The organism is Bacillus cereus group sp. BceL291, from assembly GCF_051776705.1.
GTDB lineage: Bacteria > Bacillota > Bacilli > Bacillales > Bacillaceae_G > Bacillus_A > Bacillus_A cereus.
In genome coordinates this window covers 1-54,978 of sequence record NZ_JBPWAP010000036.1, presented here as the reverse complement: position 1 = coordinate 54,978, position 54,978 = coordinate 1, and the positions used below count along the sequence as shown (strand labels likewise).

Genomic DNA, 54,978 nt, shown 5'->3' with positions numbered 1-54,978 from the left:
AATCACAAAAGAATTAAAACAAAACTAAAAGGATTGTCCCCTGTGCAATACAGAGTTCAATCCTTAGTAGCTGCTTAATATATTTGTCTAATTTTTTGGGTTCAGTTCAATTTTGATAGTCTTTTTTTGTTGTATGGATTGAATTATATAATGTATTGCAAATAGAAATAATAGAAGTAATGCGGAAAGGCGGTGGGGGGAAATGAAATATCCAGACCATTTAGTAAAACAAGTGCAAGAGCGCAGTGATCCTTATCAACTAGAAGGTTTTTTAAGTGGACAAGGTCCTGAAAATCCCAAATTTATGTTGTTAGGAGAAGCGCCTGGTGAAACAGAAATTCATAATGGGATTCCGTTTAGCGGGAGGGCGGGAAAACAATTAATGGATTTTTTAGAGCGTATTGATGTTACAAGGGAAGAAGTATATATTACGAGCGCTGTTCGAAGTAGACCTTATAAATGGCGAGAGAAAAAAGAACGAAATGGTGAAATCATACAAAAAAAGTATAATAGAACGCCAAATCAGGGAGAAATAGTTGCCCATGCGCCTTTGTTAGATTATGAATTAGAGAAAATACATCCGAAGCTTATCGTCACGCTTGGAAATATCGGTCTTCAACGTTTAACAGGAAAAAATAAAAAAATCACAGATGTACACGGGCAATTATTAAAACAGCCCATTCAAAAATTAAAGGATATGCAAAGTGCAGAGTTTACATGGTCAGAGAAAGAATATCATGTTTTTCCGACTTTTCATCCAGCTTCCATTTTTTATAATCGGAGTTTATTGGAGCTTATTCATGAGGATTTTGAGAAGCTTAAAAGACTTGTAATAAAAAACTAGAAAAGCTAAGGCGCTTTTCTAGTTACATTTAATTATGTAAAGGGTTTTTATTTTCATCTAACGTAAATCCTTCACCAACTACATCATGTACATCACTTACAGCGACAAAAGCATGAGGATCTACAGAAGTAATGATATTCTTTAATTTCACGATTTCATTTTTAGCAACAACGCAATACAATACGTTACGTTCCACTTTTGTATACGATCCAACAGCTTTTAAAAAGGTTGCTCCGCGCTCCATTTCAGATAAAATTTTGGCAGCAATTTCATCGTTTTTCTCTGAGATAATAGTCGCTCCTTTGGCAGCATAAGCTCCTTCTTGCATAAAATCAATGACTTTAGCACCGATAAAAACAGCAACTAGCGTATACATGCCCTCGCGGTATGATAAATAGGTAAGAATAGAGACTACGATAACGACAGCATCAAACATAAACATTGTTTTCCCCATACTCCAGCCAACATATTTGTGAGCTAGTCGTGCGATAATATCTACACCGCCAGTAGTCCCGCCATATTTAAATATTATTCCAAGGCCGATACCGATAAATGCCCCGGCGAATAAAGCTGCGAGTGTCATATCATTTTGCAAGTTTAAATGTAAGTTGAGTACTTCGTAACGCTGGAAAATCCATAGAAATAAAGATACGCTAAAGGTGCCAATTAATGTATATAAAAATGTCGTTCTGCCAAGTAACCTCCAACCAATAAAAAATATAGGGATATTTAAAATTAAGTTTGAGTAGGAAGGATCAAACTTAAATAAAAAATACAATAATAGTGTAATACCAGTAAACCCACCCTCTGCAAGGTGGTTTTCAATATTGATATTGACAATACCGAAAGAAAATATAGCGGAACCGATTAAAATAAAAATAATATTTCGTATCTTCAATTTTGATGTCATATAGAAATCCCCCTAATTATGTAATGATTGCATTGCTCCGCTGAAACAGTAAAACATAATAATAAGTAATTTCTAGTTGCTAGTGAAAATAGTAAGAACTTGATTGATGTGGGCTGATCTTTTGTGAAAAGCACAAAAGAAGGTTTCACTTTATCCCGCTCTAACGGCTGATAGGAGATGAAGCAAAGAAGAGGGGCAAACCAGCCGTAGGAACTCGATTAGTTCAACTAATCTTTTGCAAAAAGCGCAAAAGAAGTTTCACTTTACCCCGTACCAACGGCTGGTAGGAGATAAAGCTCTGAAGAAAGGCGAACCAGCCGTAGGAACCCGATTAGTTCAACTAATCTTTTGCAAAAAAACGCAAAAGAAGTTTCACTTTATTATAGTCTATCCAAAAATGGGTCGCAAATAGGTGTTTGGCGGGGAATAATATTTGTCAAATCGCGATGAATTGGCTAACATGAAAGAGGAAGGATTAGAGGTGAATAGTATGGAAGCAAAAACGATGAAAGATATGCAGAAAGAAGTAGATGCATATATTGGTCAGTTTAAAGAAGGTTATTTCAGTCCGCTTGCAATGATGGCTCGTTTAACGGAAGAAATGGGAGAGCTTGCAAGAGAGGTAAATCATTATTATGGTGAGAAACCGAAGAAAACAACTGAAAAAGAAAGAAGTATTGAAGAAGAGCTTGGAGATGTATTATTTGTTATGATTTGTATGGCAAATAGTTTAAATATTGATTTAGAGACAGCACATAACATTGTAATGAATAAATTTAATACACGTGATAAAGATCGCTGGACACGTATTGATGAGGGAGAGAAAGAATAATGAAAGAAATTAAAGTAATTATCGCCGGACCAAGAGGACGTATGGGACATGAAGCAGTTCTTCTTATGGAAAGAACGGAACATTTTAATTTAGTAGCAGCAGTGGATTATAAGCATGGTGGTGAGAAGATTTCTGATTTACCTGGCATGCCAGCATTACATGCACCGATTTACGCTGATTTACATACTTGTTTAGATGAAGTAGAAGCAGATGTGTTGTTAGATTTAACAACACCAGAAGTGGGGAAACAACACGTTACACTTGCAGTTGAGCGTGGACTTCGTTCGGTTATTGGTACAACTGGATTTACAGAAGAAGAATTGGCACGTTTAACAGAGAATGCAAAAGAAAAAGCAGTAGGAACAATTATTGCTCCAAACTTTGCAATTGGTGCAGTTCTTATGATGAAATTCTCACAAATGGCAGCGAAATATTTCCAAGATGTTGAGGTAATTGAATTACATCATGATCAAAAATTAGACGCACCATCTGGTACAGCTGTAAAAACGGTAGAGTTAATTCGTCAAAATCGTGAATCAAAGCAGCAAGGTCATCCAAATGAAGTAGAGCAACTAGCAGGTGCACGTGGTGCAAATGTAGACGGTATTCACATTCATAGTGTACGTTTGCCAGGGCTTATTGCACACCAAGAAGTAATGTTCGGTGGAGATGGACAAATGTTAACAGTTCGTCATGATTCATTCAATCGTGCATCATTTATGTCAGGTGTAAAACTATCAATTGAGACAGTAATGAACCTTGATTATCTTGTGTACGGTTTAGAAAATATTATCGACTAAAGGGGAGACAACGGATGAAAATTGCCTTAATCGCACATGACAAAAAGAAAAATGATATGGTTTCGTTTGCATACGCATATAAACCAATTTTTGAACAACATGAATTATTTGCAACAGGAACGACAGGGCTTCGTATTATGGAAGCGACTGGATTAGTTGTAACAAGATATCAATCTGGCCCTCTTGGTGGAGATCAAGAAATTGGTGCAATGATTGCAAAGAACGATTTAGATATGGTGATTTTCTTCCGCGATCCATTAACAGCACAGCCGCATGAACCGGATGTGAATGCATTGCTTCGTTTATGTGATGTATATGCGATTCCACTTGCAACGAATATGGCAAGTGCTGAAATGTTAATGCACGCATTAGAGCGAGGAGATTTAGATTATCGTAAGTTAAGAAAATGAGGGGAACAATTATGAGTGGATTACATATATTAGCGTTTGGTGCTCATGCCGATGATGTTGAAATCGGCATGGCTGGTACCATCGCTAAATATACAAAGCAAGGGTATGAAGTAGGTATTTGTGATTTAACAGAAGCTGATCTTTCTTCAAATGGAACGATAGAGTTGAGAAAAGAAGAAGCGAAGGTCGCAGCTCGTATAATGGGAGTAAAAACGAGGCTGAATTTAGCGATGCCAGACCGTGGTTTGTATATGAAAGAAGAGTATATACGTGAAATTGTCAAGGTGATCCGTACATATAAACCAAAACTAGTTTTTGCGCCGTACTATGAAGATCGCCATCCAGATCATGCAAATTGTGCAAAGCTTGTGGAAGAGGCTATTTTTTCAGCAGGAATCCGTAAATATATGCCGGAACTTTCACCACATCGTGTGGAGTCTTTTTATAATTATATGATTAATGGTTTTCATAAACCGAATTTTTGTATAGATATAAGTGAGTACCTCTCTATAAAGGTGGAAGCATTAGAAGCGTATGAAAGTCAGTTTTCAACAGGGAGCGATGGTGTTAAGACACCGTTAACAGAAGGTTACGTTGAAACTGTGATCGCTCGTGAGAAGATGTTTGGAAAAGAAGTTGGAGTCTTGTATGCCGAGGGATTTATGAGTAAGAAACCGGTTTTATTACATGCTGATTTATTAGGGGGATGTAAATGAAATTAAAAATAGGTATTACATGTTATCCTTCTGTAGGTGGTTCTGGAGTTGTTGGAACAGAATTAGGAAAGCAATTGGCGGAACGTGGGCATGAAATTCACTTTATTACATCGGGTTTACCATTCCGGTTAAATAAAGTATATCCAAACATTTATTTTCATGAAGTGACGGTAAATCAATACTCTGTATTTCAATATCCACCATACGATTTAGCGTTAGCAAGTAAAATGGCCGAGGTTGCACAAAGAGAAAACTTAGACATTTTACATGTGCATTACGCAATACCACATGCAATTTGTGCATATTTAGCAAAACAAATGATCGGAGAGCGTATTAAAATTGTTACAACCTTACATGGAACAGATATTACTGTGTTAGGTTCCGACCCTTCGTTAAATAATTTAATTCGTTTTGGTATTGAGCAATCGGATGTTGTCACTGCTGTCTCGCATTCATTAATTAACGAAACACATGAGCTTGTAAAACCAAGTAAAGAAATTCAAACGGTATATAACTTTATAGACGAACGTGTATATTTCAAGCGTAATATGTCTCAATTAAAGAAAGAATATGGTATAAGTGAGAGTGAAAAAGTACTTATTCATATTTCGAATTTCCGTAAAGTGAAACGTGTGCAGGATGTTGTTCAGGCATTTGCTAAAATTGTTAAAGAAGTAGATGCGAAGTTGCTTCTTGTTGGAGACGGACCAGAATTCTGTACCATTTTACAGATAGTGAAGAATTTACATATTGAAGATCGCGTTTTATTCTTAGGGAAGCAAGATAATGTTGCAGAACTACTTGCGATGAGTGATTTAATGTTGCTTCTATCAGAGAAGGAAAGTTTTGGTCTTGTTTTATTAGAAGCAATGGCGTGTGGTGTACCTTGTATCGGAACGCGGGTTGGAGGTATTCCAGAGGTTATTCAACACGGGGAAACAGGATATTTATGTGAAGTTGGCGATACAACAGGAGTGGCAAATCAAGCTATTCAGCTATTAAAGGACGAGGAACTTCACCGTAATATGGGAGAACGAGCAAGAGAAAGTGTTTATGAGCAATTTCGCTCAGAAAAAATTGTTTCACAATATGAAACGATTTACTATGACGTACTAAGGGATGACAAAAATGGAAAGATTTAAAAAAGCTAGTTCTATTATTGAGACATTAAAGCAACAAGGACATGAGGCTTACTTTGTTGGTGGGAGCGTACGAGATCTTATTATCGATAGGCCGATTGGAGATATTGATATTGCGACATCTGCTCTACCAGAAGAAGTGATGGCTATATTCCCAAGAAATGTTCCTGTTGGTCTTGAGCATGGAACTGTAATTGTTGTAGAAAATGGTGAGCCTTATGAGGTAACTACTTTTCGAACAGAAAGCGAATATGAAGATTTTCGAAGACCTAGTAGTGTTCAATTTGTTCGTTCATTAGAAGAGGATTTAAAACGTCGTGATTTCACGATGAATGCAATTGCTATGACAGAAGAAGGCAAAATGGTTGATTTATTTGCTGGACAGGAAGCCATTCAACAGAGAGAAATTGTGACAGTTGGAAATGCTGCGGATCGTTTTCAAGAAGATGCCCTTCGAATGATGCGTGGTATTCGGTTTGTAAGCACGTTAGGTTTTTCATTAGAAATGAAAACGAAGCAAGCGATTGAAACGTATGGGCATTTGCTAGAACATATAGCAATTGAGCGTATTACAGTAGAGTTTGAGAAACTGTTAACTGGTACATATTGTGTGAAAGGTCTCAAAGAATTAGTAGAGACGAAGCTATTTTCTCATTTGCCATATTTACAAATGTCAGAAGAGAGACTGTTAAAAGCTACGCAGTATAAATGGGATTCTTTCGAAACGGATATTGAGGCGTGGGCATTTTTCTTATATTGTATCGGAGAAGAACATCCATCTGTCTTTTTACGTCAATGGAAGTTTTCGAATAAAAAAATAAAAGATATTGTTGCAGTTTTATTGGCAATTCGTACTAGAAAGGAGAAGGATTGGGATACAGTCCTTCTTTATAAAACGGGAATTCATATCGCTGAAATGGCAGAGAGAGTATATGAAGCGATGATTGAAAGCTATGACCCTACATCTGTTGAACGAGTACAATTAATGTTTCATGCATTGCCAATCCAGGAACGTCAAGAAATGAATGTGACTGGTAATGATTTATTAAACTGGGCAAACAAAAAGCCTGGTCCGTGGGTTGCTGAAATGCTTCAGAAAATCGAAGAAGCAATCGTACAAGGAAACGTAGTTAATGAGAAAGAGCGTATAAGGGAGTGGCTGCAAGGATGCAATCTACTATAAGAAAGCAGTTATTGCAAGTTTTTTCTGAAGCGGATGGCGAGTTTGTATCCGGCCAAACAATTAGTGATAAACTTGGTTGTTCAAGAACTGCTGTGTGGAAACATATGGAGGATCTGCGGAGTGAGGGATATGAACTTGAAGCTGTGCGCCGATTAGGTTACCGAATTGCAAGTAAGCCAGACAAAGTGACTGCTAATGAAATTCAGTTAGGGCTACAAACGAAGCGGATTGGTAGAACAGTGTATTTTGAAGAAACTGTTGAATCAACGCAGCACATTGCAGCAAAACTTGCTTATGAAGGTGCAGAAGAAGGAACTGTCGTTGTAGCAGAAGAACAAACAGCGGGAAGAGGTCGTTTAAGCAGAAAATGGCATTCACCAAAAGGAACAGGGATTTGGATGAGTATTATTTTACGCCCGTCAATCCCAGTTCATCATGCACCGCAACTTACTTTGTTAGCGGCTGTTAGTGTTGCACAGGCAATTGAAAAATGTACAGGTGTAAACGTAGGAATAAAATGGCCAAATGATATTTTAATTCAAGGTAAAAAGGCTGTAGGTATATTAACAGAAATGCAAGCGGATCCTGATAAAATTAATGCTGTCATTATGGGCATCGGTATTAATGCGAATCAAAAGCAAGAACATTTTGATGAAGAAATTCAGCACATCGCTACTTCATTAGCGATTGAATCAGGTAAGCCGATTGTTCGTGCAGAACTTATGCAACAAATCTATTTACAACTAGAAAAATTATATGAAGAATATTTACAAAATGGTTTCTCTGTCATTAAAATTCTTTGGGAAAGTTACGCTGTGAGCATCGGGAAAGAAATTACCGCTCGAACGATGAGAGAGACAATTACGGGGTTAGCAAAAGGAATCACAGAGGATGGTGTATTACTTCTGGAGGATCATGAGGGGAAAGTACATCATATTCATTCTGCAGATATCGAAATTAAGTAAAAGAAGTTCCTCTTTTGGAACTTCTTTTTATTTCAATAGTTTTGAGTTGAATTTGTAACATGATAATAAATTCTTTTCATCTGCAATTCTCCTTTGTTAAGTACTTTCCTCAATTAACCTGCATCATTAGTTTAAGAGTTATACTATACAGTTAAATGGATTACAGAAAAAATTAACTTGGACTTTTTTAACATGCGTTGAAAAAACATGTATCTTTTCAGGATTGAATTATCCATAAAAACTGTATAGCATATATACTCTCGTGTTAAATTTCATATACCGTAATAAGAATAAAAAATTATTTTTTCGAAAAAATGTAGTAATTCCTTTTTGTAGTTTGCTATAATTAGTTCGAATGTGGGCAGTATCAGAGCGAACTGCACCATGATTCGAAGTCATACGAAAAATAATAACTTGGATTCTGCCTTGATCCAATAACGGACTGGGACAGAGGGATGAATAATGCCGACTAACACACAACCCTTCTGCCCTTTTATGGCCAGAGGGGTTTTTTTATATGATTTCGGCCATCTCCTCTCTCCTGCATAAAGGAGGAGTAGTTTTTGAAAACAAAAACAGATTTTTTGAAGATGAAAGAGCAAGGTGAGCCGATTACAATGCTAACGGCGTATGATTATCCATCTGCTAAATTAGCAGAAGAAGCTGAAGTTGATATGATTCTAGTTGGAGATTCTCTTGGAATGGTTGTACTCGGATACGATTCAACAGTACCTGTAACAGTAGAGGATATGATTCATCATACGAAAGCTGTACGCCGCGGAGCGAAAGAGACGTTTATTGTAACTGATATGCCATTTATGTCGTATCACGTATCATTACAAGAAACGATGGTGAATGCACGCCGCATCGTTCAAGAGAGCGGGGCACACGCACTGAAGGTAGAAGGTGCTGGAGAAGTTATATCGACGATTCAATATTTGACGAACGCAGGAATTCCTGTTGTAGCGCATTTAGGTTTAACCCCTCAATCTGTAGGAGTGTTGGGTGGATATAAAGTGCAAGGAAAAGATGCGGAGAGTGCAAAAAAATTAATAGAAGATGCAAAGAAATGTGAAGAAGCTGGTGCAATAGCGCTTGTGTTAGAATGTGTACCAATGCAGTTAGCAGAACTTATTTCAGAGCAACTAACAATACCGACAATTGGGATTGGTGCAGGACAAAAAGTAGATGGGCAAGTGCTTGTTTATCATGATCTTATCTCATACGGCGTAAATCGTGTTCCGAAATTTGTGAAGCAATATACGTCTGTTCAAGAGGAGATTGTGCGTGGGATTTCACAATATGTTACTGAAGTAAAGACAAGGCAATTTCCTGAAGAAAAACATTCGTTCACAATGAAAGAGGAAGAATGCTTAGCGTTATACGGAGGAAAACAATAATGAAAATCGTAACTACAGTGCAAGAGATGCAGCAAATTACGAGCGAACTTCGTGCAAGTGGAAAGAGTATTGGTTTTGTTCCAACAATGGGTTATTTACATGAAGGCCATGCTACTTTATTACGTAAGGCAAGAGAAGAAAATGAAATTGTAGTTTTAAGTGTATTTGTAAACCCACTACAATTTGGCCCAAATGAAGATTTAGATCGATATCCTCGTGATATTGATAGAGATGAAAATGTAGCAAAAGAAAACGGTGTAGATTATTTATTTTATCCGAGTGTAGAAGAAATGTATCCAGCAGAACAAACAACAACGGTAGAAGTTGTGAAGCGCACGGACGTATTATGCGGTCAACAAAGACCTGGTCATTTCGCTGGTGTTGCAACTGTACTAATGAAACTATTTAATATTACGCTGCCAAAGCGTGCTTATTTCGGTATGAAAGATGCTCAACAAGTTGCAGTAATTGAAGGGTTTGTAACTGATTTCAATATTCCAGTTACAATCGTACCAGTTGATATTGTAAGGGAAGAAGATGGTTTAGCGAAAAGTTCTCGTAACGTGTACCTATCACAAGATGAACGTGAAGAAGCTCTTCATTTATACCGCAGCCTATGTATAGCGAAAGAAAGAATTGAGGCAGGTGAACGTAATCCCGAAATCATTACAAATCTTGTGAAAGAGTATATTGAGACGCATACGAAAGGCACTGTAGATTATGCAGATTTATATGCATATCCGTCATTAACAATGGTAGAGAAAGTCGAAGGAAGAATCATTTTAGCTATTGCAGTTAAGTTTGAAAATGTAAGATTAATTGACAATATAACATTAACAGTTAAATAAGGGGGAGCATCTATGTTTCGCACAATGATGAGAGCAAAGTTACATCGTGCAACTGTAACGGAGGCAAATTTAAATTATGTAGGTAGTATTACAATTGATGAAGACTTAATGGATGCAGTAAATATTGTAGAAAACGAAAAAGTCCAAATTGTAAATAATAATAATGGTGCTCGCTTAGAGACATACGTTATTAAAGGGGAACGCGGTAGTGGTGTTGTTTGTTTAAACGGTGCTGCGGCAAGGCTTGTACAACCAGGGGACAAAGTAATTATTATTTGTTATGGGCTAGTTACGGAAGAAGAGATTCATAAACAAGAACCAAAAATTGCAGTATTAGACGATAATAATCAAATTATTGAAATGTTAGGTGCTGAAAAAGCGGGTACGATATTATAAGTAGAAAGGCTATCTCCATTGCGGAGATAGCTTTTTTGTGCATCTTTTCATTAAGATGAGATAAAACGTGGTATAGTAACATTATATAAATTATTGTTGTTTGAAAGGTAAGAAATTGAGGTGTTACATATATGAGTAAGCGTTATGTCGTTGTTGATTTAGAGACGACAGGGAACTCCTGGAAAGATGGGAAGGATAAAATTACCCAAATTGCAGCTGTTGTAGTAGAAGATGGAGAGATATTGGAGATTTTTTCGTCTTTTGTTAACCCAAAGAGAGAGATCCCACCATTTATTACAGAATTAACAGGGATTGATGAAAGTCTTGTAAAACAAGCCCCGTTATTTCAAGATGTAGCCCCGATGATTGTTGAGCTATTACAAGGTGCGGCTTTCGTTGCGCATAATGTTCACTTTGATTGGAATTTTTTAAATGAAGAATTAAGGCAAGCTGGATATACAGAAATACATTGTCCGAAAATCGACACGGTTGAATTGGCTCAAATTCTTTTGCCGACAGCCGATAGTTATAAATTACGTGATTTAGCTAAGAAGCATGAACTAGAGCACGATCAACCACATCGTGCGGATAGTGATGCTCTTGCAACAGCGGAATTATTTTTACAATTTTTAAATGAAATTGAAAAGTTACCACTTGTCACGTTGCAATCGCTTTATGAATTAAGTGATGTGTTCCAAAGCGATATAGCTGATGTGCTTTCTGAAAATATTTTAAAGAAAGTAATGCACGGTAAAGAAGATATAGCGGAGTATGAAATACATCGAAATATTGCGCTGAAAAAGCGGAACTATTCCTTAAACCTTGGAGAAACGTGTTCATCAAAGTTTGATGCTTTCTTGAATAAAACGATGGATAAATTGGAATCACATATGCCAAAGTTTGAAAGAAGAGAAAGTCAACAACTGATGATGAAAGAGATATATACGGCGTTAAGAGATTCTCGTTTTTCACTAATTGAAGCGGGTACAGGAACAGGAAAGACTCTTGCTTATTTGCTTCCTAGTCTTTATTTTGCAAAGAGAAAAGAAGAACCTGTCATTATAAGTACACAAACAGTACAACTCCAACAACAAATATTAGAAAAAGAAATTCCGTTATTACAAAAAATAATGCCATTTTCATTTGAGGCAGCTCTTCTAAAAGGAAGAAAACATTATTTATGCTTACATAAATTTGAGTATGCTTTGCAAGAGGAAGAAAAAAATTATGATATGGCACTTACGAAGGCGAAGATTTTAGTTTGGCTATTGCAAACTGAAACAGGTGATCGAGACGAATTAAATATTCCTGAGGGCGGAAAGTTACTTTGGAATCGTATTTGTAGCGATGCCTATAGTCCAGGTGGTATGCAAAGTAATTGGTTTAGTCGTTGTTTTTATCAGCGAGCGAAGAATAAAGCTTTATTTGCAGATATCGTTATTACAAATCATGCGTTATTATTTCAAGATTTTTCAAGTGAAGAACCGTTGTTTGCTTCATGCGAACATATTATTTTTGATGAAGCTCACCATATTGAAGAAGCTGCGAGTAGAACATTGGGTGAACAGTTCTCTTGTATGTATTTTCAATTGGTTATATCTCGTCTTGGGACGCTAGAAACAGAAGATGTACTCTCCAAAGTATATAAAATGATGAAAAAATCAGAGCAAACATCTCGTTCAACTTTCCGTATGATAAGTTATAGTTTGAAGGAACTTAAGTTTGATGCGGATGAACTCTTCCAAATGTTACGTACTTTTATATTTAAACAAACAAAGCAAGAGCAAGGAACGAATAATATGCCGCTCATCTATAGGTATAACGCAGAACTAGAAAAAGGTAAGTTGTGGGATAGTATCGTCGAATTAACAAATCGTTTTATATATGAATTAAGAAGGGTAGTAACTGCTCTTGAGAAGCAAGTGGATATATTGCAAAGTAAGTTAGAATGGGAGATGCATGTTGTAACAGGTGAATTTATGCATTTAATTGAGTTGCTGAGAAAGATGGCAGAATCATTACAGTTACTCGTATTAGAAAAGAATTCGTATGTAACTTGGATGGAGACTGAAACGAAAGGGACGATTCATTCAACAGTTCTATACGCACAGCCTGTCCATATTGGTGAAAGATTTGCTGATGAATTTTTAACAGAAAAAAAGAGTGTTATTTTTACATCCGCAACACTAACAGTTAACGATACGTTTGATTATATAAAAGAGGAACTTGGTTTACATGATTTCGCTCCAAATACTTTAAAGGTTCCGTCACCATTTCGTTATGATGAACAGATGAAATTAATGGTTTCAACGGATGTACCTTTTATTAAGCAAGTAAGTAATGAGCGATATATTGAATCTGTATCGGAACATATTGCAAAGATAGCAAAAGCCACAAAAGGCAGAATGCTCGTTTTATTCACTTCGTATGAAATGTTAAAAGAAGCGTATGCGAATTTAAAAAATAATGATGAATTAGAGGGTTATTTATTACTCACCCAAAGTGTGAATAATAGAAGTCGAAGCCGCTTAATTCGAAAGTTTCAAGAGTTCGACAAATCAATTTTATTAGGGACGAGCAGTTTCTGGGAAGGAATAGATATTCCTGGAGATGCCTTAAGTTGTCTTGTTATAGTCCGTCTACCATTTACACCTCCTCATCAGCCGATGATGGAAGCGAAAGGTGAGTGGCTAAAAAATCAAGGTGAAGATGTATTCGCTAAATTAGCGCTCCCACAAGCAATATTACGTTTCAAACAAGGATTCGGCCGCTTAATTCGAACGAATACAGATACAGGAACGGTAGTAGTGTTAGATCGTCGTTTGACGAGTTCTTCCTATGGAAAACGATTTCTACAATCGATTCCTAACGTACCTCTTTATGAAGGACCATTAGAAGAATTGTTAGTACAATTAGAAGAACCATCAAATGAATAAAAATGGAAGAAAAATACGCCTGAAGTACTTATAAACTTCAGGCGTAAAAAATGTGGGTAGGAGGAATTTTATTTTTCTTACTTCTTGTATACAAAATGTGTTGGTTTTCGACTTGAAACCTTTTTTTGCTGTACATGTCCTGCTATAATAGATGGGTGATGAAGCAGGGGTTGTAAAGAATGTACTCTTATTGTAACCGCATTGCGTTCTTCTATAATTAGAAATTTTTGTGTAACGGAGGAGTTTTTTCATGGATAAGAAAATCGAAGTACTATCAACGACGCGTATTAAATATTCGTCGGATTTGTATAAAATTGTTGATAGTTTAAATCGTACGTTAAAAGAGCAGGACCTCATGTTCGGACTAGCATTAGACGAAAAAGATAAAGAAACAGCTGTATTTACGATTTACAGAACGTAGTGATACAATGAAAAATTGGATCTTTGCAATCATTATTGTTATCGTTGCTAGCGGAATATATGGGGCGTATGTTTATAATAAAGCGATGGGAAAGAAAATTCCAAAAGAGTCGAAATTTGTAGAAATTGCTAAAGAAAAAGCAAAGCTTACAAAGGTGAAATCTGTTGATTATTACAACGGAAAATCTGCATATATAGTCGTGCAAGGTACAGATGAAAAGGGAGAACAACTTATCGTTTGGGTGCCTGAGAAAAAAGGGGATACTGTAGTAAGGAAAAAGAGCGAAGGTATTTCTGAAAAAGAGGCTATACAAAGAACAATAGAGCAAGTCGGCAATGAAAGTAAGGAATCAAAAAGTAAGCCGAAAGAGATTATGAAAGTGAAATTAGGCTTTGAAAATGATGTACCACTATGGGAAGTTACATATATTGATGATGACAATCGTTATAGCTATTACTATCTTGAATTTAAAGATGGAAAATTTTTAAGACGATATAGCATTGAAAAATAGATGTAGGGGGAACTACAAATGAAATTAGCAAAGCGAGTAGCTGCTTTAACACCGTCTTCAACTTTAGAAATTACAGCAAAGGCACAAGCATTAAAAGCAGAGGGTCATGATGTAATTGGATTAGGGGCAGGGGAACCTGACTTTAATACACCAGAGCATATTATGGATGCTGCACATAAAGCGATGTTAGAAGGGCATACGAAGTATACACCAACAGGTGGATTACAATCGTTAAAACAAGAAATTGTGAAGAAATTTACTCGCGATCAAGGTATTGCGTATGATCCATCTGAAATTATTGTATGTAATGGTGCAAAGCATGCATTATATACATTATTCCAAGTATTACTTGATGAGGGAGATGAAGTTATCATCCCAACTCCTTACTGGGTAAGCTATCCAGAGCAAGTAAAGCTTGCTGGCGGTAAGCCGGTTTATGTAGAAGGTTTAGAAGACAATGAGTACAAAATTACAGCAAAGCAGCTGCGTGAGGCAATTACAGAGAAAACGAAAGCAGTTATTATTAATTCACCGAGCAATCCAACAGGAATGATTTATAGCAAAGAAGAATTACAACAGCTTGGAGAAGTATGTTTAGAACATGATATTTTAATCGTTTCTGATGAAATTTATGAAAAATTAATTTATGGTGGCGTAGAATATACTTCAATTGCCCAGCTTTCTAATGCATTAAAAGAACAAACACTTATTATTAATGGTGTATCTAAATCTCATTCTATGACAGGATGGCGTATTGGATATGCTGCAGGAAATAAGCAGCTTATTAAAGCGATGACGAACTTAGCAAGTCATAGTACGTCAAACCCTACTTCAATCGCTCAATACGGCGCAATTGCGGCATACGCAGGCTCACAAGAACCTGTGGAAACAATGCGCCAAGCCTTTGAAGAGAGATTAAACATCATTTATGATAAATTAATTCAAATTCCTGGCTTTACTTGTATTAAACCGCAAGGTGCATTTTACTTATTCCCTAACGTAAAAGAAGCTGTAGCTTTATCAGGATATGCAACAGTTGATGATTGGGCAAAAGCTCTATTAGAAGAGGAAAAAGTGGCTCTTGTACCAGGTACAGGATTTGGTGCTCCAAATAATGTTCGTTTATCATATGCGACATCTCTTGAACAAGTAGAGAAAGCATTAGAGCGCATCCATACATTTATGAAAAGTAAAGTGCAAGCTTAATTTTATATTTCATTCATGTAATATAAAAAACCTCCCTATTAATGGGGAGGTTTTTTTGACGGATTGTGGCAAAAAGAAATAGCTAAAGGTGTGTTATACTAGAGAGCGAGGTGTTTGGTGATGAAAAAGAAAATGATGTTACAGTGGTTTGAGCAGGGAAGCATTGCAATTCCAAAATTGCTTATGATGCATTATAAAAAATTAGGTTTAAATGAGACGGAATTTATGGTTGTACTTCATGTACACACATTTTTAGAATCAGGTAATTCGTTTCCGACTCCTTCAGAGATTTCTGAACGGATGACGATAACGGAAATGAAATGTATGGAAGTAATTCAGGCGTTGATTCAAAAGGGTTTTTTATCACTAGAAGGTGGACAAAGATCAGAAGCGATGATGTGCGAAAGTTATTCTTTACAACCGTTATGGGAAAAAATATTACATTTCTTAATGGATGAATCAATAGAGGAAGAGCAAAAAGAAAAAAAACAGCTACAAGTAAATTTATATACAGTATTTGAAAAAGAATTTGGAAGACCACTTTCGCCGTTCGAATGTGAAACGTTAGGGATGTGGGAGGACCAAGATCAACATCATCCAAATTTAATTCAAGCGGCTCTTAGAGAAGCTGTAATGAGTGGAAAACTAAATTTCCGATATATTGATCGTATTTTATTTGAGTGGAAAAAGAATGGAATTAAAACGGTAGATCAGGCTCAAAATCAAGGTCAAAAATTTAGAGCGAATCAACAAAGAGCACAACAAATGACAAAACAAGAGACGAAATTTACTGGAAAAGTGCCTTTTTATAATTGGTTGGAGCAGTAATATAGGAGGAAAAATATGCTTAACAAAACGCAAATCCGTTATTGTTTAGACACAATGGCGGATATGTATCCAGAAGCACATTGTGAATTGGTTCATGATAATCCATTTGAACTTGTAATCGAGGTGGCGTTATCTGCACAATGTACGGATGTACTTGTAAATAAAGTGACAAGAAATTTATTTCAAAAATATAAAACACCAGAAGATTATTTAAGTGTTTCTCTAGAAGAATTACAACAAGATATACGCTCTATCGGATTGTATAGAAATAAAGCAAAAAACATTCAAAAATTATGCCGAATGTTATTAGATGACTATAATGGAGAAGTACCGAACGATCGAGATGAACTTACGAAATTACCAGGTGTAGGAAGGAAAACAGCGAATGTTGTAGTTTCCGTAGCGTTTGGAATTCCGGCAATTGCTGTTGATACACATGTGGAGCGAGTGAGTAAACGATTAGCTATGTGTAGATGGAAAGACTCTGTGTTAGAAGTAGAAAAAACATTAATGAAGAAAGTACCAATGGATGAGTGGGGAGTTACACATCATCGTATGATTTTCTTTGGACGTTATCATTGTAAAGCACAACGACCGCAATGTGAGGAATGCAGACTGTTAGAAGTATGTCGTGAAGGAAAGAAGCGAATGAAGGTGAAATAAAGGATGGAACGAGTTATAGAAATACCGAAAGAATTTCACTGTTTACCATTTTTTAAAGAAAGTGTAAATTTAATTAAGTATCATACAGACAATTCTTTTGAAGAGATAATACAAAATACTTACTTTATATTTGATATTGAAAGACAGTATGAGCCGTGGAAGGAAATTGAAAACAGCATTCCAGTGATGTTGAATGTATGGAAAAATAAGCATGAAGACATTGCTATACTGTTTCGAAATAGAAATAAGCAAGAGGCTGAGGGACCAATGATTCTTTTTTCAGCTCACTTGTTATCGGTTGTCTATTGGCTAAATGAACAACCTGTTCATAGTTTGAATGAAATGCAAATAAATACGAATAAATTAAAAGTGCAACCTGTTAATTTTATGGAAAGGTATTCATTTATTATAAAGAAACCGAGTAATTATCATTCTTATATTCAATTAGCGCAGTTGTATATCGAAATAGAAAAGCTGTATGTAAAGAAAATGATAACAAAAAAGAAGTCCGCTTCTCGTTAAGAGAAACGGACTTCTTTTTTTGTATATTAGGACTCTGTTGTAACAACAGCACCGTCTGCGTGAGGTGTATCTCCTCCGGGATTTTGGTGTTGCTGTTCTTGTTGTTTCTTAGCCTCTTCTTCAGCTTTTTTCTTGGCCTCTTCTTCAGCTTTCTTCTTAGCTTCTTCATCAGCTTTTTTCTTAGCTTCTTCATCAGCTTTTTTCTTAGCTTCTTCATCGGCTTTCTTTTGAGCTTCTTCTTGCTGTTTGCGTTGTTGTTCTTGTTGTTGCTGCTGTTGCTGCTGTTGTTGTTCTTGTTGTTTCTTAGCTTCTTCATCAGCTTTTTTCTTAGCTTCTTCTTGTTTTACTTTATCTTCATTAGCTTTTTTCTGGGCTTCCTCATCAGCTTTTTTCTTAGCTTCTTCATCGGCCTTTTTCTTAGCCTCTTCATCAGCTTTTTTCGCATCTGGAGTTCCGCCAGGCGCAGTGAAAGATGCACCAACTGCTGGGCTTGTTCCAGTGCCTTTTTTCGCTACTACAGAGAAGCTGTAAGTAACACCTGGTTTAATACCACCAAGAGTAGCTGTCGTACCACTTATTGATAGGCTACCACTTGAACCGTCAGTTGCTTTATAGCTGGCTGCATATGCATCAACTTCTGCTGGTCCAGACCAGTTTAGTGTAACTGTGCTAGCGCCATCAAAAGTGACATTCAGACCACTAGGAGCATCTACTTTAATTTGTTTAATTGCATCTTTTTTCGCACCTTTTACGTATAACTCTCCGTTTATTTCTTGTACAGAAGAAGGACGTTCAAAGCGTGATTTATCTGTAGCGAATTTGCTCATCATTACTTGGAACATTTGCTGTGCAATTCTAGTGGAGCGATCGCTAACATAATTTTTTGGACCATCTTTTTCGTAACCGGTCCAAACAGCCATTGTGTATTGTGGCGTATATCCAGCAAACCAGCTATCTCTGTTTGCATCAGCTGGGATGTCATATTTTTGAAGAACTGATTCATCAAAGTTTTGTGTTCCTGTTTTACCTGCTACGTCAACACCTGAAACGTATGCTGTTGGACCTGTACCACCAGAACCAGGTTTTACTACGTCACGAAGAACGTCAGTAACCATATAAGCTGTATAGTCTTGCATTGCGCGATGTTCTTTCGGTTTAAAGCTTTTCTTTTTCCCGTCCGGGAAGGTTACTTCTTTTACGAAGTGTGGTTTATTATAGTTACCACTATTACCAAAGGTTGCATATGCACCTGCTACTTCTAATGGAGAACTATCGTTACTACCGATTGCTGTTGATTCGTAGACTTTTCCTTCTTTAAAGGTCATGCCTAAACCTTCAGCAAATTCTTTTGACTTATTAAGACCAACTGTTTGTGCTGTCTTTAAAGCTGGAATGTTTAATGACTTTTTCAAAGCTTCACGTAGTGAAACGTCACCTTTGTAACTCTTTGTTGCATTTTGTATTTTCTTACCATTGGAATACGTATACTCTGAGTCGTTTAATTGATGGTATGTAGACCATTGTAAATTTTCAATTGCCGGACCGTAGTCGAAAATTGGTTTCATTGTTGAACCAACTTGGCGTTTTAAATCAGTTGCCATATTATGACCTTTGAAAGTAGACTTACTTTCTTTACGTCCAGCACCAATTGCTCGAACTTCTCCAGACTGTGTATCCATAAATACGAATGACCCTTGGAATTGATCGTCCGGATACTTAATAAGATTGCCATCCATAATTTTGTCGGCGTAATCTTGAGCATCTTGATCAAGTGTTGTATGAATCGTTAAACCATCTGAACCGATATTTACATCAGGATATTCTTTTTCAACTTCTTTTACAACCGCATCTAAAAATGCTTGATACTTCATCTCAGTTACTTCTGAAGACGGTTGAAGGCCCTCAGTTACTGGAATCTTAACGGCGTTATTCATTTCTTCTTTTGTTATATAACCATGTCGATTCATTAATGATAATACGACATTACGACGATTTGTTGCTCGTTCAACATTTTCCTTTTTTGTTGGATCATAAATGTTTGGACCTTGGGGTAAACCAGCGAGCATAGCAGCTTCATGTAATTGCAAGTCTTTTAAATCTTTACCATAATATTTTTGCGCTGCTGTCGCAATACCGTATGAACGGTTACCTAAATTAATCTTATTTAAGTACATTTCTAAAATCTCATGTTTAGAGTATTGTTGCTCTAATTTGTAAGATAAGTACCATTCTTGCACTTTTCTTTTAGCAGTTTTGTCCATCGTTAGAAAGTAGTTTTTAACGACTTGCTGTGTAATCGTACTACCACCTTGGGAACCGAAACCACCAGTGACATTTTCCATAACTGCTTTTGTAGTTCGTTTAAAATCAATTCCATTATGATCATAGAAACGCGAATCCTCAGTTGCAAGAAATGCATTTTCAACTACTTTTGGAATTTGATCATAAGTAACATGTGTTCGTTTTTCAGCACCGTATTCATAGAAGAAATTTCCGTTTTTATCGAGAAACTTTGTTGATAAAGGATTAACAAGTTTGGATTTGTCTAATTTTGGAGCGTCCTTTACCATAACAAAGAAAGCGGAAACGCCGGCTACAAGACCAACGATACCAAGAAGTAGACAACCTATAAGGAATTTCTTGAAAAAGGAGCCTTTTTTCTTTGGTTTTTCTTCTTTATGTGTTTTTTTCTCTTGATTTTTCACATGATTTCGTTCTGTACGAGAACGATAATTATCTGACATTATACTTTCTCCTACCTTTCATTCTCTCCCCCAAAAGTCGAAAAAAGAGCCTTAGTGATGACTCTATCACGAAAAATAAACCATGTCTAGTACACGGATATAGTCAATCCGAGGGTGATAACCGCATGATAATAAGGATCCATGCTCTTCTATTTCTTCTTTCGTAATCGACTTGCGTCCACCAGTATTTTGACGATTCCAAAATGCAATAATATGTTTTGCATCTAGTAAATAAAATTCATCAAAAAGTGTAAATTTAATAATAACAAATGCAATTCCATTATGAGCAACGACTTGCTTCATATGTTCAATTTGATGAAGGTGGAAGTTTTGAAGTGGGAAACTAGTTTTATTTTTGGTTTCCTTTGCTTCAAAATCGATGTATTTCCCTTTGTATACACCGTTGTAATCTGTTGTAGAAGGTTGTTTAAAATACGCTTCTTTTACCACTGCAGCACTTCGAGCGGGGTAATCTACTTTTACAATTTGAAGAGGTGTAGGCTTTTTATGTACACATGCAATATTATGGGTTAAGTAATATTGATTTGTTTCATTCAATTCCTCTTCAAGGGACATACCTCTATTACTATAAGTATGTGTTTTTATAGGTGTTTTTTGAGGTTGTGAAGCTTGATTATACCTTTTTCCATTTGGGTAACGAATGGTCATAGTGTGTCCACCCCCAACTTGCTAAGAATTACTTACAAAGGTGATTATATCAAAAAATGAAAAAAGATGTGACCTTTTTGATGAAAGGTATGATGACTTATTTATGTTTACATGGAATGATTATATGAAAATTAAACAAAATCGAGAAAAAAATTTTTGTACAGAGGAAGAAAAAGCAATCATTCACAATATTAAAAAGAAAACAGAAATAGCTAATGTGGACAATATTTCTCGGACACAATCTTATCAAGAATATTATTTGAGAAATAGTGAAATCAGGTGGGCCTTTTTAGCGAGTATGGTTTCGAGAAATGCGGGCTGGAATATGACTGATTTAGAAGGGAGATATTATGCTACTGTTTTACCTAGAACGGTAAAAAAACATTTATTTCTTCTGTACGAACAGGCTAATTGGATTATTTTTTTAGATGCATTTCCTCAGCTATTATTGTATGAGGAAAGTAAGAAGAGACATGCACCTCTCTTTCATTTGTTGCAATACTTCAACGTATCAATTTTTATGGAAAAAGAATGGTTACTTTTCTGGGAAAGAAGAGATATGAATAGACTTATGACAGCGCTTATTATAAATGAACAAAATAAAATTCAAAAACCAGTCATTGAGAACACATATTTTAAAAAACATGTATTCCATACTGCACTTTTTAAAGTACAAGAAAGACTTCATATTAGTGCAGTTATCTTCCCAACAATTGAAGGGAGAATGTATGGGTTTTCGGTTTATCAATTTGAAACGTTACAACAGCGTATAGAACTAGGAAAAAAATTAGCATGGTTATTGTTTCATCCAATTTATAATGGTTCGTTTTATAAGTTTGCACTGCAAACTACACATACTGGGTCTAGAGAAGATTATGAAGTTTACGCAAAGGAAACTCGAAAGTCTTATACGCCAACACTTAGAGATATTTATCCTGTTATTTTACATGAAGAAATAAAAATGAGAGATTGGTTTTGTGCAAATATGAAAATGAATGTGCTATTTGTACTTGAAGAACCTAAAGGGGAAGTTAATATAACAGAATGGTATAGAAGAAAGAGAGAACAAATCTATAGGCTATCTATCGTAAACCGTTTTGCTAAAAGGATCGATGAGTTCATGATATAATAAAAAAGAAGTCCCGTCTTCCATTTTGAAGACGGGACTTCTTAATTTGAAAAAATTCTGCTATGCGTGCTACAACTTTAATTTCAAAACGTAATGCTAGTAGGAGATTAAGGATGATTTGAAATTTAAATGTTCGTAATAAAGTCTCGCTTTATGTAGCAGGGAAGTTTGGACCATCTAGCTTTGGATTGCCAGTCTCGGGTTTATTTTGTTGTTTGTTTTGGTTTTTCTTTTTTTCATTTTTGTTCTTTGCCATTGTAATACACCTCCTTTTTGTATTGTTACCATTTCTATAAATGACATACGAAATGATTTCTTTGACGAATAACAACTAGTTTTGTCATGTGGGCAGGAGTGGTGAATCATCCGGCGAAATTACATGACAAAGGAAAAGCAAAGAAGGAGGCGTTTTGTATATGGCGATGGTTCAGAAGGAAGATGTAATGAAAAAAATGGATCAAATGTTAAGTTCTCTCGATTTGCTGGAAATGAATATAGGGATTAGAATGAATCATGCATTAAAGGATGCGAGTGAAAAAATATGTAATAAGATAGAAATAACAGAAATGCATATTGAACATATGGAAAATAAATTAGTGCATCACGAAGAAAAAGGGAATTGGGTGAAGACATTTCAAAACGTCGTAGTGAGTGCATAATAAGGTGGGAAAGAAATGAAGAATGAAGCATTAATACAGTCTTCAGAAAAACTCATGCAGTATAATAATGAAGCGAATGTAAAAAAAAGAGAACTAACTGAATACGACTTTTATAAGGATATGAAACCGTTTGTAGATATGGTAGATGAGGAATTAAAGAAGTGGAAAGAATTAGCTTATACGTGGATTAAAGAAGAAAAGCCAAAGTATATACATGTACAGCAAATTGATCAAGTATACGATAATTTACAAACGAATGTGTTGCAATGCTTTGTAAATAAAGGTAAAGGTAAACGATTCTTTGAAACACACCAAGCCATTTCGTATACTTTGCAAAATATAGTTGAGCAATGTAAATAACAAGAGGGAGAGCCCTCTTGTTATTTTTATGCTTCTGTCATTGTTGTAGGTTTTGTTGCGCCGTTTATTTCTAATTCTTTTATTAATGTTCGATAATCTGATATGCATATTTTTCCTTCGAGATACCAATGTCTCGCAAAGTCTAATAATTCATTTGCATTCTCTGTGCAATACCCCTTTTTTTGAGAAAACGCTTGTTTTAAATCCCCTAATACCATGTTGATTCCTCCCCCATGAGAATCTTCTTCTTAATTATCATAGCATGGAAGGGTTTTCTTTTTTAATTTTTTAAAAATTTAAACTTCCGACAAAAATAGACATATATTCCATCACACATATTATTTTATAGGTACATATTATATATGTAGAAACTTATGTGAAGGAGGAGAGAATGCATGTTTCAACAACCTAACGTATATCAGCAAACGAATCCATATGCACAGCAAAATATGTACCAATATAATACGGATACATATTTACGGTATAATATGTATCCTTTCGAGCCTTATTATGGAAATCAAAATTATTATCAACCGTTTGAAGTGTCCTTTATGAATCAAGCTCAGCAACCATACATGAATCAACCACAGCAGCAGCCTTATATGAATTCGCAATATTATATGCCACCGCCATCGCCGTATGCTAATCAACAAGCGATGTTTTATCCACCAAAACAACCGTACCCGACGCAGGGTAAGCAAAAGCAACAACAGCCAAGCCAGTTTTCTAGTTTTGTTTCTCAATTTAAAACATCAGATGGTAACTATGATGTAAATAAAATGATGAATACAGCTGGACAAATGATGAATGCGATGAATCAAGTGACAGGTATTGTAAAGCAAGTTGGAGGCTTTTTTGGTAAGTGATGTTGAAGGATTGTCTATAAAAACAATGTAAATGAAATAAAGGACTAGACAAATTTCCTTGTAATAAATGGGTATATATAACAAACGGCTTTCTCTCTTTTCTCATACTGTAAAGTGTAATCAGATTTTTTTAACGAGAGAGGAGAGAAAAAACTATGCATCATTGTCATCCTTGCTTTGGAGGGCATAAGCCTACAGGACCTATTTGTACGACTGCTCCTGTCATTCATCCGACGAAACAATGCGTAACACACTCTTTTTCAACAACGGTGGTGCCACACATTTTCCCAACACATACAACACATGTACATCATCAACAAATTAAAAACCAAAACTTCTTCCCACAAACAAATTCAAATGTAAATGTTGTGGACCCAATCGACCCAGGATTCGGTGGCGGATGTGGACCGTGTGGTCATGGACATCATGGACATCATGGACATCACGTATCACCATTTGGTCCAGGACCAAATGTATCTCCGTTTGGACCAAACGTATCACCATTCGGACCGAATATTGGACCAAACGTATCACCATTCGGTCCAAATATCGGACCAAACGTTGGTGGAATGTTTAAAAAGTAAATGATATGTTAGAACTAGCGAAATGCTAGTTCTTTTTTTGTAATTGGAGTGTTGATATGAAAGTTATTGCAGTAACAGGATATAAGCCATTTGAACTTGGAATATTTAAAAATGATCATCCAGGGGTGGAGTGTATAAAGAAAGCGTTACACCGTAAATTAACCAATTTTGTAGAAGATGGTTTAGAGTGGGTTATAATAAGTGGCCAATTAGGTGTAGAATTATGGGCTGCTGAAGTTGTTTTTGAAATTCAAGTAGAATATCCAGATTTAAAATTAGCGGTATTCACTCCGTTTTTAGAACAAGAAGAAAATTGGAAAGAAGATAATCGTGAATATTACGAATTTATCCTTTCTCAAGCAGACCATGTTGATAGTATCACGAAACGGAAGTATGAAAGTCCAGAGCAATTTAAATTAAAAAATCAATTTTTTATTGAAAAAAGTGATGCGCTTTTAGCGGTATACGATGAAGAAAAACCAGGAAGTCCCAAATATATTGTAGAAGCAGCAAAGAAAAAAGGAGAAATAGAAAATTATCACAGTTATTTCATTCTTTTTTCTGATTTACAAGATATAATAGAAGAGGAACAGTGGAATAATGCAGAGTAAATATGTAATATAGTACTCGTATATATGATTGACAAAAAGCATTGTTTCTGAAAAAATTTAGTTAATGAAAGTTTTGGTAAAAATTTGAGGTGAAGAAAATGATTTCGGATAAAATTAAATTAACAGCGAAAGATATTTTAGAAAAAGAATTTAAAACAGGTATGAGAGGTTATCAGCAAGAAGAAGTAGACAAGTTTCTTGATATGATCATTAAAGACTATGAAGCTTTCCACAAAGAGTTTGAGCAATTAAAGCAACAAAATGCTCGTTTAAAGCGTGAATTAGAGGAACAAAAACTAGCAGTAACGCAAGTTCCACAACAACCTGTACAAACACCAGTTGCACAACCAGTTTATAACAACACGAATACGGATATTTTAAAACGCTTATCTAACTTAGAAAAAGCTGTATTTGGAAGTAAGTTATACGAATGATGTAAGGTGGAAAAAGGTTTAAGCATTTTACATAGAAAAAAACGTTGCAAAATCTTTTTGTTTCCACTATACTAATGGATGTCATAACGTTTGGGTAATCGCTGCAACGCCAACGTTGTAGAGGAAAGTCCATGCTCGCACGGCCTGAGATGGCTGTAGTGTTCGTGCCTAGCCAATTCATAAGCTAGGGTATTCTGGCTGTAAGGCTGGTTTAACGGCAGGGAAAAAACCTAAGTCCTTTCGGATATGGTTTGACTACCTTTAAAGTGCCACAGTGACGAAGTCCTTGAAGAAATGATAGGAGTGGAACGAGGTAAACCCCACGAGCGAGAAACCCAAATAATGGTAGGGGAATCTTTTCCAAGGAAATGAACGACGGGAAAGGACAGGTTTTATAACCTGTAGATAGATGATTGCCACCGGAGTACGAGGCGTGGGCCGTTTGTAGTACAAAGGAACAGAACATGGCTTACAGAACGTTATGAACCAACTATGAAATAACTCAGCTCTCCTTTGTTAGAGGAGGGCTTTTTATTTGTATGAAGTTATAAAGTATGAGTTAAAATGGTTAATGAGAAAATTTTTCGTAAAATGTAATGATTAATAGGACCAATTGCTATTAATTATTGTTTGAATATACATAAGAGGTGAATGCAAATGGGAAAAGTTACTTTAATTGCAACAGCGGCAATGGGTATTGAAGCGTTAGTTGCCCGAGAAGTTCGCGATCTTGGTTATGAATGTCAAGTAGAAAACAGCAAAGTAACATTTGAAGCAGATGAAAAGGCGATTTGTCGCACGAATTTATGGTTACGTACTGCGGACCGTGTAAAAATTAAAGTTGGCGAATTTAAAGCAACAACATTTGATGAGCTATTTGAAAAAACGAAAGCATTAAACTGGGGAGATTATATTCCAGAGAATGGCGAATTCCCTGTTATCGGAAAATCTTTGAAATCTGAATTATTCAGTGTTTCGGATTGCCAACGTATCGTTAAAAAAGCTGTCGTTGAAAAATTAAAAACAACATATAAACGTACAACTTGGTTTGAAGAAGATGGTCCGTTATTCCGTATCGAGATTGCAATGCTAAAGGATATTGCAACATTAACAATTGATGCGAGCGGTGTTGGACTTCATAAACGTGGATACCGTATGGATCAAGGGGAAGCTCCGTTAAAAGAAACATTAGCTGCGTCTTTAATTAAATTAACAAACTGGAAGCCAGATCGTCCATTTGTTGATCCATTCTGTGGATCAGGTACAATTCCGATTGAAGCAGCATTAATTGGACAAAACATTGCACCAGGATTTAACCGTGGTTTCGCATCTGACGAGTGGGGCTGGGTAGGTAAACAAAACTGGCGTGAAGCTCGTCAAGAAGCTGAAGATTTAGCGAACTATGATCAACGATTACAAATCATTGGATCCGATATTGATCATCGTATGATTCGAGTTGCTCAAGATAACGCAGAAGAAGTAGGCTTGGGCGATTTAATTACATTTAAACAAATGCAAGTAAAAGATTTCACAACAAAAGAGGATTATGGCTACGTTGTAACGAATCCTCCATACGGAGAACGTTTAAGTGAAAAAGCACTCGTTGAACAACTGTACAAAGAAATGGGACAAGTATTCCGCCCATTAGATACATGGTCAGCGTATGTATTAACAAGCTATGAAGCATTTGAGAAGTGTTACGGAAAAGATGCGTCGAAGAAGCGTAAGCTGTTTAACGGATTTATCCGTACAGATTACTACCAATACTTCGGAAAACGTCCACCGCGTAATTCATAGTATAAAACTCCTCCAGCGCGCATATACTGGCTATTATGTAATGCGTAAAGGAGGAAGTCATATGGATAATTTTCAATTATCAATGATTCAAAAAGCTATTCACCGTACGTATGATGAGCTCGGAAAAGAAGTGGATAGTCAAGGTGCGATTGCAGATGAAATACAAAAAGCACAAGAAGAATATTTGTCAGCTCTTTCACATGAAACAGCGATTGATAAACGGTATTTAAAGTCATTAATATAGAAGAAAATTTTCCTTTTTCGAAAGGAAAATTTTTTTTCGTGAATTTCTATGTATTGCAACAGGGGAAAGTGGCTGCACACATATGCGTAGCAGTTGCTATTATCTTTTTATAGAAAAACTTTTTGGTTGGAGGCTAAGGATGTTTACTGAGAAGAGATTACCATTTGAAGTAGGAAAACAAGATAATTTTTATGATAAGTTGAATGAGTGGATTGGAGATGTGTTTTACGACATCCTTCCGGAAAAAGGCTTTGAAGAGCGTGATGAACAAATTTTTATGGCGTTTCAGTTAGAACGCGCTTTCCAAGAAAAGAAAGTTATGTTCGCAGAAGCTGGTGTAGGAACAGGGAAAACAATTGTATATCTTCTATATGCAATTTGTTACGCGCGTTATACTGGGAAGCCAGCTATTATTGCTTGTGCAGATGAAACGTTAATTGAGCAGCTTGTGAAAGAAGAAGGGGACATTGCGAAATTATCTGAAGCATTAGGGCTATCTGTTGATGTAAGGCTTGCAAAATCAATGGATAATTATTTATGCTTACGTAAACTTGAAGATGTTATGAGTGGACGAGCTCCAGAAGTAATTGAAGACGTATATTACGAGTTACCACAGTTTGTATTCGATCATGGTACAATGCAAAACTTTACTCACTATGGTGACAGAAAAGAATTTCCACTTTTAAATGACGAAGAATGGTCAAAAGTAAATTGGGATTACTTCCAAGATTGCTTTACTTGTGATTCTCGTCATCGTTGTGGACAAACTCTTTCTCGTGAACATTATCGTAAAGCAGCAGATTTAATTATTTGTTCTCAAGATTTCTATATGGATCATATTTGGACGTACGATGCTCGTAAGCGTGAAGGGCAAATTCCGTTATTACCAGAAAGTAGCTGTGTTGTATTCGATGAAGGACATCTTGTAGAATATGCAGCTCAAAAAGCTTTAACATACCGTTTAAAGCAAACGATGATGGAGCAACTTTTAACAAGATTGTTGCAAAACGATATTCGTGAGGAGTTTGCACATTTAGTAGAAGAAACAATTTGGCAAACAGAGCGATTCTTTGATGTGTTACAAGAAAACAAAAAAGAAATTGCTGGTTCTGATCGTTTAGAAATTACTGTGACAGAAAAAGTAACAGCTGAAGCGAAACGACTTTATGCAAAAATCGGTGAAGTTGGAGATGCATTAGTATTCGAAAGTGAAATGCATACAGTAAACACGTATGATTTAAATATTGTTGATGAGCATTTAGATGTATTAGAACATTCACTTCGTCTGTTCATGCATGAGAAAAATGTAATTACTTGGGGTGAAGAAGGTGATGGAGCCTTCACGTTAGTAATTATGCCACGTGCAGTTGAAGAAGTGTTACAAGAGAAAGTATTCTCAAAGAAAATCCCGTATATCTTCTCGTCTGCTACATTATCTAATAACGATTCATTCGCGTTTACAGCGAATAGCTTAGGGGTAAAAGATTACTTATCATTCTCAGTTGCCTCACCGTTTGATTATGAGGAGCAAATGGCAGTAAACTTACTATCGCATACGAAAGAAAATGAATGGGAAAGAAAGTGTCAATATACACTTGAAAATATACAAAAAACAAATGGACGTACACTTGTATTATTCCGTACAACGCAAGAACTTGCAGCGTTCAAAGAGTATGTAAGTAAAGAGCAAATGTCGGTTCCGTTCTTATATGAAGGAGATCAGGAAATTAGCCAGCTCGTTTCTCGTTTCCAAAATGAAGAAGAGACTGTACTTTGTGCCGTTCATTTATGGGAAGGTTTAGATATTCCTGGTTCATCATTATCACATGTTATCATTTGGTCATTACCATTCCCTCCAAACGATCCGGTGTTTGAAGCGAAGCGTAAACATGTGAATGATCCGTTCTGGGATGTAGATGTACCATATATGATTTTACGTCTTCGTCAAGGTATTGGTCGTTTAATTCGTACGAGCGACGATAAAGGTGCTATTTCAATCTTCTTATCTAATACAGAAGATGAGAAAGTGGTAGAAGCGGTGAAAAACGTACTACCGATAGAAGGTAAAGAATTATAAGGAGAAAGCTTGGCGCTTGCCAAGCTTTTTTTCTATTATAAAAGGAATTTAGATTTTCATGTCGAATTAAGTTTGAGGTAGAAAAGGGAGGTTTTTATACGATGACAGTAGCTACATATGAAGTAGAAAAACAATTTTTAACATATGTGAAGAAGATACAAAATTACGGAGAAGCATTAAGTTTAATGTTTTGGGACTTAAGAACAGGGGCGCCTAAAAAAGGTGTTGATCAACGTTCAGAAGTAATTGGTATGCTTTCATCAGAAGTGTTTGCTATGTCGACTTCAGATGAGATGGGAAATTATTTAACAGAGCTTGAAGCTTTAATAAGTGAAGACAAACTTTCTGCAACGACGAAGAAAATGGTTGAAGAGTGTCGGAAAGAATATGATAGAAATAAGAAAATTCCACAAGCGGAATACGAAGTGTATGTGAAATTAGAAGCGAAAGCAGAGAGTGTGTGGGAAGAAGCTCGCGAAAAATCTGATTTCGAAATGTTCCGCCCGTACTTAGAAAAAATTGTTGAATTTAAAAAGAAATTTATTACATATTGGGGTTACGAAACATATAAATACAATACATTATTAGACATGTATGAGCCAGGTATTACAGTAGAAGTTTTAGATCACGTATTTGGTCAACTTCGTGAGCGCATCGTGCCGCTTGTAAAAGAAATCTCTGAGTCTAAAAAAGGATTAAAAACAAGTGCTTTATCGGAAAAATTTTCAAAAGAAAAACAAAAGAACTTTACATTAGAACTATTAAAGCAATTGAATTATGACTTTGAAGCAGGTCGTCTTGATGAAACAGTACATCCATTCGAGATTACATTAAATAGAGGGGATGTTCGTATTACGACACGCTATGACGAAAAGGATTTCCGCATGGCTGTGTTTGGAACAATTCATGAATGTGGTCATGCTGTATATGAACAAAATATTGCAGAGAAATTTGAAGGTACACCGTTATGTAGTGGAACATCTATGGGTATTCATGAGTCACAATCGTTATTCTTTGAGAACTTTATCGGCCGTAATAAATCATTCTGGAAGAAAAATTATGATTTATTAAAAGAGTATAGCAATGGTCAATTTGATGATATGTCAGTCGATGAATTTTATGATGCAATTAACGAATCGAAGCCGTCATTCATTCGTATAGAAGCAGATGAGCTTACATACCCGCTTCATGTTATGGTGCGTTATGAATTAGAGAAAGAATTATTTGATGGTACATTACAAGTGAAGGACTTACCAGCAGCTTGGAATGATAAGATGGAAGCATATTTAGGAATTCGTCCGGAAAATGATGCGCAAGGTGTATTGCAAGATGTTCACTGGGCTGGTGGCTCATTTGGATACTTCCCATCTTATGCGCTTGGTTACATGTATGCAGCGCAATTTAAGCAAAGAATGTTAAAAGACATTCCGAACTTTGATGCATTATTAGAAGAAGGAAACGTAACACCAATTCGTGAATGGTTAACAGAACATATTCACCAATATGGTAAAACGAAAAAGCCACTTGAAATTTTAGAAGATGTAACAGGCGAAGGGTTAAATGCAAATTACTTAGCAGATTATTTAGAAGTGAAGTATAAAGAAATTTATGAGTTATAAAAAAGAGCTGCTTACTTGCAGCTTTTTTTTATAGGGGGATAGAAGATGGTTTATACATATACAGTAATGACGCAAGAAGAGGCGGAAGAGATTGCATATAACTGGCATTATAAAGGGGAATATTCCTTTTACGATATAGAGGCAGATGAAGAAGATTTAGCTGAGTTTTTAGAGGGTGAGAGTAGAGGGAATCATGTATTTTCTGTGAAAGAAAATGGTACTCTCATTGGGTTCTTTACGGTTTGTAAAATAAATAATGGAACGGTTGAGATAGGACTTGGAATGAGACCTGATATAACTGGCAATGGATTTGGTTTACAGTTCGTGAATGCTGGACTAGCTTTTAGCAAAGAAAAATACGGATGCAAATATATAACACTATCAGTAGCGACATTTAATGAGAGAGCGATAAAAGTGTATAAAAGGGCGGGATTTGAAGCGGTTGGAACGTTTATACAGAAAACAAATGGTGGTTGTTTTGAGTTCTTGAAAATGAACTATATATGTAAACGTGATTAAAAAACAGAGGGATCTTCTGTTTTTTTATTTTGATTTAGAAATATATGATACATATTTTTTACTTGTTGTAATTGAGAGTTTTGAAATTTTGGTAGAGGGTGTGTATGATAGAAGTTTAGTAGCAAATAGTAGGTTTAGCAAGGAAGGATAGAGGTAGTATGATTACAATTAAAACGAAAAATGAAATAGATTTGATGCATGAATCTGGAAAATTACTTGCTTCATGTCATAAAGAAATTGCGAAAATGATAAAGCCAGGTATAACGACACAAGAGATTGATACGTTTGTTGAAATGTATTTAAAAAAGCATGGTGCCACATCTGAACAGAAAGGTTACAACGGGTATCCATATGCGATATGTGCATCTGTAAACGATGAAATGTGTCATGCGTTTCCGGCCGATGTTCCTTTAACTGAGGGTAATATTGTAACAATTGACACGGTAGTAAACTTAAATGGGGGTCTTTCAGATTCTGCTTGGACGTATAGAGTTGGAAAAGTTTCTGATGAAGCAGAAAAGTTGTTGTTAGTAGCTGAGAATGCTTTGTATAAAGGGATTGATCAGGCGGTAATTGGTAATCATGTAGGAGACATTGGCTATGCAATTGAAAGTTATGTAACAAATGAAGGTTTTTCTGTCGCAAGAGACTTTACGGGACATGGGATTGGTAAAGAGATTCATGAAGAACCAGCAATTTTTCATTTTGGGAAACAAGGACAAGGACCTCAGTTACAAGAAGGAATGGTAATTACAATTGAACCGATTGTAAATATAGGTATGCGATATTCTAAAGTAGATTTAAATGGGTGGACTGTACGAACGATGGACGGGAAATTATCAGCTCAATATGAGCATACAATTGCGATTACAAAAGATGGGCCAATCATTTTAACGAAGTTGTAATTGGGAATGAAAGAGTTTGCAAAACTCGAACAAAGATAGTGGTTTTTAAAAATTTGTACGTGTTTTTTTGATAAATGCTTTTCAAAGCATAAAAAGTACGTTATAATCCTTCTATAAAATAAATAGTTAGCTACACTCATATAATCGCGGGGATATGGCCTGCAAGTTTCTACCGAAGTACCGTAAATACTTTGACTATGAGTGAGGACGAATATAATTGCTTGTTTAGCATTCTTTTTTTGCGAAACTCCAAAAGCGCGTCTCTCACTTGTAACGAGTGGTGGCGGCTTTTGGAGTTTTTTTATTGCATAAGAGGGGGAACAAACATGAAAGTATTACAAGAAAAGATTTTGAACGAAGGAAAGGTTTTATCTGGTGACGTATTAAAGGTAGATGCTTTTTTAAATCATCAAATTGATCCAGTACTTATGCAAGAAATCGGAAAAGAATTTGCTAAACGTTTTAAAGAAGAGAACATTACAAAAATCGTGACGATTGAATCTTCAGGCATTGCACCATCGGTTATGGCTGCATTAGAGCTTGGTGTAAAAGTAATTTTTGCACGAAAACGTAAATCGTTAACGTTACAAGATAATATGTACGTTGCAAACGTATATTCATTTACAAAACAAGAAACAAATGAAATTTCATTATCTCGAAATCATATCGATGAAAATGATCGTGTATTAATCATCGATGACTTTTTAGCAAACGGTCAGGCTGCTTTAGGTTTAATGAGTTTAGTAGAGCAAGCCGGAGCGAGTATTGCAGGAATTGGAATTGTTATTGAAAAAGCATTTCAAGATGGAGGAAAGAAGCTTCGTGAACAAGGCGTTCGTGTTGAATCACTAGCAGAAATTGCATCACTTGATAACGGCACAGTTACATTTGTACAGCAAGAAACTGCGGAGGTGAAATAAACGATGAAGCAGCATCCATTTAAAATTGCATCGCTTGGTATGCAGCATATGCTTGCAATGTATGCTGGAGCAATTATCGTTCCGCTTATTGTGGGCGGTGGACTTGGTTTGAATCAAAAAGAGTTAACATATTTAGTCTCAATTGATTTATTAATGTGCGGCGTTGCGACAATTTTACAAGCACTATCAAATCGCTTTTTCGGTATTGGGCTTCCAGTTGTGCTTGGTTGTACATTTACAGCGGTTGGACCGATGATTGCGATTGGAAAACAATACGGTGTGTCTTCAATTTATGGAGCAATTATTGCTGCTGGGTTATTCGTTGTTATTTTTGCGAAATTATTTGGAAAACTTGTAAAACTGTTTCCACCTGTTGTAACAGGATCTGTCGTTACAGTAATTGGAGTTACACTTGTTCCAGCGGCAATTAATGATATGGCTGGAGGAGTAGGAAGTAAAGATTTCGGTAGTCTTGAAAATTTAGCATTAGCATTTGGTGTGTTACTATTTATCATCATTATGTATCGTTTCTTCGACGGATTTATTCGTTCAATCTCTATTTTGCTAGGTTTATTGTTCGGTACTATCGTTGCAGCGTTTATGGGGAAAGTAAGTTTGCAAGCGGTTGGAGAGGCGGATTGGTTCCACGGTATTCAACCATTTTACTTCGGTACACCAACATTTGAATTAACACCAATTATTACGATGATTTTAGTTGCTTGCGTAGGGATTGTAGAAGCAACGGGTGTATACTTTGCATTATCTGATATTTGCAATAAAAAAATCGGTGAAAAAGAATTAACAAAAGGCTATCGCGCAGAAGGATTAGCGATGGTGTTAGGTGGCATTTTCAACGCGTTCCCATATACAACATACTCTCAAAACGTAGGACTTGTTCAATTAACTGGAGTAAGAAATCGCGTTATTATTTATACTTGCGGTGGTATGTTAATCGTACTTGGTTTCATTCCTAAAATCGCAGCTATTACCACAATTATCCCAAAATCAGTACTGGGCGGTGCGATGTTAGCGATGTTCGGTATGGTTATGGCATATGGTATTAAAATGTTAAGTAGCGTTGATTTTGGTAAACAAGAAAACTTATTAATCGTTGCATGTTCTGTCGGAATTGGGCTTGGCGTAACAGTCGTTCCTACATTATTTTCACAACTTCCAGAAAGCATTCGTATTTTAACAGATAACGGAATTGTACTTGGAAGTGCGTCAGCAGTACTTTTAAATATCGTATTTAATATGGTGCCGCAGCGCAAAGTGAAAGTAGAAGAAGAGCCAGTATCTATGCAAAGTGCAGTAAGAGAAGCGTGAAAAAGCAAGGTCTCGTTATGAGACCTTGCTTTTCTTTTTAAGTGGCATTATTTTCCCGTACGTACCAAGACGCCAAATGTACTCAAGTGGCCCGTATTGGTAATGTGAAAGCCACCAGCGGCTAATAAAGATTTGTAACGTGTAGAAACTAATGCAGAATATTGGTCCAACCCATAATGGAGCAGGATAATAATTTTTAAGGAATAGACCAAATACAAGTAATGTAACAATTGTATGCGAGATGTAATTTGTTAATGCCATTCGTCCAACGTATTGGAATGGACGTAATAACGTTTGCCATTTTTCTTTTTGTAATAAACGCATGAGCGTGAAAATGTAGAATATGAATAACGTTTTTCCGCTAAACATTGTAAAGACCTGCATATAAATTGGTTCATAAAATGGTTTTGATAAGAAGTAACGGACCATGAAGAACCACATTGGTAATGTTAAAAGGAACATAATAATTTGCCATTTTTTAAGTTTTGGATCTAACTCTTTCGTGCGGCGGAAAATATCCTTTTTGCCGGCGTATAAACCAAGCAAAAATAGCCCAACTGTTTCTGGAAGCATAAGTAAATTTAATCCAATTCCATCAGCGTAAAATGCATGGAAACGATTTTGTATTTGTGACAGCCAGTCTTCTAATGGCATGATAGGTAAGGAAAAACCTAGCTCTTCCTTTGGTACCAATGCAACCGTAATACCAGCCATTAGCATAATGAATTGAAAAATACTCAATAAAACGATAGCCCATATTAAAATAGTACGAGGTTCTCTCTTATAAAATAAAAATAAGAAAAATCCAGCAATCGCATAAGTATGTAAAATGTCACCGTCCCATAAAAGAACGTAATGTAAGAAACCGAATAATAATAAAATAAGTAAGCGGCGAACAAACAAAGTTTTTGGGCGTTCGGTTTTCGCCTCAGCACGACTCATAAAAATATAAAAACCTAATCCGAATAAAAACGAAAAAATTGTATAAAATTTCGTTTGAATAAACATATCGTAAAATAGGCGAATATAGCTGTCTATCCCTTCGTAAATTCCTGAAAGATCACGTGAGTCAACCCCGGCGATAACAGGCCAATTCACAAGAAAAATACCTAGTACAGCTATTCCTCTAATAATATCGATGGAGTGTATCCTCTCGCCATGTGTGAGATTTTGCGTCATTTTTTTCCTCCTTGTTAAGTAATTCCCTTTTATTATACAAAATGTAAGATGGAGGGGATAGGCGATATTTCCATTTTTTTAAACTGTTAAGTTATGTAGGATAAGATATAATAAGAGTGCACAATAAGTTTTACCCTTTTTCAAAACAGGCAGTAAAGCTCCTTCTTATAAGGAGCTTTCTTTATGAAAAGTGTTGATAATGATTCTCTTTAATGATAAAATATATTTAAAATTGATAATCATTATCAAAAAAGGTTGGTGCGTAAGTATGGTATATACATTAGTAGCAGGTACAGTCGCTGTATATGCAGTTATTGCGAAGTATGTTTTAAATGGAGTAGGAACAGCAAAATGAGTGATATGACATAAAATCCCTTTCATTTGTAAAAAGAATGAAAGGGATTTTTTATTTTTAATGAGAATATGCTGAAAATTTAGTATGATAGTAAAGTGAAACTGTAATCAATGGGTAGGTGTAACTCTCACTGGTTATGAGCTCGCAATTAGCGGGAAAAAGTATATACATCTTGGATAAAGGGGAACAAGGGGATGACAAACATAGTACAGACAAACGGTATGAAAAAACTTGTTTGTTTTTATGAAGAGTGGCAAAAACACGGCGATGCAGAGAATAGTTTAAAGTTGTTTGAGGTGATTCAAAAATATAAACAAGAACAGCTTATGATAGCGTTCTGTGGTCACTTCTCTGCGGGGAAATCAACGATGATGAATCATCTATATAAAGCGCAGCTGTTACCAACAAGTCCAATTCCGACAAGCGCTAACGTTGTCAAAATTGAAAAAGGAATGGATCGTGTTGTTGTAACGGTTAAATCTGGAGAACAGTACGAGTATGACGGTGCATATTCAGCTGAAGAATTAAAACAAATTTGTAAAGATGGTGATGAGGTAATTGGTGTTCACATTTATCGGAATGATGCGCCAATTCCTGAAGGTGTTATGTTAGTAGATACACCAGGGATTGACTCAACAGATGATGCCCATCAATTAGCGACAGAATCAACGCTACATCTAGCAGACGTAATTTTTTATATGATGGATTATAATCACGTCCAATCGGAAGTGAATTTGCAATTTGTTAAAGAATTGAAACAACGTAATAAAACGGTTTATCTCGTTGTCAATCAAATAGATAAACATAAAGAAAATGAATTGTCGTTTGAGAATTATAAAGATAGTGTAAAGCAATCGTTCTCTAACTGGGATATTGAAGTAGATGGAGTATATTATACGTCATTACGAATGATGAACCATCCACATAATGAAATTGGAAGCTTAGAAACGTTAATTACTTCTATTATGAAAGAAAAAGAGCAGTATGTAAGGACTGGAATGGAGCGAGAAACAGAATATTTAATGGGGGAACATTTCTCGTTTATTGTTTCTGAAAATGAAAAAGCTCTTTTGAAATATGAGGAAGAGTTAGCATCACCACTTTCTATTTCAGAGGTAGTTGAAAAGAAGGAAGAGTTAACGGAAGCGAAAAATCGTGAGGCAAGTAAAGAGTCTCATGTGAGAAATGAATTTATAAAAGGCCTACAAGCTATATTAGATAACGCGTATTTAATGCCATTTGAAATGAGAGAATTGGCAAATGCGTACTTAGAAACGAAATTAACAAAGTTTAAAGTCGGTTTGCTATTTGCGAAAGGAAAGACGGAGCAAGAAAAACAAAGGCGTGTAGAGGCGTTTTATTCTGCCCTTCAAAAGACTGTTGAAACGCAGCTTGATTTTCATGTGAAGGAATTTATTGTAGCCTTTTTAAAAGAAGAAGGATTGTTCACGGAGGAAATTGGGAAAGACATATATGGGTTAGAAATTGCTTTCGGACCAGAAATGTTGGCTGAGGTAATTAAACAAGGCGCAGGTTTCACAGGTGATTACTTACTTCTTTATACAGCGGATGTAGCGAATGAACTAAAGAAGCGTTATTTTATAAAAGCACAGCAAATTTTTGATAAAAGTGCGGTCGTTTTAAAGCAAAAGGTGAGGGAAGCAGTTGCTCGTATTGAAGAAGAGATTGAAACATATACGATGTTGCAAACGGCGAAAGAAACACAATTACAATACAATAACAATTTGGCGGCATATGAAGACTATTTACGAAATGTTTGGCACGATCATGTTGCTACGCCTGAAGGTTTGCAAATAGATGAGATATTGCAAAGGGAAAAGCAAATTGTTAGTGAGAAATTTACACTACAAGAGCAGGAAATCGTAAACGATAACGTAGCGATTCATGAAGAAGAGCTGAAAGGAACGGCGGCTTTAAATATTCAGCGGATATTAGAGAAAGTGAAAAAAGCTGAAACGATATTAGAGCCATTGCCAGCGCTGAAACATGTACAGCAAGAGGTAATAGAGAAAAGAAGACGTGTAGAAACAAAACAATTTACAGTAGCGTTATTCGGGGCATTTAGTGCTGGAAAATCATCATTTGCCAATGCCTTACTCGGTGAGAAAGTACTTCCTGTATCACCAAACCCGACGACGGCAACGATTAATCAAATTTTGCCGGTTACAGAGGAAAAACCACATGGAACAGTAATTGTTCAGTTTAAATCAAAGCAAGCGTTATTAGAAGATATGAAAGCTGTTTATAAGCTGTTTCATTATGAGATTGCTACGTTAGATGAAGCGTTAGCACAAATTGATAAAGTTATGAAATATCCTTCACCAACTGGGAAGCAAAAAACAACATTTAGCTTTTTACGAGCGGTACAAAAAGGGTATGATGCAGTTTCTACTTATTTAGGAGAACAAGTACAAGTTACATTAGAAGAGTTCTCTGATTATGTAGCGAATGAAGAGAAATCATGCTTCGTTGAGTATATGGAACTTTATTATGATTGTGCTTTAACAAGGCAGGGAGTAGCGCTTGTAGACACACCTGGAGCGGATTCTATCAATGCTCGCCATACGGATGTTGCATTTCAGTATATTAAAAACGCAGATGCTATTTTATTTGTAACATATTATAACCATGTATTCTCTCGTGCTGACCGTGAATTTTTAATTCAGCTTGGTCGTGTAAAGGATACTTTTGCCCTTGATAAAATGTTCTTCTTAATTAATGCTGCGGATTTAGCAGAGTCTGAAGAAGAACTTGAAATGGTAAAAGGTTATATCGCAGATCAGCTACTGCAATACGGTATTAGAAATCCGCGTTTATTTGCAATTTCAAGTTTATGTGCGCTTGAAGAGAAACAAGGAAAGAATGTTGAAAAAGAGAAGTATGGTATTTTACAAAACTCTGGGATTACTAAGTTTGAGGAATCATTTACGTCCTTTATGATGAGAGATTTAATGCTTGTTTCTGTGCATGCTCTATATGGTGCGTTGCAAGGGGCAGATCAGCTTTTAGTAAACATGATAAAGGGTGCAAAGCAGGGGAATGAAGAGAAAGAGAAGCAAACGAAAAAATATGAAGCAGAGCGTGATCAACTACTTCATATCATTTCTTCATATAGTGTACTTGCTGAAGAACAGGCGATGCAAAATGAAGTGAAAGAGTTGCTTTATTACGTGCAACAGCGTCTATTCCTCCGCTATAATGATGTGTTTACTGAATTTATTAATCCGGCATCACTTCGAACGGATGGAAATGTGAAAACACAATTGCAACAGTGTGTTATGGAATTAGTAGCATTTATTCAGCATGATTTATTACAAGAAATGCGTGCGACATCATTACGCCTTGAAAAATGGATAGACGAAGCGATGAAGCGTGCAAAGGATGAAATTGTAGTGAACTGTAAAGTAGAAAATGAATCAATTTCTATGAATGGAACAGTGGAGTATGAATACAAAGATATTACACATAAAGAACCGTTCCCTTCAGTTGAAATAAAAGATTTCAAAAAAGCACTGGCACATTTTAAAAATGAGAAAAGCTTTTTTGAAAAGAATGACAAAGCTTTTATGCAAGAAGACGCTAAATCTGTATTAGAACCGCTCGTATCAAACTATGTAGCTGATGAAAAACATTTATTTGTTCATCATTATAAGCAAGAGTGGGATATGAAGTGGAATTTATTCCAAAAAGTGATGCAGCAAGATGTGATGAACTATTATGAAAGTATATTGTTTGCATTGGCTGAAACGATCGATGTATCTCTATATGAACAAAGTAAAGAACAATTGCAAAAGCAGTTAGTAGAGATTGAAAAAGAAATTTATGTTATATAGTCGTTATGAGAAAAAGATTCGTTCAATTTTCTTTTGAAGTACAGTATCTAAAGATTTTACAAATCCAGCAAATTCATCGGTAGAAATCATATGAGTAAGAACGAGTCGTCTGCCATCTGGTGTTTCACCGCATAAGACGAATGAAGAAAATTCATATGTTTTGTTTTCAACTACTAATTTTGGATAGGAATACGTGTCGCTTTTCTTCTTCTTTCCATCAATAGAGATGACGTTGCATTTTTTCTCATTGTTGTCCATGGTGAATCCCTCCTTTCTATTATTTATGGTAGACAAGGAGGGTTTAGAACAATAGAGAAGGGGGAATTTTTTATGTCTGTTGTAATAGAACGTATTCCAAAAGAGGCTATACCGAAGGCTTTATTGTTACTTGCGGATCCAAGTGAACGGCAAATAGCTACGTATGTACAAAGAGGATTAACATACGTAGCTAAGCAGGGGGGGAGCGTTATCGGTGTATATGTTCTTTTGGAAACAAGGCCAAAGACGATGGAAATCATGAATATTGCGGTTGCAGAGCATTTGCAAGGAAAAGGGATTGGGAAGAAGCTATTAAGGCATGCTGTAGAAACTGCTAAAGGATATGGTATGTCAAAACTTGAAGTTGGTACAGGCAATTCTAGTGTTTCACAACTTGCTTTATATCAAAAATGTGGATTTCGTATTTTTTCTATTGATTTTGATTACTTTTCGAAGCATTATGAAGAAGAGATTATTGAAAATGGGATTGTATGTCGTGATATGATCCGGCTTGCAATGGAATTGAATAAAAACGTATAACTATTTAGGGGGAAGAGAAGATGGAAGTACATAAAGCAATTACAGCACATTCTCGTAAACAAAATGAAAGTGTAAAAGCATGTTTACAATTAGATGCACAGCGTGAAGCAGCTATTGAAGCTGCCGTATCTCTTGCGTCAAATGGGAAAGAATTTTCGGTTGATGTCATTAATGTTGTAACGAAGCAGATTAATGATCTTGCAAAAAATGGTGTTACCTTGCAGCGTAAATATGTTACAGAAGAAATGGTTATGGAGTATGTAAGTCGTTTGAAAGAGAAAGAAGGTCGTTAAAGATGATAGTTACAGTCGAATGGTTACGTGAGCATATAGAAGATGAGAATGTCCGTATAATCGATTGTCGTTTTGATTTAGCGAATCCTAATTGGGGTAGAGAAAAGTATGAAGAAGGACATATTCCTCATGCGTTATATTTTGATTTGAATTTAGATTTATCAAGTCCTATAGCAGAACATGGTGGCCGCCATCCTTTACCAAATATTGATGAGTTTGCAGACAAGCTTTCGAAGGCTGGTATTGATGAACATACGACAGTAATTGCGTATGACAGTCAAGCCGGTGCAAATGCTGCTCGTTTATGGTGGTTATGTAACTATGTAGGACATGAGAAAGTATATATATTAGATGGTGGTTTCCAGGCTTGGAAAGAGAATGGACTACCGACAACAGCGGAAATTCCTGTTGCTATACGAAAAACATTCAAAGCTAATATACAAGATCATATGCTTGTAACGATGGAAACGGTCAGAGAGAATATCCGTGCAGGTGCGGATGTTACATTAATTGATTCAAGAGAGCCCAAACGTTATGCTGGTGTAGAGGAACTTGTCGATCATAAAGCAGGACATATTCCAACAGCGGTAAACCATTTTTGGAAGGATGGAATGTTGCAATCAGGACAATTTAAGAATAAAGCTGGGCAACAAGAACGATTCCAAAATCTGTCGAAAGATAAGGAAACCATTGTATATTGTGGTTCTGGTGTTACGGCATGTCCAAATATCGTCGCATTAAAATTGGCTGGATTCCAAAATGTTAAATTGTATGCAGGTAGCTGGAGTGATTGGATCTCTTATCCAGAAAATCAAATTGCAAAAGAAGAAGATTAATCACTTGCATGCAAAAATAATTTGTATTAAAATAAGGTCACAAGCAAGAGATTGCTCGAAAAACTTTGTATTTTACACATTGGAAACAATGTGATAATATAACGACAAGTAAATAATACATCCTGCGGTGTGCGTAACTTATTTATGTCTAAAACCGATGTTAGTTATACGGAAGCTCAATATTTAGCGACCATCATCAAGCCTTCCTTGTGGAGGAAGATGTACGGTAACTGTGAGGGCATCCACCTGCGAGTAGCGGGTTTTTGGACATTTACGAGGAGCGGCACGTGCGGGGGTCTTATTTCAACTAACCTTATATAAAATTCCTACGGTGTACGTAGCTTATGCATGTCTTAAACCAATAAGTTTAATATGGAAGTTCAATATTTAAATGTAGCTAACATGCCATCTTTTTAAGAAGGAAGTTACAAACATTTGTGAGGGCATCCACCTGTGAGAGCAGGTTTATGGACATCTAGAGAGAACGGCATATGTGGGGCTATATAAAAACCTTACGTTTTATACGTAAGGTTTTTTTGTTGCATAGATATATTAATATTATCTTGATTCACCTGTGAAGTTTCCATACAAAGTGTTGACATCTATTTTAAATAAGAGTAACATTTTCAATGTAATGAAAATAAGTCTCTGTTAGGTGAGGCTCCTGTATAGAGAAATGCTACTGCCCAAAAATGTCGAGAGACGCCAATGGGTCAACAGGAATGATCGAATTAAGGTTTTTCTTAACGTAGCTGGTAATGTACCTATGCTATACAGTGCTAAAACTCGGTGAGGGAGAGGTCCGTAGATTTCTAATTATATTAGAAATCGTTTATTTGTGTATGTAATGGCCGCTACTCTCTTAAGGGTAGGGGTCTTTTTTGTTACCAAGCTATGAGTAATTTCATATTATAAACTATAAAATTAAACGAGGAGGTGAGGAGCATGTCAAATTCTGACTCGGTTCCGTTACCCATATACTTCAAATCAAAAATATATGATGTAGGCAGGAAACGATTTGTTCCTCCCTCTATATTTATCACAATATAGCGTTTATAAAGCGCGAGACACTTTCACAGTAAAGTGGATAAATTGAGAAACAAAGCGTTTCTTCCTATGTTGTAAAGGAGGAGACGATAATATGTTATATGCAAACAAAACTGTGGGTAACACGTCATATAAACTAAGTAAAAAATCAATAAAAGAACAAACAATGCTCCAAAAAAATAAAGATTTATTAATTGAAATTGCAACAAGAGATGTAAAATCTGTATTTGCATATTTTAAAACAACAAGAGACGGACTATCAATGAAAGAGGCACAAAAACGTATTCAAGTATATGGCCGAAATGAACTAACTTCAAAAAGAGCACTTCTTGCAGAAGTAATGATGAAGCTAGGTGGCATGATTCCAGGTTTTTCAAAACAACGTGTGTGTGATGAATTACAACGTGAAACGATTACTGTATCTAGAGTAGAATGTTCTAGTAGTACAGGGCTAAATAGTGAACTGAAAATGATGGAGATACCTGTGCAAGAACTTGTACCTGGAGATATGATTTTTCTTTCGGCTGGAGATGCTGTGCCAGCTGATGTACGTATTATTTATGCAGATGATTTATTAGTGAATGAGTCTGTATTAACGGGAAACGAAGCGAATATAGAGAAGTTTGAGAGCTGCTATCACCTTGAACGTAAACGGTTTATTCCATTAAAACGGATGAAAGATTATAATCCACTTGAGCTTGAAAATGTATGTTTTAAAGGTTCGCATATCGTTAGTGGAAATGCAAAAGCTATCGTTGTTTCTACTGGAAAAAATACGTATTCAGGCATCTTGCATACTTGTTGTAGTAGAACGTCTTAATGTGTTAATGATGCTAAATATACAAAAACAATGTATAATAGACAAAGTTGAGCAAAAACGTAGAATGGTAATCTATTTATATAACCTTACGTGATAACGTAAGGTTATTATTTTTTTAATAGGAGAGGAATTATGAAAAAAGTATTATTAGTTGATGGTATGGCACTATTATTTCGTGCTTTTTACGCAACAAGTGTCTACGGACAATTTATGAAACGACAAGATGGAACCCCTACGAACGGGATTCATGGTTATATGAAACACTTATTAACAGCTACGCAAGCGATCGAACCAACACATATCGTTACATGCTGGGATATGGGAAGTACGACATTTAGAACAGAATCGTTCTCGAATTATAAAGCAAATCGTGCAGCGCCACCAGAAGAATTAATTCCTCAATTTGATTTAGTGCAAGAAATGACTGCAAAATTATCCATTCCAGTTATCGGTATGAAAGGCTACGAAGCCGATGATTGTATCGGTACGCTTGCAAAACAATATTGCAATGAAGCTGAAGTTTATATTTTAACAGGTGATACGGATTTACTTCAACTTGTTGATAAGAGCGTTACAGTCATGCTTCTGCGTAAAGGAATTGGAAATTACGAATATTACACACCGGAGAAAATCATGGAAGAAAAAGGTGTAGAGCCATGGCAAATCGTCCATGCAAAAGCTTTCATGGGAGATACAAGTGATAATTATCCAGGGGTAAAAGGTATCGGTGAAAAAACAGCGTATAAGCTTATTCAAGAGCACGGAACAGTATCCGCTGTACTAGAAAATGTAGAATCATTAACAAAAGCGCAGCGTACGAAGATTGAAAGTGATTTAGAGAACTTAAATATTTCGTTACAATTAGCCCAAATTCACTGTGAAGTTCCAATTTCATGTTCACTAGAAGAAGGATTACACACAATGGATGAAGAAAAACTTAGATTTGTTTGTGAAGAAATGAATTGGGGAAGACCTGAAATATTAATAAATATGCTATAAATAGTTTGGGAAGAGGGATGTTGCATAAGTCGAACTTTGACTTGGTGACACCTTCTTTTTGTTTTTGTAAACAGTATTATAATAAATAAAATTATGTCGAACTCAATTTTAAATATATAAATATTTCGACAAGATATAATGATAAAAGTTGATGAAAATAATAACTTTTATCATGAAGTGAATTAATTTCAACATAGTTTTAGATAATCATTTTTTCGTGTTCACAAAGTTGTCAGAAAATAAACGAGATTTTCATATGAAGTTCAAATAGAATTCACAACAATCAATTATTATAAGAACACACAGATAATTCTTTATCTTTTATATAAACCATCCCCCAAGGAGGACAATGAAAATGAGAAAAAAAGTGAGAAAATCTTTTAAACAATTATTAATTGAAAATAAACAATCACTATTAAATAATAAAGAAAATATGAAAGAAATTGAAGAGAGAATTGAGAAACGACATGTAGCATATAGTGGTGCCAGTAATTAAATAAAATAAAAAAGATAGCCTATGTAGGCTATCTTTTTTATTTTATATTGAAAAAACGCTATTCAGCTCTTTAATTTTGTAAATATGCAAGATATTTTTATAGCGTTTTTCTATCAATATTACTCATTTTTCGAGGTTGAAATTGGTATATACCAATTTTTGGGATTTTCTATTCAAAATATTACAAAAAATGTTACAATACACTCAAATTTATACTATAAAATCATTTTAATATGAAAAATTGGAATGAAAAGAAAGGAGAGGAATATGAATAAAGATGTCGCTTTGAAATGATTATTATCATTTCATTAGGAGTTGATGTAAAAAGATGAAAAGATACGAAGAATTGGACTCTATAAGAGGGATTTCTTCATTAGTAGTAATGATTGGTCATCATTTAATGATTTTTTCAGCATTTCAAAATTACAGTTATGAAGATAATAAACCATTTGTTGTGTATCTATTAAAAGAAACGCCTGCTCGTCTAATTTTTAGTAGTGGTAACGAATCAGTTATTATCTTTTTTGTTTTGAGCGGATTTGTTTTGTATGAATCTATTCAAAAAAACTATAGTAGCTATGGGTCATACCTTTTAAAACGTATATGCAGAATATATATTCCTTATATTGTGGCAATAATTATAGCTATTGTATGCCAGATTACAATTAGTGAATATGGTATTTCTTATTTAAGTGAATGGTTTAATCGCTCATGGACGATTAAAAGTTCTTCAAGCTTAATCGCACAACATATTTTATTGGTTGGGAAATATAATACAGATGCATATAACGGTGTGATTTGGTCACTTGTCCATGAAATGCGAATATCAATAATTTTCCCGTTAATTTTGATGATTTGCTTACGAAAAACGTTAAGGTGTTCATTACTATTATTGTTTAGTTTTAGTATATGTTCTGTCGTAATCTTATTTTTGTTTCGCTCGGGCTTAACATTAACAAGCTATGCATTAACATTGCATTACACAGTACTGTTTTTACTAGGAGCACTAGTTGCGAAGTATAAAAATAATTTAATAGTTTTTTATAGTAATTGTACTAAAAACACGAAAATTGCATGGTTTTTATTTGCGATTTTACTTTTTATGTATGAAGGGCTTATAGGAGAAATTAAAGTGCTCAATAATTTTATATTTCGAGACTACGTAGTGGCGATAAGTGCATGTTTATTTGTCATATTAAGTTTGTCAATATCAACTTTGTCGTCCTTGCTACATAATAAATATTTGTTATATTTGGGGAAGATTTCTTACAGTCTTTATTTATACCATATTATATCGTTGTTTTCCCTTATATACATGCTCCATGAAATATTACCGTTGCCTATTATTTTAATTTTTTCACTTGTTTTTTCGTTTATACTTGCAATGCTTTCGTATGTATATGTAGAAAAATTTGCATTCGGAGTCGGAAAGTATGTAACAAAACAAGTGGATAGAAGAGAGAAAGGGTTATCTGTAAAGAGTGAATTGCAGGATGTTATTCAGAAAAGGGCGGTGAAATAATTGAAGCAAGAAATGAGTATAAAAGATTTTCAACAATTACTGAAAAGAAGATTCGTAACGATTATTTTAACGATGTGTTGTTTAACCGCTTCTTTAGTTCTTATCTCTATGTATGTTTTAAAGCCGTCATATCAATATTCAACGCAAATTCTTGTTGGGAATTTAGATGAGTTTAATAAGGAAAATTCAACAAATAAAACACAAGAAAATAAGCAACTAGTAACATCGTATGTTGATATTTTAAAAAGCCCATTAATTATTTCAACAGTCAAAAAAACTTTGAAATTAGAGCAATCAAGTTATGAATTAGCACAAAAAATCTCGGTTGTGAATACGGACAACTCACAAATTGTAACTGTGACAGTAAAAGATTCCAATCCGAAAATCGTGAAAGACATTGTAAAGACATTGGCAGAGCAATCACAAAAAAGCTTTCAACAGTACACAAATGTACAAGGGGTGAAAGTATTAACTGATCCTGAGTTACAGGAACAGGCTGAAAAATTGTTTCCGAAATTTCAACTGATCATTCCTATTTCTTTAATTGTTAGTTTTTTTGTTGGGATAGGTTTAGCTGTATTTCGAGATTATTTTGATGAACGTATATACACGGAACAGGATTTAGAGAAAATAACAACAGTCTCTGTTATTGGTCACATAAATATGGAACCAAATAGAAAAAAGAAACCTACAGAGGTTGATAAAAAATCATCTATATATCGAGGTGAACATGTCGATGTTTAGAACAAAGAAGCAGCTGCCATTCAATTTGCATGATGATCTGATGAAAGAGCAGTTTTATACGGTGTATCACGAGCTGAAAAAATCCGGAAAACAACTGTTCACAGTTAGTTCAACGAAGGACAGAGGTGTTGTTGCCTCGCTTATAGTAAATATGGGTCTAGTGTTTGCGGAAATGAAAAAAAAGGTGTTACTTATTGATGTGAATTTTTCTGACCCTAAACTACATGTATTATTACAAAGTGATCACATGATAACAGTAAACGATATAATAAGCTCTTCCTCCTGCAATTATGAATCTTTTTCTAGTAATTTGTCTAATTACTTATATTGTATTCCTGCAAAAAAAACAGTACATACAGGGACGCCTTTAGTTGCTATGGATGAATTTGATAATGCGATTGCTAAGTGGAAAGAAGATTTTGATTACATTTTCGTTTATTCTTCTGAAGTATTTGAGCTTCCTGCTACGCACATTATTGCAGGGAAATGCGATGGAGTGGTTTTAGCAGTTAAAAAGCAAAAAGATTCACTACGTACAGTGCAAAAAGTAATAGCGGATATAAATAGGAAAGAATGTGAATTAATAGGTATAATTTTATATTCTTGAATGTGGGGGTAACGATCCATGATTCGTGAAACAAATCAAGCCAAGTTGTATACGATTCCGGCTCAAGAAAAGCCTAGCATATTGAATCGAAGTGTAAAACGCTTGTTTGATATTATATTTTCAATCATATTGTTACTATTAACAATACCAATTATGTTGTTCTTTTGTATTATGATTACCTTAGAAACATCAGGGGCTCCAATATACTTTCAAGAACGTTTAGGTATAAACGGGAAGAAGTTTAATGTATTTAAATTAAGGTCGATGGTAAAGGATGCTGAAATGAACGGACCACAATGGGCAAAAGAACATGATCAAAGAATTACAAAAGTTGGATTGTTTATAAGAAAAACGAGAATTGATGAATTACCACAGCTCTTAAACATTTTAAGGGGAGATATGTCTTTTGTAGGCCCTAGACCAGAGAGAGAGTTTTTTTATAATGAGTTTGATGCGTATATTCCAGAATTTAAGGAACGTTTAATAGTAAAACCAGGATTAACAGGATGGGCACAAATAAATGGAGGGTATAATCTTGATCCAAAGGAAAAGTTGAGGCTGGACATGGAGTATATTGAAATGAAAACATTTCGGATGGACATCCGTATTTTATGTAAAACCGTTTTAATTGTATTGAACGGTAATGGTGCAAGATAAATATATATGTAAACAAACAACATATGTAAGTAGGTTACTTGCAAAGGAGAACTTGTATGGGTAGATCTATTCTAAGCAATATTATCCATCTATTTTATAGTACGATTTTAGCTAACCTTCTTCAGGCCGTCAGTTTAATTGTTTTAGCAAACTTTTTTAACGCACAACATTATGGGATGTTTAGTGTTGCCATAGCAGTGACGTTTGTTATGTTATTTTTTACAGACTTAGGACTTAGTAATACGTTTCTTCGAGAAGGGGCAAAGGATGGAGCAGATTTAGAGCAGATTTTATCATCGTATATAAAAATAAGGATGATTCTACTTATTTTTATTTCTATCATCGGTTATATTGCTATTCATTATATGTATGCGGATAAAAATTTAATTTATATGATGATAAACGTAATGTTTTTCATGTTAATAGGATTAACTTGGCAAAACATAGGGATTGCCTATTTTCAACTGACGGAACGTATGAAGTATATAGCGCTCATAAAAGTTGTATCAGCATCAGTTGTCATTATAATTACATGTTTTTGTATTTTCGGAGAGTTACCGGTGTATGTAACAGCTCGCTTATATGCTTTTGGGTATATGATTGGTGGTTTATTCAGTATATATATCATGAGAAGAAAGACGAAAATGAATATGAAAGTCGTAATTCATAAAGCGTTATTTTGGCAATTAACTCCCTTTATTATTAGCGGTTTTTTAATAATGAGTACGCCACAATTAGCGCCTATCTTGCTTAACTATACATTGCCATTAAGTATGGTAGGTGTTTTTGCAGTGGCGTACCGGATGCCGGCAGCTTTATATCAAGTACCAGGGGTAATTGCAGGTGCATTTTTTCCGGTGCTCTTTAAGCATTATAACCAGAATAATATAGAAGAGCATACGAAATTAAATTTACTTCAAATTAAATCAATGGCGATTGTAGGAATATGTATGACGATCGGTTTATATCATTTAGCACCATACTTTATTTCTATATTTTTTCATGAAGAATGGAGGAATGCAGTAGAACCACTCCAAATATTATCATTTCTTATTGTGCTACAAAGTTTAAATATTGCCATTGCTGACGGTTTAACGACGAGTGGTTGTCAAAATAAGAGGACTGTTGTGCAGTGTGTAGCATTGGTGATAGGTGGGGTTATGCTTTATAGCTTTAGTAGTCTTGGTGGAGTGATAGGAGCGGCATACGCTATGGTTTTATTTGAAATAGTCGCTTTAGTGGGATATATAGCGGTAAGTGTAGTGAAGAAAAAAATTGTATTCCAAATTGTAATACCGTATACAATTTATTTTGGTGTAACCTTTATTGGAGTGCAATATATATTGCATACATATCATTTAATTGCGCTTGTTCTTAATATACTAATTGTAGTAGCTGCCATATTCCTATATGATTATGAGCTAAAAAAACTTCTTCTTTCTTTTATAAGAAAAATACGCAAAAAGGATTATATTACGAAACAGGGGATATAGCCTATGGAAAATAATATGAAAGTATCAATGGGATGGATTATTCTTCTAATATTATTTGTCATGTTAAGTAAATACAATTTATATATTGGATTTTCATTGAAGATATATATGATTTTTTTAGTCATATATTTTTGTTTAACAATTAAAGACTTTCATATTCAAAAGTTATATTTTCATGAAGTTATATTTTTACTGTTTTATTTCATTTATTGTTTAAGCGGAATTCTTTCTATGTATTTAAATGCTAGTATTCGTATGATTTTTGGCGTGCTACTCGTTTTAGGATGCTATTTTATAATGAGAAATTTATTGGGGAATACTGAAATAGTGGTACTTGAATCATCCATTGCTTATGTAGGAATAGTATTTAATGTTGTAAGTCTACTACTCTATATAATCGGTTTACAATACTTTAGTTTATACGGTGGAGAAGAGAGAGAAATTTTTGCTGGATTATTAGTTGATAGAGGATATCCACGGTTAATTGGATTGCTAGATGATCCTAACATTTTTATTTTCTATAATACAATATTTTTTATGTACTATATGACGAATTTGCAAAATATCACTAACATCTTAGGGTTAATTTTATGTGTTACGACGAGTCTATTAACCTTTTCAAGAGGGGGAATATTAGCGCTTGTGCTTGTCATTTTTGTATATATATGTATGTCTAGTTTCGCTAAAAAAATAAAAATAATTATGAGTTTAGTATTGTTTAGTGTAGTTATTTTTAGTTTATCGAATAGTGTAATGGGGGGCCAATTAGATGACATATTAAATAAACGAATTTCTGATTTTTCCCATGATAATGGAAGTGGTAGATTTACATTATGGGAAGCTGCTTTTAAATATTATTTATCCAATCCATATATCGGAATTGGTGCGTTTAACTTCTCTAATTATTATGAGTATCAATTTAATGAAAAATTATATGTACACAATACATTTTTAGAAATTTTGTCTGAGTCGGGTACAATTGGTTTTCTTCTATATAGTGCGTTTTTATTCATATTAATGTTTAAGTTAGCGCAGCATACTTTGTTTCGTGAAAAACCATACCTTCTATTGACTATGATTGCATTTTTATTTCAGATGATGTCATTGTCACTCATTATTAACGAAGCGTTCTTTTTATTTTTAGCAGTTGTTGTGAAGTATATTTCAATATATGAAGGAAGGGGAAAGATAGATGGTAAAATGTCTATCAGCACATAATAAGGCGCCTCATGTTTCTGTAATAACACCTTCTTATAATAGTAGACGATTTATAGGTGAGACAATTTTATCTGTACAGAATCAATCGTATGAAAACTGGGAAATGATTATCGTTGATGACTGTTCAACCGACCAATCTGCCGCAAAAATTAAAGAGATAATAGAAGGAGACTCACGTATTAGGTTATTATCATTAAAAGAAAATGTTGGTGCTGCTAAAGCTCGGAATTTAGCGATTCGAGAGGCGAGAGGAAGGTACATTGCCTTTTTAGATAGTGATGATATATGGTTGCCGCATAAATTGAAGACACAATTGTTATTTATGGAAGAAATGAATATTGCTTTTTCATATGCGTCGTATAGTTTAATTGATGAAAATGGTAATGAATTAAATCGCGAAGTGAGTGTACCAAAATCTGTTGACTATCATTATTTAGTAGGAAATACAATTATCGGGTGTTTAACGGTGATGATTGATCGTGAAAAAATTCCGTATGTCGAAATGCCTAGTGTACAGCCGGAAGATACAGCGTTATGGCTGAACTTATTACATGAAGGGCATGAAGCAAAAGGGATACAGCAAGTATTAGCGAAGTATCGAATTGTAGCAAATTCTGTTTCGAGAAATAAAGTTAGAGCAGCTTTTCGGTATTGGAAATTATTAAGGGACCAAAAAAGTCTTAATGCAGTGCAAAGCTTTTACTATTTTAGTAAGTATGCTTATCATGCTTATAAAAAAAATAAAATCAATGTAGTTGGGAAGACGCAATTATGAATATACTGTTGATGACTGATAAATTGATAACTGGCGGAGCCGAAAATTATTTCTGTAAATTAGAAAATAATTTGCATTATGAGGATTTTAAGATTTATACAGCTGCAGGTGATGGAGAACTATATGAATCCCTTACTAGAAAAGAAAATTTTATCTTACTTAGTCGATGGAATCATTTGAGAAATATTTATTATTTACGAAACGAAATTTGTAAACGAAAGATAGAACTTATTCATGCAAATAGTTTGCGAATGGTATTATATGCTTTTCTACTTCAAAAGTTTATTAAAAAAAAGATGAAAATTGTTTATACGAAACACAATGTAACGATATTAGAAAAGAAAATGCCAACGCTTTTTCGGTATTTCATGAATAAATATGTGAACAATATTATTACAGTAAGTGAGTTTGAAAAGAACAATTTAATTTCAATTCATGTAGCAGAAGAAAAAATAAATACAATTTATAACGGTGTTGATATTGAAAAGTTTTTATTCCAGCAGAAAAAGAAAGAATCTACATATAAAATAGGGATATTAGCTAGATTATCCAAAGAGAAAAACCATCAACTATTTGTCAAAATTGCAAATGTGTTGAAAAAGAGAAATGATTTTATGTTTTATATTGCTGGTGATGGACCAGAGAAAGAATCGATTATGAAAGAAATAGAAAAATATGGATTGCAGCAAAGGGTGAAGATGCTAGGGAATATTTCAGAGCCGCATGAGTTTATAGGGAATATGGACGCCTTACTTTTATTATCTTTTCGTGAAGTGTTTCCAATGGTAGTAATTGAAGCGATGGCTACAGGGACACCAATTGTTTCAATAGATGTTGGTGGAATACATGAAGCGGTAATAGATGGAGAGTCAGGTGTTTTGATATCTGAATATTGCGAATCAGAATTCGCAAGTGCGCTTGAGGAACTACAAGGGAATGAAGAAAAGGTAACTGCTATTAGATTGAAAGCACGAGAGAAAGCAATGAGATATTTCTCGTTAACTAAAATGATAGAGGAAACGAAAAATATATATGAATTAAACAAATGACCGAGTAGGTCGTTTGTTTTTTTTATTATAGAAACTTTTAAGAGACAACTCACATATTATATGAAAAAGGTAATATGAGGAGTGAATTTATTTTGTCAGAATATATTTCATCCCAAGAAGATTGTGCGCCAGAAAGTAGCGTTCATATTGATTGTTTTGGCGCAGTTCCAAACTCGGGAAATGATAGCTCATTAGCAATTCAGCAAGCTATTGATTATTGTGTAGCGAATCGAATTTCGACGGTTAGAATTACAGGGGTAAATACGTACAAAATTGTAAAGCCGATTGTTATTAAATCAAACGTAAGATTAGAGTTGGATCCTACCGTAACACTGCAAATTGATGGGGATTTTAATGCATTTGAGCTACAAAGTAACGCTTCGATAGTTGGTGGTACTCTTCAAGTTATAAATCCATTGTTTCAATCTGCTGTTATTTATGTTTCTGGTTCACAACAAATCGAAGTACCTAATCAATCTGTTATATCAAATATAAATATAATAAATACAACTCCATCGTATAAAGGAAAAGCTATACATTTTTATTGTCAAAAGGCATGGGATTTTATTAGTTTCTTTCAAGTTAAATTTATTCAAATTAAAAACTTTCAAACTGCAATACATTTGAAGACAGAATATATAAATGATATCAATACACCTTGCTGGATTAACGCCAATGTATTTCAATCTATATTTATTGATGGATGTGTGTATGGGATTGAAGTAGATGGAAATAGTGATTTGCCAAATGAAAGTTCAGGAAATACGTTTCATGATATTCAAGTGCAATGTAGACAACAAACGGAAAAAGTAATTCGTTGTTCAGGTGCGTATAATACATTTGATTGTATGATCTGGGATACGTACCGGATGAGTAGTGAACAAATTGTTATTGAATTTTCTTCCAATTCTCATCGTAATTACCTTTTTTCAAATCTGCTTTCGACAACTATTGTAGATAAAGGACAATACAATGTTTGTAAGTCTACTTATGAAGAATCCCTACGAATTCAGTTACCTTTGACGTTAAATAGACCTCATTTAATAGGAAATCAAGATGATATTTTAGTAAATGCTCAGCAGAAATATAACGTTAAGCAAGTAAGTGGAAAAGTGCCGTACGGGGGAAATCTCACATGCCCATCAACTTAAAAGTGTTAACTATCCCCAAAAGTAAAAAATGCCATCCTTTCTTTATATTCGTGATAGAATATAAAGAAATTGAATGTTTTTTCTTAATATTA

At 35.0% G+C, this 54,978-nt stretch carries 57 protein-coding genes, 3 other RNA genes, 1 pseudogene and 2 riboswitches; of the genes and pseudogenes, 54 read left to right on the top strand and 7 right to left on the bottom strand.

Annotation, left to right across the window (positions count from 1 at the left end):
- Window positions 1–78, top strand: a 78-nt coding sequence (locus tag ACS2CR_RS21160) for an IS3 family transposase (protein WP_131229404.1), incomplete at its 5' end; no start/stop codon positions are given.
- A 124-nt stretch (window positions 79–202) separates the two neighbouring features.
- The gene (locus ACS2CR_RS21155) at window positions 203–844 is read left to right on the top strand and encodes a uracil-DNA glycosylase (RefSeq protein WP_053514233.1); all 642 of its coding nucleotides are present in this window, start codon (window positions 203–205) and stop codon (window positions 842–844) included.
- A 28-nt stretch (window positions 845–872) separates the two neighbouring features.
- Here ACS2CR_RS21155 and ACS2CR_RS21150 read toward each other — a convergent pair whose 3' ends face one another.
- On the bottom strand, window positions 873–1,754 hold the full coding sequence (locus ACS2CR_RS21150) for a YitT family protein (protein WP_000202117.1): 882 nt from the start codon (window positions 1,752–1,754) through the stop codon (window positions 873–875).
- Window positions 1,755–2,244: 490 nt separating this feature from the next.
- Here ACS2CR_RS21150 and ACS2CR_RS21145 point away from each other — a divergent pair, with 490 nt between their 5' ends.
- The 17 genes from ACS2CR_RS21145 to ACS2CR_RS21065 all read left to right on the top strand — a co-directional run bounded on the left by ACS2CR_RS21145 (window position 2,245) and on the right by ACS2CR_RS21065 (window position 17,530).
- Complete coding sequence (locus tag ACS2CR_RS21145; RefSeq protein ID WP_002108639.1) at window positions 2,245–2,586, top strand: nucleotide pyrophosphohydrolase; 342 nt, start codon at window positions 2,245–2,247, stop codon at window positions 2,584–2,586.
- Window positions 2,586–3,386 (top strand): dihydrodipicolinate reductase, encoded by an 801-nt coding sequence (gene dapB / locus ACS2CR_RS21140; protein ID WP_053514232.1) that lies wholly within the window; start codon window positions 2,586–2,588, stop codon window positions 3,384–3,386. The genes ACS2CR_RS21145 and dapB overlap by 1 nt, the downstream gene beginning before the upstream one ends.
- Window positions 3,387–3,400: 14 nt before the next feature.
- Window positions 3,401–3,796, top strand: coding sequence for a methylglyoxal synthase (gene mgsA / locus ACS2CR_RS21135; RefSeq protein WP_000684765.1), 396 nt, complete (start codon window positions 3,401–3,403; stop codon window positions 3,794–3,796).
- A gap of 11 nt (window positions 3,797–3,807) precedes the next feature.
- Window positions 3,808–4,512 carry a bacillithiol biosynthesis deacetylase BshB1 gene (gene bshB1, locus ACS2CR_RS21130; RefSeq protein WP_000015673.1) on the top strand — a complete coding sequence of 235 codons (705 nt, stop codon included), beginning with the start codon at window positions 3,808–3,810 and terminating at the stop codon, window positions 4,510–4,512.
- Window positions 4,509–5,654, top strand: a complete 1,146-nt coding sequence (gene bshA, locus ACS2CR_RS21125; RefSeq protein ID WP_000768305.1) for an N-acetyl-alpha-D-glucosaminyl L-malate synthase BshA — start codon at window positions 4,509–4,511, stop codon at window positions 5,652–5,654. Before bshB1 ends, bshA begins: the two co-directional genes overlap by 4 nt.
- A complete protein-coding gene (locus tag ACS2CR_RS21120) occupies window positions 5,641–6,834 on the top strand; it encodes a CCA tRNA nucleotidyltransferase (RefSeq protein ID WP_053514231.1) in 1,194 nt (397 codons plus the stop codon). The genes bshA and ACS2CR_RS21120 overlap by 14 nt, the downstream gene beginning before the upstream one ends.
- A complete protein-coding gene (locus ACS2CR_RS21115) occupies window positions 6,819–7,799 on the top strand; it encodes a biotin--[acetyl-CoA-carboxylase] ligase (protein WP_001192063.1) in 981 nt (326 codons plus the stop codon). Before ACS2CR_RS21120 ends, ACS2CR_RS21115 begins: the two co-directional genes overlap by 16 nt.
- Before the next feature lie 563 nt (window positions 7,800–8,362).
- Window positions 8,363–9,199, top strand: a complete 837-nt coding sequence (panB, locus tag ACS2CR_RS21110) for a 3-methyl-2-oxobutanoate hydroxymethyltransferase (protein WP_000851108.1) — start codon at window positions 8,363–8,365, stop codon at window positions 9,197–9,199.
- Window positions 9,199–10,047, top strand: coding sequence for a pantoate--beta-alanine ligase (gene panC, locus ACS2CR_RS21105; protein ID WP_000707023.1), 849 nt, complete (start codon window positions 9,199–9,201; stop codon window positions 10,045–10,047). Before panB ends, panC begins: the two co-directional genes overlap by 1 nt.
- Before the next feature lie 12 nt (window positions 10,048–10,059).
- On the top strand, window positions 10,060–10,443 hold the full coding sequence (gene panD, locus ACS2CR_RS21100) for an aspartate 1-decarboxylase (RefSeq protein ID WP_000490182.1): 384 nt from the start codon (window positions 10,060–10,062) through the stop codon (window positions 10,441–10,443).
- Window positions 10,444–10,574: 131 nt separating this feature from the next.
- The gene (gene dinG, locus ACS2CR_RS21095; protein WP_000044958.1) at window positions 10,575–13,379 is read left to right on the top strand and encodes an ATP-dependent DNA helicase DinG; all 2,805 of its coding nucleotides are present in this window, start codon (window positions 10,575–10,577) and stop codon (window positions 13,377–13,379) included.
- Window positions 13,380–13,629: 250 nt separating this feature from the next.
- Window positions 13,630–13,800 carry a YpmA family protein gene (locus ACS2CR_RS21090; protein ID WP_000358352.1) on the top strand — a complete coding sequence of 57 codons (171 nt, stop codon included), beginning with the start codon at window positions 13,630–13,632 and terminating at the stop codon, window positions 13,798–13,800.
- 7 nt (window positions 13,801–13,807) lie between these two features.
- Complete coding sequence (locus ACS2CR_RS21085) at window positions 13,808–14,311, top strand: cell wall elongation regulator TseB-like domain-containing protein (RefSeq protein ID WP_153602801.1); 504 nt, start codon at window positions 13,808–13,810, stop codon at window positions 14,309–14,311.
- 18 nt (window positions 14,312–14,329) lie between these two features.
- Window positions 14,330–15,517, top strand: coding sequence for an aspartate transaminase AspB (aspB, locus tag ACS2CR_RS21080; RefSeq protein WP_000761571.1), 1,188 nt, complete (start codon window positions 14,330–14,332; stop codon window positions 15,515–15,517).
- A 120-nt stretch (window positions 15,518–15,637) separates the two neighbouring features.
- Entirely contained in the window at window positions 15,638–16,345 is a 708-nt protein-coding gene (dnaD, locus tag ACS2CR_RS21075; protein ID WP_000728542.1) for a DNA replication protein DnaD, read from the top strand.
- 15 nt (window positions 16,346–16,360) lie between these two features.
- Complete coding sequence (gene nth / locus ACS2CR_RS21070) at window positions 16,361–17,008, top strand: endonuclease III (RefSeq protein WP_153602800.1); 648 nt, start codon at window positions 16,361–16,363, stop codon at window positions 17,006–17,008.
- Window positions 17,009–17,011: 3 nt separating this feature from the next.
- A complete protein-coding gene (locus ACS2CR_RS21065; RefSeq protein WP_000442653.1) occupies window positions 17,012–17,530 on the top strand; it encodes a YpoC family protein in 519 nt (172 codons plus the stop codon).
- Window positions 17,531–17,556: 26 nt separating this feature from the next.
- On the opposite strand, the gene ACS2CR_RS21060 is transcribed toward ACS2CR_RS21065, so the two are convergent.
- Window positions 17,557–20,274, bottom strand: a complete 2,718-nt coding sequence (locus ACS2CR_RS21060; protein WP_153602799.1) for a PBP1A family penicillin-binding protein — start codon at window positions 20,272–20,274, stop codon at window positions 17,557–17,559.
- Between the two features lie 66 nt (window positions 20,275–20,340).
- A complete protein-coding gene (gene recU, locus ACS2CR_RS21055; RefSeq protein ID WP_000155598.1) occupies window positions 20,341–20,943 on the bottom strand; it encodes a Holliday junction resolvase RecU in 603 nt (200 codons plus the stop codon).
- A gap of 103 nt (window positions 20,944–21,046) precedes the next feature.
- Between recU and ACS2CR_RS21050 the strand changes: the two genes are divergently transcribed.
- Window positions 21,047–22,072 carry a DUF2515 domain-containing protein gene (locus ACS2CR_RS21050; protein WP_000495654.1) on the top strand — a complete coding sequence of 342 codons (1,026 nt, stop codon included), beginning with the start codon at window positions 21,047–21,049 and terminating at the stop codon, window positions 22,070–22,072.
- Between the two features lie 151 nt (window positions 22,073–22,223).
- Here ACS2CR_RS21050 and ACS2CR_RS21045 read toward each other — a convergent pair whose 3' ends face one another.
- Window positions 22,224–22,403, bottom strand: a complete 180-nt coding sequence (locus tag ACS2CR_RS21045; protein ID WP_001987054.1) for a hypothetical protein — start codon at window positions 22,401–22,403, stop codon at window positions 22,224–22,226.
- Window positions 22,404–22,488: 85 nt separating this feature from the next.
- On the opposite strand from ACS2CR_RS21045, the gene ACS2CR_RS21040 reads away from it, so the two are divergent.
- Entirely contained in the window at window positions 22,489–22,731 is a 243-nt protein-coding gene (locus ACS2CR_RS21040; RefSeq protein ID WP_001252036.1) for a hypothetical protein, read from the top strand.
- A gap of 15 nt (window positions 22,732–22,746) precedes the next feature.
- Window positions 22,747–23,091 carry a YppE family protein gene (locus ACS2CR_RS21035; protein ID WP_000786940.1) on the top strand — a complete coding sequence of 115 codons (345 nt, stop codon included), beginning with the start codon at window positions 22,747–22,749 and terminating at the stop codon, window positions 23,089–23,091.
- 26 nt (window positions 23,092–23,117) lie between these two features.
- On the opposite strand, the gene ACS2CR_RS21030 is transcribed toward ACS2CR_RS21035, so the two are convergent.
- Window positions 23,118–23,309, bottom strand: coding sequence for a YppF family protein (locus ACS2CR_RS21030; protein ID WP_000242652.1), 192 nt, complete (start codon window positions 23,307–23,309; stop codon window positions 23,118–23,120).
- 177 nt (window positions 23,310–23,486) lie between these two features.
- Here ACS2CR_RS21030 and ACS2CR_RS21025 point away from each other — a divergent pair, with 177 nt between their 5' ends.
- From ACS2CR_RS21025 to pbuX, 13 genes are all read left to right on the top strand, one after another.
- Window positions 23,487–23,957 carry a YppG family protein gene (locus ACS2CR_RS21025; RefSeq protein ID WP_053514230.1) on the top strand — a complete coding sequence of 157 codons (471 nt, stop codon included), beginning with the start codon at window positions 23,487–23,489 and terminating at the stop codon, window positions 23,955–23,957.
- A gap of 155 nt (window positions 23,958–24,112) precedes the next feature.
- Complete coding sequence (locus tag ACS2CR_RS21020; RefSeq protein ID WP_000546268.1) at window positions 24,113–24,541, top strand: CotD family spore coat protein; 429 nt, start codon at window positions 24,113–24,115, stop codon at window positions 24,539–24,541.
- A gap of 56 nt (window positions 24,542–24,597) precedes the next feature.
- Window positions 24,598–25,152, top strand: a complete 555-nt coding sequence (locus tag ACS2CR_RS21015; protein WP_000862912.1) for a DUF1273 domain-containing protein — start codon at window positions 24,598–24,600, stop codon at window positions 25,150–25,152.
- Between the two features lie 98 nt (window positions 25,153–25,250).
- On the top strand, window positions 25,251–25,586 hold the full coding sequence (gene gpsB / locus ACS2CR_RS21010) for a cell division regulator GpsB (RefSeq protein WP_000622431.1): 336 nt from the start codon (window positions 25,251–25,253) through the stop codon (window positions 25,584–25,586).
- Window positions 25,587–25,672: 86 nt separating this feature from the next.
- An RNA gene (gene rnpB, locus ACS2CR_RS21005) (RNase P RNA component class B) lies at window positions 25,673–26,063 on the top strand.
- Between the two features lie 180 nt (window positions 26,064–26,243).
- Window positions 26,244–27,383, top strand: a complete 1,140-nt coding sequence (locus tag ACS2CR_RS21000; protein WP_000521224.1) for a THUMP domain-containing class I SAM-dependent RNA methyltransferase — start codon at window positions 26,244–26,246, stop codon at window positions 27,381–27,383.
- 61 nt (window positions 27,384–27,444) lie between these two features.
- The gene (locus ACS2CR_RS20995; protein ID WP_021728643.1) at window positions 27,445–27,627 is read left to right on the top strand and encodes a DUF3921 family protein; all 183 of its coding nucleotides are present in this window, start codon (window positions 27,445–27,447) and stop codon (window positions 27,625–27,627) included.
- Between the two features lie 139 nt (window positions 27,628–27,766).
- Entirely contained in the window at window positions 27,767–29,704 is a 1,938-nt protein-coding gene (locus tag ACS2CR_RS20990) for an ATP-dependent DNA helicase (protein WP_021728644.1), read from the top strand.
- A gap of 101 nt (window positions 29,705–29,805) precedes the next feature.
- Window positions 29,806–31,323, top strand: coding sequence for a carboxypeptidase (gene ypwA, locus ACS2CR_RS20985; RefSeq protein WP_053514229.1), 1,518 nt, complete (start codon window positions 29,806–29,808; stop codon window positions 31,321–31,323).
- A gap of 45 nt (window positions 31,324–31,368) precedes the next feature.
- Window positions 31,369–31,842: a GNAT family N-acetyltransferase gene (locus ACS2CR_RS20980; protein WP_053514228.1), complete on the top strand. Its 474-nt coding sequence runs from the start codon at window positions 31,369–31,371 to the stop codon at window positions 31,840–31,842.
- 158 nt (window positions 31,843–32,000) lie between these two features.
- Window positions 32,001–32,747 (top strand): type I methionyl aminopeptidase, encoded by a 747-nt coding sequence (locus ACS2CR_RS20975; protein WP_000628415.1) that lies wholly within the window; start codon window positions 32,001–32,003, stop codon window positions 32,745–32,747.
- 116 nt (window positions 32,748–32,863) lie between these two features.
- Window positions 32,864–32,965: riboswitch (purine riboswitch) on the top strand.
- Window positions 32,966–33,073: 108 nt separating this feature from the next.
- The gene (locus ACS2CR_RS20970; protein WP_000866496.1) at window positions 33,074–33,667 is read left to right on the top strand and encodes a xanthine phosphoribosyltransferase; all 594 of its coding nucleotides are present in this window, start codon (window positions 33,074–33,076) and stop codon (window positions 33,665–33,667) included.
- A gap of 3 nt (window positions 33,668–33,670) precedes the next feature.
- Entirely contained in the window at window positions 33,671–34,993 is a 1,323-nt protein-coding gene (gene pbuX / locus ACS2CR_RS20965) for a xanthine permease PbuX (RefSeq protein ID WP_000809223.1), read from the top strand.
- 15 nt (window positions 34,994–35,008) lie between these two features.
- On the opposite strand, the gene ACS2CR_RS20960 is transcribed toward pbuX, so the two are convergent.
- Window positions 35,009–36,172, bottom strand: a complete 1,164-nt coding sequence (locus tag ACS2CR_RS20960; protein ID WP_053514227.1) for a DUF418 domain-containing protein — start codon at window positions 36,170–36,172, stop codon at window positions 35,009–35,011.
- Between the two features lie 190 nt (window positions 36,173–36,362).
- Here ACS2CR_RS20960 and ACS2CR_RS20955 point away from each other — a divergent pair, with 190 nt between their 5' ends.
- Both ACS2CR_RS20955 and ACS2CR_RS20950 read left to right on the top strand, forming a co-directional pair.
- A complete protein-coding gene (locus tag ACS2CR_RS20955) occupies window positions 36,363–36,527 on the top strand; it encodes a hypothetical protein (RefSeq protein ID WP_002100871.1) in 165 nt (54 codons plus the stop codon).
- A 194-nt stretch (window positions 36,528–36,721) separates the two neighbouring features.
- Complete coding sequence (locus ACS2CR_RS20950) at window positions 36,722–40,381, top strand: dynamin family protein (RefSeq protein ID WP_053514226.1); 3,660 nt, start codon at window positions 36,722–36,724, stop codon at window positions 40,379–40,381.
- A gap of 3 nt (window positions 40,382–40,384) precedes the next feature.
- Here the strand turns inward: ACS2CR_RS20950 and ACS2CR_RS20945 are convergent, their stop codons facing one another.
- The gene (locus ACS2CR_RS20945) at window positions 40,385–40,639 is read right to left on the bottom strand and encodes a DUF3931 domain-containing protein (RefSeq protein WP_000369740.1); all 255 of its coding nucleotides are present in this window, start codon (window positions 40,637–40,639) and stop codon (window positions 40,385–40,387) included.
- Window positions 40,640–40,711: 72 nt separating this feature from the next.
- On the opposite strand from ACS2CR_RS20945, the gene ACS2CR_RS20940 reads away from it, so the two are divergent.
- The 17 genes and pseudogenes from ACS2CR_RS20940 to ACS2CR_RS20860 form a co-directional block, all read left to right on the top strand.
- Window positions 40,712–41,179, top strand: coding sequence for a GNAT family N-acetyltransferase (locus ACS2CR_RS20940; protein WP_000117686.1), 468 nt, complete (start codon window positions 40,712–40,714; stop codon window positions 41,177–41,179).
- A 20-nt stretch (window positions 41,180–41,199) separates the two neighbouring features.
- A complete protein-coding gene (locus ACS2CR_RS20935) occupies window positions 41,200–41,472 on the top strand; it encodes a YpbS family protein (RefSeq protein WP_000451818.1) in 273 nt (90 codons plus the stop codon).
- 2 nt (window positions 41,473–41,474) lie between these two features.
- Window positions 41,475–42,308, top strand: a complete 834-nt coding sequence (locus ACS2CR_RS20930; protein WP_053514225.1) for a sulfurtransferase — start codon at window positions 41,475–41,477, stop codon at window positions 42,306–42,308.
- A gap of 116 nt (window positions 42,309–42,424) precedes the next feature.
- Window positions 42,425–42,607: non-coding RNA, 6S RNA (gene ssrS / locus ACS2CR_RS20925), on the top strand.
- Between the two features lie 21 nt (window positions 42,608–42,628).
- Window positions 42,629–42,812: non-coding RNA, 6S RNA (gene ssrS, locus ACS2CR_RS20920), on the top strand.
- Window positions 42,813–42,948: 136 nt separating this feature from the next.
- Window positions 42,949–43,114: riboswitch (M-box (ykoK) riboswitch) on the top strand.
- Window positions 43,115–43,449: 335 nt separating this feature from the next.
- Complete coding sequence (locus tag ACS2CR_RS20915; protein WP_000964949.1) at window positions 43,450–44,175, top strand: P-type ATPase; 726 nt, start codon at window positions 43,450–43,452, stop codon at window positions 44,173–44,175.
- A 132-nt stretch (window positions 44,176–44,307) separates the two neighbouring features.
- On the top strand, window positions 44,308–45,174 hold the full coding sequence (locus tag ACS2CR_RS20910) for a 5'-3' exonuclease (protein WP_000757075.1): 867 nt from the start codon (window positions 44,308–44,310) through the stop codon (window positions 45,172–45,174).
- Between the two features lie 355 nt (window positions 45,175–45,529).
- Window positions 45,530–45,670: an FbpB family small basic protein gene (locus tag ACS2CR_RS20905; protein WP_001228048.1), complete on the top strand. Its 141-nt coding sequence runs from the start codon at window positions 45,530–45,532 to the stop codon at window positions 45,668–45,670.
- Between the two features lie 328 nt (window positions 45,671–45,998).
- On the top strand, window positions 45,999–47,192 hold the full coding sequence (locus ACS2CR_RS20900) for an acyltransferase family protein (protein WP_000833058.1): 1,194 nt from the start codon (window positions 45,999–46,001) through the stop codon (window positions 47,190–47,192).
- The gene (locus tag ACS2CR_RS20895) at window positions 47,193–47,936 is read left to right on the top strand and encodes a YveK family protein (protein WP_000807055.1); all 744 of its coding nucleotides are present in this window, start codon (window positions 47,193–47,195) and stop codon (window positions 47,934–47,936) included. It begins immediately after the preceding gene.
- Entirely contained in the window at window positions 47,923–48,543 is a 621-nt protein-coding gene (locus ACS2CR_RS20890; RefSeq protein WP_002100874.1) for a CpsD/CapB family tyrosine-protein kinase, read from the top strand. Before ACS2CR_RS20895 ends, ACS2CR_RS20890 begins: the two co-directional genes overlap by 14 nt.
- 18 nt (window positions 48,544–48,561) lie before the next feature.
- Entirely contained in the window at window positions 48,562–49,200 is a 639-nt protein-coding gene (locus ACS2CR_RS20885; protein WP_000617648.1) for a sugar transferase, read from the top strand.
- Between the two features lie 56 nt (window positions 49,201–49,256).
- Entirely contained in the window at window positions 49,257–50,693 is a 1,437-nt protein-coding gene (locus ACS2CR_RS20880) for an oligosaccharide flippase family protein (protein WP_000533743.1), read from the top strand.
- A gap of 3 nt (window positions 50,694–50,696) precedes the next feature.
- Window positions 50,697–51,911 (top strand): O-antigen ligase family protein, encoded by a 1,215-nt coding sequence (locus tag ACS2CR_RS20875; RefSeq protein WP_000429870.1) that lies wholly within the window; start codon window positions 50,697–50,699, stop codon window positions 51,909–51,911.
- Window positions 51,886–52,686, top strand: a complete 801-nt coding sequence (locus ACS2CR_RS20870; protein ID WP_000237694.1) for a glycosyltransferase family 2 protein — start codon at window positions 51,886–51,888, stop codon at window positions 52,684–52,686. The genes ACS2CR_RS20875 and ACS2CR_RS20870 overlap by 26 nt, the downstream gene beginning before the upstream one ends.
- On the top strand, window positions 52,683–53,735 hold the full coding sequence (locus tag ACS2CR_RS20865) for a glycosyltransferase family 4 protein (RefSeq protein WP_001023684.1): 1,053 nt from the start codon (window positions 52,683–52,685) through the stop codon (window positions 53,733–53,735). Before ACS2CR_RS20870 ends, ACS2CR_RS20865 begins: the two co-directional genes overlap by 4 nt.
- A 92-nt stretch (window positions 53,736–53,827) precedes the next feature.
- Window positions 53,828–54,868, top strand: a pseudogene (locus ACS2CR_RS20860) (hypothetical protein); the annotation flags it as partial.
- Window positions 54,869–54,978: the final 110 nt, after the last annotated feature.

Bases quoted from the DNA above. Each gene is read 5' to 3' on its own strand.
- ACS2CR_RS21155 (WP_053514233.1), top strand. From the start codon at position 203: ATGAAATATCCAGACCATTTAGTAAAACAAGTGCAAGAGCGCAGTGAT.
- ACS2CR_RS21150 (WP_000202117.1), bottom strand. From the start codon at position 1,754: ATGACATCAAAATTGAAGATACGAAATATTATTTTTATTTTAATCGGT.
- ACS2CR_RS21145 (WP_002108639.1), top strand. From the start codon at position 2,245: ATGGAAGCAAAAACGATGAAAGATATGCAGAAAGAAGTAGATGCATAT.
- dapB (WP_053514232.1), top strand. From the start codon at position 2,586: ATGAAAGAAATTAAAGTAATTATCGCCGGACCAAGAGGACGTATGGGA.
- mgsA (WP_000684765.1), top strand. From the start codon at position 3,401: ATGAAAATTGCCTTAATCGCACATGACAAAAAGAAAAATGATATGGTT.
- bshB1 (WP_000015673.1), top strand. From the start codon at position 3,808: ATGAGTGGATTACATATATTAGCGTTTGGTGCTCATGCCGATGATGTT.
- bshA (WP_000768305.1), top strand. From the start codon at position 4,509: ATGAAATTAAAAATAGGTATTACATGTTATCCTTCTGTAGGTGGTTCT.
- ACS2CR_RS21120 (WP_053514231.1), top strand. From the start codon at position 5,641: ATGGAAAGATTTAAAAAAGCTAGTTCTATTATTGAGACATTAAAGCAA.
- ACS2CR_RS21115 (WP_001192063.1), top strand. From the start codon at position 6,819: ATGCAATCTACTATAAGAAAGCAGTTATTGCAAGTTTTTTCTGAAGCG.
- panC (WP_000707023.1), top strand. From the start codon at position 9,199: ATGAAAATCGTAACTACAGTGCAAGAGATGCAGCAAATTACGAGCGAA.
- panD (WP_000490182.1), top strand. From the start codon at position 10,060: ATGTTTCGCACAATGATGAGAGCAAAGTTACATCGTGCAACTGTAACG.
- dinG (WP_000044958.1), top strand. From the start codon at position 10,575: ATGAGTAAGCGTTATGTCGTTGTTGATTTAGAGACGACAGGGAACTCC.
- ACS2CR_RS21090 (WP_000358352.1), top strand. From the start codon at position 13,630: ATGGATAAGAAAATCGAAGTACTATCAACGACGCGTATTAAATATTCG.
- ACS2CR_RS21085 (WP_153602801.1), top strand. From the start codon at position 13,808: ATGAAAAATTGGATCTTTGCAATCATTATTGTTATCGTTGCTAGCGGA.
- aspB (WP_000761571.1), top strand. From the start codon at position 14,330: ATGAAATTAGCAAAGCGAGTAGCTGCTTTAACACCGTCTTCAACTTTA.
- dnaD (WP_000728542.1), top strand. From the start codon at position 15,638: ATGAAAAAGAAAATGATGTTACAGTGGTTTGAGCAGGGAAGCATTGCA.
- nth (WP_153602800.1), top strand. From the start codon at position 16,361: ATGCTTAACAAAACGCAAATCCGTTATTGTTTAGACACAATGGCGGAT.
- ACS2CR_RS21065 (WP_000442653.1), top strand. From the start codon at position 17,012: ATGGAACGAGTTATAGAAATACCGAAAGAATTTCACTGTTTACCATTT.
- ACS2CR_RS21060 (WP_153602799.1), bottom strand. From the start codon at position 20,274: ATGTCAGATAATTATCGTTCTCGTACAGAACGAAATCATGTGAAAAAT.
- recU (WP_000155598.1), bottom strand. From the start codon at position 20,943: ATGACCATTCGTTACCCAAATGGAAAAAGGTATAATCAAGCTTCACAA.
- ACS2CR_RS21050 (WP_000495654.1), top strand. From the start codon at position 21,047: ATGTTTACATGGAATGATTATATGAAAATTAAACAAAATCGAGAAAAA.
- ACS2CR_RS21040 (WP_001252036.1), top strand. From the start codon at position 22,489: ATGGCGATGGTTCAGAAGGAAGATGTAATGAAAAAAATGGATCAAATG.
- ACS2CR_RS21035 (WP_000786940.1), top strand. From the start codon at position 22,747: ATGAAGAATGAAGCATTAATACAGTCTTCAGAAAAACTCATGCAGTAT.
- ACS2CR_RS21030 (WP_000242652.1), bottom strand. From the start codon at position 23,309: ATGGTATTAGGGGATTTAAAACAAGCGTTTTCTCAAAAAAAGGGGTAT.
- ACS2CR_RS21025 (WP_053514230.1), top strand. From the start codon at position 23,487: ATGTTTCAACAACCTAACGTATATCAGCAAACGAATCCATATGCACAG.
- ACS2CR_RS21020 (WP_000546268.1), top strand. From the start codon at position 24,113: ATGCATCATTGTCATCCTTGCTTTGGAGGGCATAAGCCTACAGGACCT.
- ACS2CR_RS21015 (WP_000862912.1), top strand. From the start codon at position 24,598: ATGAAAGTTATTGCAGTAACAGGATATAAGCCATTTGAACTTGGAATA.
- gpsB (WP_000622431.1), top strand. From the start codon at position 25,251: ATGATTTCGGATAAAATTAAATTAACAGCGAAAGATATTTTAGAAAAA.
- ACS2CR_RS21000 (WP_000521224.1), top strand. From the start codon at position 26,244: ATGGGAAAAGTTACTTTAATTGCAACAGCGGCAATGGGTATTGAAGCG.
- ACS2CR_RS20995 (WP_021728643.1), top strand. From the start codon at position 27,445: ATGGATAATTTTCAATTATCAATGATTCAAAAAGCTATTCACCGTACG.
- ACS2CR_RS20990 (WP_021728644.1), top strand. From the start codon at position 27,767: ATGTTTACTGAGAAGAGATTACCATTTGAAGTAGGAAAACAAGATAAT.
- ypwA (WP_053514229.1), top strand. From the start codon at position 29,806: ATGACAGTAGCTACATATGAAGTAGAAAAACAATTTTTAACATATGTG.
- ACS2CR_RS20980 (WP_053514228.1), top strand. From the start codon at position 31,369: ATGGTTTATACATATACAGTAATGACGCAAGAAGAGGCGGAAGAGATT.
- ACS2CR_RS20975 (WP_000628415.1), top strand. From the start codon at position 32,001: ATGATTACAATTAAAACGAAAAATGAAATAGATTTGATGCATGAATCT.
- ACS2CR_RS20970 (WP_000866496.1), top strand. From the start codon at position 33,074: ATGAAAGTATTACAAGAAAAGATTTTGAACGAAGGAAAGGTTTTATCT.
- pbuX (WP_000809223.1), top strand. From the start codon at position 33,671: ATGAAGCAGCATCCATTTAAAATTGCATCGCTTGGTATGCAGCATATG.
- ACS2CR_RS20960 (WP_053514227.1), bottom strand. From the start codon at position 36,172: ATGACGCAAAATCTCACACATGGCGAGAGGATACACTCCATCGATATT.
- ACS2CR_RS20950 (WP_053514226.1), top strand. From the start codon at position 36,722: ATGACAAACATAGTACAGACAAACGGTATGAAAAAACTTGTTTGTTTT.
- ACS2CR_RS20945 (WP_000369740.1), bottom strand. From the start codon at position 40,639: ATGGACAACAATGAGAAAAAATGCAACGTCATCTCTATTGATGGAAAG.
- ACS2CR_RS20940 (WP_000117686.1), top strand. From the start codon at position 40,712: ATGTCTGTTGTAATAGAACGTATTCCAAAAGAGGCTATACCGAAGGCT.
- ACS2CR_RS20935 (WP_000451818.1), top strand. From the start codon at position 41,200: ATGGAAGTACATAAAGCAATTACAGCACATTCTCGTAAACAAAATGAA.
- ACS2CR_RS20930 (WP_053514225.1), top strand. From the start codon at position 41,475: ATGATAGTTACAGTCGAATGGTTACGTGAGCATATAGAAGATGAGAAT.
- ACS2CR_RS20915 (WP_000964949.1), top strand. From the start codon at position 43,450: ATGTTATATGCAAACAAAACTGTGGGTAACACGTCATATAAACTAAGT.
- ACS2CR_RS20910 (WP_000757075.1), top strand. From the start codon at position 44,308: ATGAAAAAAGTATTATTAGTTGATGGTATGGCACTATTATTTCGTGCT.
- ACS2CR_RS20905 (WP_001228048.1), top strand. From the start codon at position 45,530: ATGAGAAAAAAAGTGAGAAAATCTTTTAAACAATTATTAATTGAAAAT.
- ACS2CR_RS20900 (WP_000833058.1), top strand. From the start codon at position 45,999: ATGAAAAGATACGAAGAATTGGACTCTATAAGAGGGATTTCTTCATTA.
- ACS2CR_RS20890 (WP_002100874.1), top strand. From the start codon at position 47,923: ATGTCGATGTTTAGAACAAAGAAGCAGCTGCCATTCAATTTGCATGAT.
- ACS2CR_RS20885 (WP_000617648.1), top strand. From the start codon at position 48,562: ATGATTCGTGAAACAAATCAAGCCAAGTTGTATACGATTCCGGCTCAA.
- ACS2CR_RS20880 (WP_000533743.1), top strand. From the start codon at position 49,257: ATGGGTAGATCTATTCTAAGCAATATTATCCATCTATTTTATAGTACG.
- ACS2CR_RS20875 (WP_000429870.1), top strand. From the start codon at position 50,697: ATGGAAAATAATATGAAAGTATCAATGGGATGGATTATTCTTCTAATA.
- ACS2CR_RS20870 (WP_000237694.1), top strand. From the start codon at position 51,886: ATGGTAAAATGTCTATCAGCACATAATAAGGCGCCTCATGTTTCTGTA.
- ACS2CR_RS20865 (WP_001023684.1), top strand. From the start codon at position 52,683: ATGAATATACTGTTGATGACTGATAAATTGATAACTGGCGGAGCCGAA.